We start from the raw sequence: 57,232 nt of genomic DNA, 5'->3' as shown, positions 1-57,232 counted from the left end.
ACCATCAGCGACCTGGCAAAAGAGTTTGACCTGACCACGCGCGCCATGCGGTTCTACGAAGACATGGGCCTGCTGCAGCCCCAGCGCGAAGGCGCGGGCGGGCGCAACCGCGTTTACACCGCGCGCGACCGCACCCGGCTCAAGCTCACCCTGCGCGCCAAGCGCCTGGGCCTGTCGCTGGTCGAGGCCAAGGAAATCATCGACTCCTACGACAGCCCGCGCGACACCGCGCCGCAGCTCAAGAAATTCCTGGCCATCCTGACGGAGCACCGCAAAAAGCTGGAGGCCCAGATGGTCGATCTGCAAGCCAACCTCGACGAAATCCGCACCCACGAGAAAGAGGCCAAGGCGTTGCTCGTCAAAACCGAAAAGAGCAAAGCCGGCAAACCCTGAGCCTGGCTCGTTTCGGGGCTGATTGCCCCCGGGGCGGCCCGGGTCAAGCCGCGTGGGCGGCAAATACGTCATAATTGACGTTTACGTAAACGTCAACTTGCCAAACTCACTTCGAATCCACTTCGAACCCACTTTCCGCACGTTTCAAAAGGCCGTTTCATGGACGCACGCACCGCACCGTCAGCACTGTTCCAGCGCATCGAAGCCAGCTTTCTGCGCCAGGGCCTGATGCAGCACCTGGGCGCCAGGCTGCTGCGCGTGGAGCCCGGTCTGTGTGAGGTGGCCTTGCCCTATTCAGAGCGCGTGACGCAGCAGCAGGGCGGCTTTCACGGCGGCGCCATGGGCGCGCTGGCCGACATCGCCGGCGGCTATGCCGCGCTGACGGTGACCGCCGAAGACTCCGAAGTCACCACCGTCGAATACAAGATCAATTTCATGGCCGGCTTCAAGGATGGCGAGCTGCGCGCCATCGGCCGCGTGGCCAAAGCCGGCAAGCGCATCATCGTCACCACCGCTGAAGTGACGCATGTGGCGGCCGACGGCAAGGAAAGCGCCTGCGCCCTGATGCAGCAAACCCTGGTGCCCGTGCCCAAAACCTACTAGCCTTCTTCTCTCACCTCCCAGAATCTCCCAGAAAGCCCACCATGACCAACATGCCCGGACTCAACTTCATGCTCGGTGAAGACATCGACGCCCTGCGCGACGCCGTGCGCGAATTCGCGCAAGCCGAAATCGCCCCCCGCGCCGCCGAGATCGACCGCAACGACCAATTCCCCATGGACCTGTGGCAAAAAATGGGTGCGCTCGGCGTGCTCGGCATCACCGTGGGTGAGGAATACGGCGGCGCCAACATGGGCTACCTGGCCCACATGATCGCCATGGAAGAAATCAGCCGCGCCAGCGCTTCGGTGGGCTTGTCGTACGGCGCGCACAGCAATTTGTGCGTCAACCAGATCAAGCGCAACGGCACTGACGAGCAGCGCAAAAAATACCTGCCCAAACTCATCACCGGCGAGCACGTGGGCGCCTTGGCAATGAGCGAGCCTGGCGCCGGCAGCGACGTCATCAGCATGAAGCTCAAAGCCGAAGACAAGGGCGGCTACTACCTGCTCAACGGCAGCAAGATGTGGATCACCAATGGCCCCGACGCCGACACGCTCGTCGTCTACGCCAAGACCGAGCCCGAACTCGGCGCGCGCGGCGTCACCGCCTTCCTGATTGAAAAAGGCATGAAGGGCTTTTCCGTCGCGCAAAAGCTCGACAAGCTCGGCATGCGCGGCAGCCACACCGGCGAGCTGGTCTTCAACAACGTCGAAGTGCCGGCCAGCCAGATCCTGGGCGGCCTCAACAGCGGCGCCAAGGTGCTGATGAGCGGCCTCGACTACGAACGCGCCGTGCTCACCGGCGGCCCGCTGGGCATCATGCAATCCGTCATGGACAACGTTGTCCCCTACATCCACGACCGCAAGCAGTTCGGCCAGAGCATCGGCGAGTTTCAGCTCATCCAGGGCAAGGTCGCCGACATGTACACCGTGCTGCAGGCCGGCCGCTCCTTTGCCTACACCGTGGCCAAAAACCTCGACATGCTCGGCACCGAGCACGTGCGCCAGGTCCGCAAGGACTGCGCCTCCGTCATCCTCTGGTGCGCCGAAAAAGCCACCTGGATGGCCGGCGAGGGCGTGCAGATTTACGGCGGCAACGGTTACATCAACGAATACCCCCTGGGCCGCCTCTGGCGCGACGCCAAACTCTATGAAATCGGGGCCGGCACGAGTGAAATACGCCGCATGCTCATAGGGCGGGAACTGTTCGCCGAGACGATGTAACCAAGGCAGGCGAAAATACGGCCCATGACCACACCGCTTAAAGACCTCTTCGCCCATAACCGCGCCTGGGCCGCGCAGATGGAAGCCGAGCGCCCCGGCTTCTTTACCGGCCTTGTCAAGCAGCAGACGCCCCGCTACATGTGGATAGGCTGCTCCGACAGCCGCGTGCCTGCCAACCAGATCACCGGGCTGGAACCCGGCGAGGTGTTCGTCCACCGCAATGTGGCCAACATCGTCGTGCATTCCGACCTCAACGCGCTCTCGGCCATTCAGTTCGCCGTCGAGCGGCTCAAGGTCAAAGACATCATGGTGGTCGGCCACTACGGCTGCTCCGGCGTGCAGGCCGCACTTGAAGGCGCGCGTATTGGTCTGGCCGACAACTGGCTGCGCCACATCCAGGACGTGCGCCACCGCCACCGCCAGCTGCTCGACAGCCTGCCCGAGGACGTGCGCGCCCAGGCCCTGTGCGACATCAATGTGATTGAGCAGGTGGTCAACGTCTCCGTCAGCACCGTCATGGTCGATGCCTGGGCACGCGGCCAGGAAGTCACCGTGCACGGCTGGGCTTTTGGTGTGCACGACGGCTTGCTGCAGGATTTGCAGATGAGTGTTTCGGCGCCCGAAGAGCTCGACAAGCTTTACAGCAAGGCCGTCGACCGCGTGTGGGACACCTGGAACGCACGCGCCGGCGGCGGTACGCAGCAGCAGCTGGTCTGAACGCGCAGAGGCTGAGCCATGTTCCCCCAGCGCCTTGACTCGAGCATTGCCTACGACATCGCCAAGGCGATGATGGATGGCTTCAACCGCCACTACCAGCTGTTTCGCACCGAGTCCGCGCGCGCCAAACACCGCTTTGAAACGGCCGACTGGCACGGCCAGCAACGCGCCCAGCGCGAGCGCATCGAGTTCTACGACCTGCGCGTGCGCGAAGCCTCCACCCGGCTGGAGCGCGAGTTCAAGGCCGGCGACCAGCCCATGGATGTGTGGCAGCAGGTCAAGCTGCATTACATCGGCCTCTTGGTAAATCACCATCAGCCCGAGCTGGCCGAAACCTTCTTCAACTCGGTCACCACCAAGATACTGCACCGCAGCTATTTCCAGAACGACTTCATCTTTGTGCGCCCGGCCGTCAGCACCGAGTACATCGAAAACGAAGAGCCCACCGCGCAGCCGACCTACCGCGCCTACTACCCCACGCGCGACAACATGCGCGAGATCATCATCAAGCTGGTGAGCGACTTTGATCTGCATGTGCCGTTTGACGACCTGGAGCGTGACGCCGGTTATGTGCTCGAAGCCTTCAGCGAACGCCTCGTCGACGTCAAGCTGCGCGCCAACTTCCAGTTCCAGGTGCTCTCGGGTTTGTTCTTTCGCAACAAGGGCGCTTACGTCGTCGGTAAGATCATCAACGGCTTTAACGAAGTGCCGTTTGCACTGCCGGTGCTGCACAACAAGTCCGGCAAGCTGGTCATCGATGCCGCGCTGTTTGGCGAGGACGACCTGCTGATTCTTTTCAGCTTTGCGCGTGCCTACTTCATGGTCGACATGGGCATTCCTTCGGCCTATGTGCAGTTTTTGCGCAGCATGATGCCGCACATGCCGCGCGCTGAAATCTACAACGCGCTGGGCCTGGCCAAGCAGGGCAAGACGCTGTTCTACCGCGACTTTCTGTACCACCTGCGGCACTCGACTGACAAGTTCCGCATCGCGCCCGGCATCAAGGGCATGGTCATGCTGGTGTTTGACTTGCCCTCGTTTCCCTACGTGTTCAAGGTCATCAAAGACTACTACCCGCCGCAAAAAGACACGACGCGCGAACAGATCAAGGGCAAGTACCTGCTGGTCAAACAACACGACCGCGTGGGCCGCATGGCCGACACGCAGGAATACAGTGAAGTCGCCTTCCCGCGCGAGCGTTTTGACGACGAGCTCATCGCCGAGATCGAAAAGTTCGCCCCCAGCCAGCTCGAAATCAGCGACCGCGACGCTGACGGCCAGACCGAAGTCATCATCAAGCACGTGTACATCGAGCGCCGCATGATCCCGCTCAATATCTACCTGCAAGAGGCCTTTGACGCCGGCGTGAAAGAGCCCGCCGCCAAAGACCAGATCGAGCGCGCCGTCGTCGAATACGGCAACGCCATCAAGGACCTGGTCGCCGCCAACATCTTCCCCGGCGACATGCTGTGGAAGAACTTCGGCATCACCCGCCACGGCAAGGTAGTGTTCTACGACTACGACGAGATCGAATACATCACCGACTGCAACTTCCGCAAGGTGCCCGCCCCCCGCAACGAAGAAGAAGAAATGAGTGGCGAGGTCTGGTACTCCGTCGGGCCCAAAGACGTGTTCCCCGAAACCTTCGAGCCCTTTTTGCTAGGCAACGACGCGGTGCGCGAGGTCTTCATGAAGCACCACGCCAATCTGCTCGACGCCGGTTTTTGGCAAAAACACCAAGCCCGCATCCAGGCCGGCCATGTGCACGACGTGTTTCCCTACGAACGCGAAAAGCGCTTCATCGAACTGCACAGCCCGGGCGCGGTGGGCGACGAGGTGCTGACGCAATTGCCGCCTGACCCGGTGCTCACCGGTCTCAGCGGCCTGAACCCCTGAACAAACCCATTCAACACACACCTGAAAGGACACAGATCATGTCGCAATCCAACCAAGATTTCATCGTTATCCTGGGCGCAGCCCGCACCCCCATGGGCGGCTTCCAGGGCGACTTCACCAGCCTGTCTGCCCACGACCTGGGCGGCGCCGCCATCAAGGCCGCCATCGAGCGCTCGGGCATCGCGCCTGAAAAAGTTGATGAAGTGCTGTTCGGCAACTGCCTGATGGCCGGCCAGGGCCAGGCGCCTGCGCGGCAAGCCGGCTTCAAGGGCGGCCTGCCCGCCAGCGTGGGTGCGGTCACGCTGTCCAAGATGTGCGGCTCCGGCATGGAAGCCACCATGCTCGCGCACGACCAGCTCGTGGCCGGCAGCCGCGATGTGATGGTCTCCGGCGGCATGGAGAGCATGACCAACGCGCCCCACCTGCTGCTCAAGGGCCGCAGCGGCATCCGCATCGGCCACGACCGTATCTATGACCACATGATGCTCGACGGACTGGAAGACGCTTACGAACCCGGCCGCGCCATGGGCACCTTCGGCGAGCAGTGCGCCGACAAGTACAAATTCACCCGCGAGGCGCAAGACGCCTTCGCCACCGCCAGCGTCAACCGCGCCAAGGCCGCCACCGAGTCCGGCGCCTTCAAGGCCGAGATCACGCCCGTCACCGTCAAGGGCCGCAGCGGCGACACGGTGATTTCCATCGACGAAGGCCCGGGCAAGGTCAAGCTCGACAAGATTCCCACGCTCAAGCCCGCGTTCAAGAAGGACGGCACCATCACGGCAGCCTCCAGCTCGTCCATCAACGACGGCGCCGCCGCCCTGGTGCTGGCCCGTGAGTCCACCGCCAAAGCACTGGGCGCCAAGCCCATCGCCCGCGTAGTCGGCCACGCCACCTTTGCGCAAGAGCCAGAGTGGTTCACCACCGCCCCCGTCGGCGCAGTCAACAAGCTGCTCAAGAAAATCGGCTGGAGCGTCAAGGACGTGGACCTGTGGGAAGTCAACGAAGCCTTCGCCGTGGTGCCCATGGCCGCGATGAAAGAGCTCGGCATCAGCCACGACATCGTCAACGTCAACGGCGGCGCCTGCGCACTGGGCCACCCGATCGGTGCGTCCGGCGCCCGCATCATCGTGACGCTGATCCATGCGTTGAAAGCCCGTGGCCTCAAGAAGGGCGTCGCGACGCTCTGCATTGGCGGTGGCGAAGGAACAGCACTGGCGGTTGAGCTGGTCTAAGCTGCGATGAAGGTTCTCGTCATAGGCGCATCGCGCGGCATAGGCCTCGAATTCGTCAGCCAGTATGTGGCTGAGGGTGCGGATGTCATTGCCACCGCACGCGACGACGAGGGCCTGCAGCGACTCAAGGCCCTGGGCGCCAAGGCCCTGCGGCTGGACGTGGCCCAGCCCGCCAGCATCAGCGGCCTGGCCTGGCTGTTGGACGGCGAAGAGATTGACATCGCCCTGTATGTGGCCGGCGTCTTTCCGCAGGGTGACGCCCTGACACCGCCCACGCGCGAGGCCTTTGACCACGCCATGCACACCAATGTGTTGGGCGCCATGCAAGCCATCCCGCAGGTCGCACCTCTGGTCGAAGCCGCGCGCAGCGGCCGTGGCTGCTTCGCCTTTATCAGCAGCGCCATGGCGCAGATTGCCGGCGCCAGCACCAGCCGCGGCTGGGTCTACCGCGCCAGCAAGGCCGCCCTCAATATGGTGGTCGCCTCGGCCCAGCATGACTACCCCAAGGCCACCCTGGTGGCGATCTCGCCCGGCTGGGTGCAGACCGACATGGGCGGCCAGGACGCGCCGCTCACCGTGGCGCAAAGCGTCACCGGCATGCGCGCCACGCTGGCTGCGCTCAAGCCCGAGCATAGGGGCGCCTTCCTTAACTACGACGGTGTACCGTTTAAATCCTGGTGATATGCGGAATGGCGACAATGGCTTCTAGCGAGTACTTCATCACTGTTGCGCGTCGTGTGATTGTGGGCGGACTAATCGCGGTTGGATTGACCACTGCTGCTTTGGCCGCTCCTGATGATGCCCCGGCCTGGCCCAGTGAGCGCGAACTTTTGGTCGCGATGCGTGCAGGTGTAAAAGGCGGTGCCAATAAAGCAGAAACTCTGTTAATTCGGGCGATGCATGAAGTCAGAGTCGGGAAAACCGAAACGGCGTTTCTCGTCTCAGTATGGCTGCCAGCGCGTGGACGCAATTTTTCTTCGGGTGTTTTTTTATATCGCCCGGCCTTAAAGCAAGCAAGAGAACTTGACTACAGCCAATCACTCGGTTTGCAGTATGTGGCTGGTCGCTATGGCGAATTCTCTTTGCTGGAGAACTACGACTCAGGCCAGGGTACGGAGGATTTCATCCATGCGCTGGTTCGCTTCAACGGCTGGGAGATGCAGGTTTTGCACCAAGCCAAATTTGGCAACAACCTGGGTGCTTGCGCAGAGGCTTCCGTTGAATTTCCGGCGTGCCGACAGACGCTGGTTAAGTTTCAGCTATTGGTAAACCCCGCCACGGATGACGTTGAGATGGTCGAGGTTACGACCCGACTCGACGCATCTTCAAAAGAAAAACTGCTTACGACGTTACGTCGTCTGCGGTTGGATGGCAATCGGTTCACACCCGTCAAGACTCGATAAAGGCGAAAAATGCTGCTGAACCAGGACCAGGAAATGATTCGCGAAGCCGTGCGCGCGTTTGCGAAAGAAGAACTCTGGCCCCATGCCGCCCGCTGGGACAAAGAGCACCACTTCCCCGTCGAGGCGCACAAGGGCCTGGCCGCGCTGGGCGCGTACGGCATTTGCGTGCCTGAAGAGTTCGGCGGCGCCAATCTGGACTACCTCACACTCGCCCTGGTGCTGGAAGAAATCGCCGCCGGCGACGGCGGCACCAGCACCGCCATCAGCGTCACCAACTGCCCGGTCAACGCCATCCTCATGCGTTACGGCAATGCGCAACAGAAAAAGCACTGGCTTACCAAACTCGCGCAGGGCGAAATGCTGGGCGTCTTTTGCCTGACCGAGCCGCACGTGGGCAGCGACGCCTCATCGCTGCGCACCACCGCGGTCAAAGACGGCGACGAGTATGTGATCAACGGCGTCAAGCAGTTCATCACCAGCGGCAAGAACGGCCACGCGGCCATCGTGATTGCGGTCACCGACAAGGGCGCCGGCAAAAAAGGCATGAGCGCTTTCATCGTGCCGACCAACGCACCTGGCTATCAGGTCGCCAGCCTGGAAGACAAGCTGGGCCAACATTCCAGCGACACGGCGCAAATCAATTTCGACAACTGCCGTATCCCGGCCGAAAACCTGATCGGCAACGAAGGCGAGGGCTACAAGATTGCCCTGGGCGCGCTCGAAGGCGGCCGCATCGGCATCGCAGCGCAAAGCGTGGGCATGGCGCGCAGCGCGTTTGAGTTTGCGCTGGCTTACGCCAAAGAGCGCCAGAGCTTTGGCACCGCCATCTTTAACCACCAGGCGGTGGGTTTTCGGCTGGCCGACTGCGCAACAAAGATCGAAGCGGCCCGCCAGCTCATCTGGCACGCCGCCAGCCTGCGCGACGCAGGTTTGCCGTGCCTCAAAGAAGCCGCCATGGCCAAACTCTTTGCCAGCGAGATGGCTGAGGAGGTGTGCAGCGCGGCCATCCAGACGCTGGGCGGCTACGGCTATGTGAGCGACTTCCCGGTCGAGCGCATCTACCGCGACGTGCGTGTGTGCCAGATTTACGAAGGCACCTCGGACGTCCAGAAAATCATCATCCAGCGGGCCCTGGCCTGAACTGAAGAAGGAGCACCCCATGCCGATTACCAAAGGATTCCGCGCCCTGGTCGATGAGGCCATGGCCCAGGTCAAGACCTACAGCGTGGCCGAGGTCAAAGCCCGCCTCAACGACCCCAAGGTGCAGATCGTCGACATCCGCGATGTGCGCGAGCTGGGCCCGGGTACCGTGGTCGGCAGCTTCCACGCACCGCGCGGCATGCTGGAGTTCTGGGTCGATCCGGCGTCGCCGTATCACAAGGCTCTTTTTGCCGATGAAGGCAAGGAGTTCATCCTCTTTTGCGGCGCAGGCTGGCGCAGCGCCCTGGCCACCAAAACCCTGCAAGACATGGGTATGCGCAACGTGGCCCATATCGACGGCGGTTATGCCGAGTGGGTCAAACAGGGCGCACCCACCGAGACGCTGGAAGAGCGCAAGGCGCGGGAAAACAGCTGCGGTTGATGCGTACTTAATGCCCAATCTGCTGCCGTCACAACCCTGCCCCTGCGGCCGTCAGGCCAACAAGCGCCCGCTGGCCTACGCCGCATGCTGCGGCCGCTACCTCGATCACTTCGACAACGCGCCCGCACCCGACGCCGAGTCCCTCATGCGTTCGCGCTACAGCGCCTTTGTGCTGGAGCGCGCCGACTACCTGCTCGCCACCTGGCACATCAGCCACCGCCCGGCTTCCATCGAGTTTGATCCCGGCGTGAAATGGCTGGGGCTTGAAGTGCGCAGCTACCGCCTGGTAGACGACACCCACGCCGAAGTCGAATTTGTCGCCCGCCAAAAGCCAGCAACCGGCCCTGCGGTGCGCCTGCACGAGCGCAGCCGCTTTATCTGTGAAACAGGGCGTTGGTACTATCTGGACGGTGACCTCACCTGACAACTCCGGCCATCAACCCGTGACAAGGCCCGCTAAATGGCGGCGGCGGCTAGCGGCAAACTGGTTTTCGCTGGCGGTGCTCTTGCTGGCCACATGGGCCTTCATCATCGAACCCCGCTGGGTCGCCCACCGCGAGATCACCGAAACGGTGCCCAACTGGCAAGGCCCGCCCGGCCTGAAAGTCGCGGTCGCCTCCGACTGGCATTTCACCAAGCAGCCGCTGCGGCGCGTCATGACGGTCGAGCGCGCACGCGCCATCGTCCGTGAGATCAACGCCGCCCGGCCGGACGTCATCCTCATCCCCGGCGACCTGATTGCCGAGTCCGATTACCAGCCCGAATTCGCCGCCACACCCGAAGACGAAATTGCCCAAGTGCTGGGCGAGCTCAAGGCGCCGCTAGGCGTTTACGCTGCGCTGGGCAACCACGACTGGTGGCATGACGGCCCGCGCTTTGCCGCCGCGCTGCAGCGGCACGGCATCACGGTGCTGGAGAACGACGCGCAGCCGCTTAAGGGCACGCCCCTCTGGGTGGTCGGCGTTGGTGACGACATGACCGGGCACTCCGATCCTCGCACAGCCGTCAAAAAACTGCCGCCGGGCGCGCACACGCTGGTGCTCATGCACGAGCCCGCCAGCCTCACAGGCCTGCCGCCGCTGCGCGGCCTCATCGTGGCCGGCCACACGCATGGCGGCCAGGTTTACCTGCCCTTTGTCGGCGCGCTGGTCGTGCCGGGCGACGCCCCGCGCAGCTGGGCTTACGGCTGGGTCGAGCACGGCGACAATCGCATGTACATCACCAGCGGGCTGGGCGTCAGCATCTTGCCGGTGCGCTTTAACATGAGGCCGGAGTGGGTGATGTTCACCATCAATTCCACAAGCCCTACCAACGCTACAAACGCAACCAATGCCACCAGTGTGGCCAACGGCAACTCAACGAAATAGAAAGCAGGCAGATGAAATTCGACGCGGTGTTATTCGACTGTGACGGCGTGCTGGTCGACAGCGAACCCATTACCAACGGCGTGTTGCGCGACATGCTGGAAGAGCGGGGCTGGAAGCTCAGTTCGGCCGAGTGCATGCGCCTCTTTGTCGGCAAAGCCGTGATCGACGAGCGCGCCACCATCGAAGCCAACACCGGCAAGCCCGTCACCCAGGCCTGGCTGGACGAATTCCGCGGCCGCCGCAACGAAGGCCTGGTCGAGTCGCTGCTGGCGGTGCACAACGCTGTCGAGGCCGTGAGCCAGATCCACACCACCTACCAGGGCCGCATCGCCTGCGCGTCCGGCGCAGACCGCTTCAAGGTCGAGCTGCAATTGAAGAAATGCGGCTTGATGCCCTTCTTTGAAAACCGCATCTTCAGCGGCCACGAACAGCCGCGTTCCAAGCCCTTCCCCGATGTCTACCTGGCCGCCGCCGCAGCGCTGGGCGTAGACCCCAAACGCTGCGCCGTGGTCGAAGACACCGTCACCGGTGTCACGGCCGGCGTGGCGGCGGGTTGCACGGTCTTCGGCTTCAGCCCGCCTGAGCTGGGCCATGACGCGCCCAAGGCCCTGCTGGCCACCGGCGCGGTGCATGTGTTTACCGACATGGCGGATTTGCCGGCCTTGCTTGGCTAATCAGTTGATGGACTGACGGGGCAGTTTTTTTTGCGGCGCGCGTGTCGATATCTGTCGATCCCGTTCGTCGTAGAGGTGTCATCAACCAATTTTTGAAGGAAACACCATGAAATACCTCTGCCTCGCCTATTACGACCCCGCCGAATTCGCCGCCATGCCGCCGGCCGACAAAAAAGCCCTGGTCAGCCAGTGCCCGCCCAAAGACGCCCAGCTCAAGGCCACCGGCCAGCTGCGCGTCAGCGCCTCGCTGGGCGAGCCCGCCATCCGCCTGCAACCGCGCAGCGGCAAGACGCAAAAGATCGACGGGCCGTTTACCGAAACCAAGGAGGTGGTGGGCGGCTTTTTCATCATTGACGCCGCCAATGCCGAAGAGGCCATCAAAACCGCCTCGCTGCACCCGGCGGCCACGCTGGGCGAGCAAGCCAGCTGGCGCATCGACATGCACCCCATCGGTTTCTTTGAGCAGTACGAAGGCAAGCCGGCCTGAATGGCCTGAGGGCGGGGCGCCGCCCAAAAAGGCCCAAATCCATGATGCGGAATTGACCAGACTGGCTCGGGCTCGGCCGGAGCTTGATTCGGGTCAATTCTTACCAATAAAAAATGGCCACAACCCAATAGGGGTGAGCGTAAGTTGCTTCCAAATTGATAGCGAGGTGCTTTCGCCCCGGGCGGCCCCGGGGCGCGCCTGTGGCCCTTTGCCGCCCCTTTCTTGTCCCTTTACACGCCCATCCGGCCCCATATCCCCCACTGCCAAAACCCCCTCATCCTGTTAAGCTGGCTGCCCGACTTTTCATAACGATTTGAGAGACATCACCATGCCCGGACTACTTCCCAACGTTGACCCTGACGGCCTGCTCGAGTTTTCGGTGGTCTACACCGACCGCGCCCTCAACCACATGTCCAGAAGCTTCCAGGGCGTGATGAGCGACATCTCCCGCATCCTCAAAGACGTGTACAAAGCGCACGCCGTGGCCCTGGTGCCCGGCAGCGGCACCTACGGCATGGAGGCCGTGGCCCGCCAGTTCGCCGGCGGCAAACACGTCATGGTCATCCGCAACGGCTGGTTCAGCTACCGCTGGACGCAGATCTTTGACATGGGCCACATCCCCGCCTCGCACACCGTGCTCAAGGCCAAACAGACCGGCCCCGGCGCGCAAGCCCCTTGGGCGCCCGCACCCATTGCCGACGTGGTCGCCGCCATCGCCAAAGAAAAGCCCGCGCTCGTCTTTGCCCCGCACGTCGAAACCGCCTCCGGCATGATCCTGCCCGACAGCTACCTGCAGGCCGTGGCCGCTGCGGTGCATGCCGTGGGCGGCCTCTTTGTGCTCGACTGCATCGCCTCCGGCGCCATGTGGGTAGACATGAAAGCCACCGGCGTTGACGTGTTGATATCCGCCCCGCAGAAAGGCTGGAGCAGCTCACCCTGCTGCGCCATGGTCATGCTCAGCGAGCGCGCCCGCGCCGCGATTGACGGCACCACCAGCTCCAGCTTTGCCTGCGACCTGAAAAAGTGGATGCAGATCATGGAAACGTATGAAAACGGTGGCCATGCCTACCACGCCACCTTGCCCACAGACGCCCTCACGCGCCTGCGCGCCGCGATGAAAGAAACGCAAGACTACGGTTTTGCCAAAGTCAAAGCCGAGCAGGAGGCCCTGGGCAGCAAGGTGCGCAAACTGTTTGAAGGCCGCGGCCTGCCCAGCGTCGCCGCCGAAGGCTTCAAGGCCCCGGGCGTCGTCGTCAGCTACACCACAGACCCCGACATCCAGTCCGGCAAAAAATTCCTTGCGCAAGGTTTGCAAACCGCCGCCGGCGTGCCGCTGCAGTGCGACGAGGGCGCAGACTTCAAAACCTTCCGCGTCGGCCTGTTTGGCCTGGAGAAGTGGCACCAGTCCGACCGCACCGTCGGCCAGCTCGCCGCCGCGCTCGACCAGATCGGCCTGACCGAGAAGGCGCGCCAGCCCGTCGCGGCCTGAGGGCTCATGTTTTATGGGGAGCTTCGGCTCCCTTTTTTATTTCCGCTTCCGGTTTTTCAGTTTTTCAATTCATCCATTCATTCCTAAAGAGACGTGTCAATGAAATGCGCTTTGGTCGGTTCCCGTTTTTTCGCTGCCTCGGTGCTTGAGGCACTACGCAAAGAAGAAGGCATTGAGTTCACCAGCATCGTCGCCCCCGCCGAAGACGACCGCCTGGCCGTCGCCGGGCGCGCCGCTGGCATCCCCGTGCATGTGCTGGCCAACCCCAAGATCGTGCCCGGCGAAGCCATTGCCGAAGGCACCGAACTCATCATCGCCGCGCACACCCACGCCCGCGTGAGTGACGACGCCCTCGCACGCTCGCGCCTGGGCGGCATCGGCTACCACCCCTCGCTGCTGCCAAGGCACCGCGGCATCGCGGCCGTTGAGTGGACGATCCTCGAAGGCGACCCCATCGCCGGCGGCTCCGTCTACCACCTGGCCGACGGCTGGGACGCCGGCGCCATCGCCGCGCAAGACTGGTGCTTTGTTAAAAAAGGCGAAACCGCCCGCGAACTGTGGGAGCGCGCCCTCGCGCCCATGGGCCTGGCGCTGCTCAGCAAGGTCGTGCACCACGCCCGCCTGCAAGGCAAGCTGCCCGCCGAAGTGCAAGACCCGGCCTTCGCCACCCGCGCCCCCATGCTGCGCAAAGCCGTGGTGCTGACCGAAGAAGTCTCATCCGCCAACACCTCGTTAGTCGTCTCCATCGTCGGCACAGACCGCCAGGGCATCGTCAGCTCTCTCGCAGACAAAGCCCAACGCTTCGGCGCCAACTGGGCCGCCAGCCGCATGACCCGCCTGGCCGGTGAATTCGCCGGCATGGTCCACTTCGAAGTGCCCCGCGAAAACGCCGACAACCTCGCCAACTCCCTCCGCGGCTTGCAATCCAGCGGCCTGCAAGTGGTGGTAGCCAAGAGCGACGGCGCCAACACCCCCGCCGCACTGCGCGTGTTTGAACTCGAACTCGTAGGCGAAGACCGCCTGGGCATCGTCAGCAACTTGACCAAGATGCTCGCCGAACGCGGCATCAGCATCGAAAGCATTCACACCGATATCGTGCGCAGCGGCGTCTCAGGCAAACAGACCTTCAAGGTGGAGGCGCACTTGCTGGTGCCGGCGAATTTGTCGGTGGAGGCCTTGCAGAAGGAGCTTGGGACGCTGGCCAGCGAGATGATGCTGGATATTGCGTTGGGGGAGAGGCAGGTTGTTGGGATGTAGGTGAGCGCCGAGCCGAATAATCTAAAAAACGAATGATGATTCGCCATCTTGAGGTGATCCTCAAATTTTTAGCGCAATCAATAGTTCTCTAATGCGCCTGATCGTGACGTAGGGCGCGCCCGTTCCCGAATAACAGAGAACGAAGTCTGACCAGTGGGAAAACAAATGCTCTTGAGCGTTCTCGCATTGTTGGATTGTGTCGAATTGAACGGCGATAACGCAGTCAGAAAGTACGACTTTGCGTCGACCTCTCAATATGCAAACTTTGTCTTTGGAAATTTTCCCCACTCGAGGGAAAAGAAGCGCGGGGCCCTGAAAAAACCAACTTGAACCTACTAAAGGTGCATCGGCTAACTGTATGGTGTTGGCTTTTAAATTGGTAGTATGCACCAGGGGGCCGTGAAATCCATCGTTCCATTCTGATGCGGTATGCATTTGCTGCCAGCCTCTGACTACTGCGCGCTGATCCTGAAAAAATGATGCGTCTACTGCCTTTGAGTGAGATGAACTCGAATTTCGCTTTCTCACTGAGACGATCGACGTGTTTGGAAATGCGTTATCGAAGGCCTGTCTGGAAAGTTTCTTCTCTACCGTTATCTCACAACTTCTTTCGATCGCCTTCCATGCGTTACCGTCTCTTTCGGAGGTCAAGCAGCCGTCTGGAAGTATGGAAATGATCGCCCCAGAAGGGGTCAGAAAATCTAATGTTCGTGCAATGAACGCTGCGGCTATTCCGCACTCAATGTGATCGTCTCCGATCTTTATGGTGTGAAGCGCGCCTCCACGCTGAGAGAACGGAGGATTCAACAAGGCAAGGTCAACTATGTTTGAAAGGCGTGACAACTTCGAGCTCCGCAACGATCGCTCGTCCACGAAATTTGCGTTGGTGACGCTCCATTCCGGTCGTTGGCGCTTCAGATGAAGATATGAGCTCCTATGCAGGTCATTCGCGACTAAATGGAGATCATCCCATTGAGCGGAGGCGGCATCTAATAAGCTACCTCGTCCTGCTGCAAAATCGGCAACCACTTTTGGAGTGGGGCAATAAATTGCTCCGATATCTACAAGCGATTTGGCAACCTCGCCAGAGGTGTAATGAGCATCAATTTGACTCATCGAGAGATACCTCTCGATCGGTAACGTTGCTTCGCGCGTTTAACCGCTGGGTCGTACGACACAAGTTTTGATACGTGATACGCAAGCAGCCGTTCAGTGCCATCAGTGCGTTTTTCAGCGCGGATCGGATGATCGTAAATTAGCTCAACTGGATTTTCTGTTGCCAGAGCAAATAGTACGGCGCCAAGCGAGTGCGGTTTGGTACCCACAAGAGCAACCTTCATTGCCGTCTCACTACGAGTTTTGGAAATTTCATCTAGCAAATAAAAAACGCTGAACGGACAGTTTCCCGGGGCGTATAGCGCTTCGTGCCAAGCCTGAGTGTCAATGAGAACGCGTTTGTTGCCAACATATGCTTCAAAAATGTACCAAGGTTTAAAGCCTGGGCATCCAATAACAGGAATGATTCGATCGGTTCCGGGTTGCACATGTTCAAGCATAAAGCTGAGGCGAGCTCCTTCGAACCCAAGAAGAGCTACAAGAATGAAGTCGCTATCGAAACGTTCCGACAGAACAGCATATCCAGGAAGGGGTGATATGCCGCTTACGCTTGCACTCAGATCATAAATTTGACCCTCAACCGGCGCAGCGCTGCGTCGATAATTACTTGGCTCGGCATAGGTGACGATTAACTCTTTTGACAGAGCGAGACCCGATCTTAGTAGTGCTGCCCATATTGAATGGGGGAGCCCGGTGATATCTAGATAAACCACCTCGCTCGGCGCTTCGATGCTCCAGAAACGAGCCAAGTCTGAATCGCTGCGCAATGAGTACGAATTCTGAGTATTTGCGGTGCTGAAAGTTTCTCGGTCCTCGGAAATTATTCGATTCAATACCGCAGTAGGGGCATCGGTTTCCCATGTGCTTATGTGACCGCTTCGTTCCTCGCTAGTTTGTCCGAACAAGTAGGTGGAGTTGGATTGCGGTCTAAAGTCTTGAACTTTGGCGTATGTATCGGTTAGAACTGGGGTGTCTCTAATGTTCTTCATAGAAACCGCCAAATAAATTCAACTGATCAGGGAGTCCGTCCATTTCTGGTCGATTTGAAGTTCGGAGGACTCGGCGAATTGTTTCCCGATGGTTCTCTACCATGCCTAATACGTCTGATGCCTCCAACGATAGCTTGCGTTTGCGTCGGTAGCTAAAGACAAATAGAGGTGCAAACACAGGGTGTAGTGAATAGTCGAATTCTCTAGTGTCTGTCTCGTCTAGGGGTTTGCTACCTGCATGACGAACGATGGCTTGATGCATGACTGCGTGGTTTATTAGGTCTGCAGCTCTTTTTTCAATATCAGCGCTGGATGAGGACCGTAGTGCAAATTGATTTACTTCTGGTGCGTGACCGGCCGCCTCAGCTGCAAGGACTTGAAAAATGCGCCCCAAGCTTAGAAGCAGTTTGGTAAGTCTTGCACCTTCCACACTGAGACCTTCTAGCTCAGCGAGATTTTTAGAGCCCACTTCCTGGGCCGCGCGAGTCTGTACGGCAGCGCTGACCGGTGCAGGCGGTTCAAGTGCCTCATCTAAATGGCGAAGAAATGCCGTGTGCACCAGTTCAATTAAGTATCGAATATTGCCGTTGGAAAGTGTCAGGAAGGTCTCCCAACCTACGTAGTACTTGCGGAACCCCGTTTTACCTTTTCTGATCGTAAAAAGCGATGCATGAAAATGATTCACCATTCGGACTCGCCAAGTCTCATTGTTTGCAATCCAGTCTCTGAGACATTCAAGGATCGACCCTCGTCCGGGCGCGGATGCCCAGTACCGAAGAAACATTAACTCTCCTACTCGCATGCTTTTCGCAACCGCCAACTCTGAAGTTGATGCTTCTGTCAGCTGCGAGAAGATGTCCTCTATTTGGCTAGGCTCCGTCAACGCATCGGCTTCATCCATCTCCGATAGTTCTGGTAGCAATAGTGGCATTGCGAGCAAGGCAGGATCAATGTCAGGATAGGCCTTCCGAACTCTTGTTTCAACAACGCTTTGGGCGAATTTTTTGAATTTGGACCCCTTTAGAACATCAAGCAGCGGTATGCGAGCATAGTCCGCTGGATGAGTCAGTTGTTCGTGTGCGGCAAGGGTGGCTCGTTGCCTTAATCCCAACTCTCTTACTCCCACCTTAAATGTATAAGGCGAAGAAGAATGCTTAATGATGGTGTTTACGACACGTTGTTGATAGTCAGTGAAGTTTTCGTATTCATCGATCAAGAAGAAGAACTGCTTACCAATAAGCGGGGATTTCTCTAGAAGCGCGGCTGTTAGTAGATCAATAGGTGCCGCCTGCATAGACAGCTTAAGAGGCTTGGCGTCAGATACGGTATTGATTGCCGCCTCAAAATCGACAAGGGAATCTTCCACGGCGTCGGCAAGATCAGCAATGCTTGTAGCTGGCTGCATTGCAAGGGCAACCGAAATGGTTTTGAGTTCGGCTAGCGAAAGATCAATGTGTTGACCTGTCTGTTCTTCATACCAGCCTACAAAGTCTAAAACTAGCTGGCAGAAAATTAAGTTTATGTAATGCGCAAAATATGCAATCCACCTCTCCTCGGTGAGCTCAGATCCTTGAAAAGCGGTCACGCGATTGGTATTAACGCGATAGTAGAGACCTATGAATGGCATCTCCGCCAATCGTGCTGGGTCTCGATTCTGTAGTACATACTGCCCCTGATAGGACAAACCTTTTAGAACGGTGGTCTTCCCCGTTCCCCGTCCCCCTATCAGGATGCAGGGTCTGTTGGTAGTGAGTTCACCAAAGTATGTTGGCTCTGTAAAAAGCTCGTATAGCTGATTGTCTAGCCACTCGGCTCTATACAACCCCAAGAGTCTGCTCAGGGTTTGTTTGGGTGCAGAACTGTTTTGCGTTGTCATACGGCACCTTTAACGAGAAGCGGCTGCCAGTTTTCCTGCCAGGAATAAAGAGGAAGGGTTGAGTCGGGCCAGCCATGAGCAAACGCCACCGATAACCCAAGATCATGAAAACCGCGCCAGTTTTCGTCATCTGCTGAATTCATTGATATCCCCGCCCGCTCACTTGCTCGCCTTATAAACTCAGGACCACTTGAGCACATGTCCTCTCGCCATATCAGCGATGGGGAGTTCAGCGCACTTGCCCTTTGATCTAGGATCTGACCGCTCAGTACCTTCACTTGTGGCGCAACATCTTTTATGTTGTTGATGCCATACGTAGTCGCCACGGCGGTACAGTAAAAAAAACGAAAACTGTCGGGGTGTCTATTGACGAGCTGTGCAAAAGAAATGGAGCTTATGTCGCTTGAAACAAACTCCTGACGTTTCCATAACTTAATAAACTGGGCGCCACTCCCAACAAAATCATCCACAAACACTACGGTGCCTGACCCCTTGCTGAGCAAATACTTCAGTGCTGCTTGGCCATCTAGAAGCTGCTCCTCATTTACACCTAAGTCATCTCGAGCTAGCCTTGCAAATGCGAATCCACTATCGGCAGCGCTAGGAATTTCTCCTCTTATCTGGACTACCACCACATCGTCAATAAATTTACTCCAAGCGCCTCTTGCGGTACTTATTGAGTCTTTAGGAACAACAAACTCCGACGCGCTTAAAAAAGCACTTCTGAAAAGCTGTCGTGTAAGAGGTTGGGAAAAATACAAAAAACTATCAAGCAGGCGGACCGCCCACGGTAATTCGTCCTCTTGAAAGTTATTTATCCAGCCTCGCCAATTGAACTCGACCATTCTTGGCCATAGGCCTACGTCCACCAAGTACTTCCAGCGACGTAGAGAGGACTCCGGTATTTGCTGAGCCATACGGAGCCTACTTAGATGTTAGATATCTTTGTGATAGTTCCCTATACACGACGTCTTCGAATTCGATTGCCATTGGATCGATGTCGGTAACAATTTCAGTCAGATGCTCGTTATCTTCTCGACCCTGCCAAATTTTCTCGTAGGTGCCTTCACGATATCCATGATCTTGACGAAATCTATTCAGCACATTTTTACCAATGTAGCCTCTGTAGAGGCTGTCGCCGCTGAAGCCGAAGGCGGACGCCAACTCCACAAACTTTCGAATAGGAAATCTCTTTTCTCTCAGAGTGGTCTCTGCAAACTCTTCTACTATTCTTAACTGCCTTTCTTGGCTAACGGCATTGGGTGACGGGTTGCCGCTTAGGAGGTTCTGGATTGAGCTAATTGCCGTCGTTGCGGGAGAATGTTGCAGCACATCACTAAGCCCGAAGTGCCAGAGATCTACGAGCTCCAAGTCGATTTGCGGCCCACACGGCATTTGTTTTTTCCACCATTTCCAGCCGACGTGATCCATTAATTCCCCGCATTCCACCCAGGCAGCTCTGTACCAAGCATTGTTGCGATCCCTCCAATTAGGGTCTATCTTGGAGTTCATCGACTCTTGCATCTTTAGCATTGCAGCAAGTTGGGCGTCAGTTAATTTCATTGATCTTCCCTTGCGGATCTTTGTTGAGTGTTCGTGCGGGAAACGGGCGTTTCTGCCGATAAAGTTTGCCTGGCCGCCTGCTTAAGGCGGAGAATTGACAATCATGATATAGGGTGAGAGTAGAAACACGAAATCACGCGATCCGGCGTGAGTCTCGAAAATCCCCCGGCGAAAGTTCAGCCCACTCCCGAAACGCCCGAATAAAACTCTTCTCATTCCGAAACCCCGAAGCCTCGGCCACCTGCTTGATCGGCTTGGAGGTCCGCAGCAACAACTCCTTTGCCTTCTCAAACCGCACCTCATCCTTGAGTTGCTGCAGCGAAGCGCCTTCCTCCTGAAGCTGCCGGTGCAATGAGCGCGCCGACATGTTCAGCGCCGCCGCCAAGGTCTCGGCATTTTGCGAAGCCACCGCAGGGTTCCCTAGCGCCTGCCGCACCTGCTCCACCAGCAATCTGTCTCGCCGGTACTGCAGTACCGTCAGCGGCAAAGCCCGCTGCAGCATCTGCTGCAAAGCTTTCTCGTCGCGACGCAGCGGCAAGGCCAGGTAGCGTGCATCAAACCGGATCTCGGCCTGCGCGGCGTTGAATTGCAGCGGCCCGGGGAACATCAAGCCATAGGCCTCCACATGCGGCGGCGCAGCAAACGGAAATCTCGCGCCCTGCAGCGGAATGCGTGAATCCACATACCAGCAGGCCAGGCCGTGGATGTTGCGCAGCACGTGGACCAGGCCAAACTCGCCAACCTGGCCGGGGGCTTTCTCTTCAACCGTGATGGCGGCGGTGTCGCCGGAGGTGACTACGCGCAGGGTGATGTCGTCGGCAATCAATGCGTGGTGGCGGCACCAGCGTTTCAGGGCGACGCCCAGATTGGGTGAGCTGATGGAGGCGCGGGCGAGCATGCCGTAGCTGCCCCAGGGCAGTTTGCGGCTGAAGGCGCCCAGGCCTTCGTCGCCCAGTTCCTGCATGGCGGCGCCTGAGAGCAGCTCCATCTGGCGGGCGGTGATGTGGCCGTTGGCTTGTTTGAGATGGGCTGGCGTGATCTGTGCCAGTTTCAGGGCTTCTGTGGGGCTTTGGCTGTGGCGTTTGTAGGCAGCTGTAATGCTTCTGGCAAAGGCCATGGGGGTGGCGGCTTTGGGCGGGTTTGCGGGCTTGGCGGGGGCTTTCACGGGCATGGCGGTAATTTTCCGCTTGAGTGGCAGGATTTGCAACCTCATTGGCCGACCCGGCGGGGCGGGTTTTCGCTAAGCTGGCTGTTTGGCGCTAAGGTAGGGCTCACGCGCCCGATAGCTTGGCGCCTGCCAGCCCGATTTCAGCGCCCCTCATCCGTATTTCAGGAACCGCCATGCCCGCTCTGGAGACAAAACTCAACGCCCGTTCTGCCGACTTTCAGGCCAATGCCGCCGCCATGCAGGCGCAGGTAGACGACCTGAACGCGCAAGTCGCCAAGGCCGCCCTGGGCGGCGGTGAGGCCACGCGGGCGCGGCATGTGTCACGGGGCAAGCTGCTGCCGCGTGACCGCGTGCAGATGCTGCTGGACCCGGGCACTCCTTTCCTGGAGCTAGGCCCGCTGGCCGCCAAAGACATGTACCCCGACCGCGACGGCACCGACAGCGCGCCCTGCGCCGGCGTCATCACCGGCATTGGCCGCGTCAATGGGGTGGACTGCATGATCGTGTGCAACGACGCCACGGTCAAAGGCGGCACCTACTACCCGATGACGGTGAAAAAGCATTTGCGCGCGCAAGAAGTCGCGATGCAAAACAACCTCACCTGCATCTACCTGGTCGACTCGGGCGGCGCCAATTTGCCCAACCAGGACGACGTGTTTCCGGATCGCGACCACTTCGGTCGCATCTTCTTTAACCAGGCCAATATGAGCGCGCAGGGCATTGCGCAGATCGCCGTGGTCATGGGCAGCTGCACGGCCGGCGGCGCCTATGTGCCGGCCATGAGCGACGAGACCATCATCGTCAAGAACCAGGGCACCATCTTTTTGGGCGGCCCGCCGCTGGTGAAGGCCGCCATTGGCGAAATCGTCAGCGCCGAAGACCTGGGCGGCGGTGATGTGCACACGCGCCTGTCGGGCGTGGCAGACCACCTGGCGCAAAACGACGCGCATGCGCTGGCCCTGGCCCGCCAGGCTGTCGCCAGCCTCAACAAAACCAAGCGCTTTGACCAGGCCCTGCGCACGCCGGTGCCGCCGCTCTACAGCCCGCAAGAGCTGCATGGCGTGATCCCGGTCGACACCAAGAAGCCCTACGACGTGCGTGAGGTGATTGCCCGCATCGTCGACGGCAGCGAATTTCATGAATTCAAGGCGCGCTTTGGCCCCACGCTGGTCTGCGGCTTTGCGCACATTGAGGGCATGCCCGTGGGCATCGTCGCCAACAACGGCATTTTGTTCAGCGAGTCGGCCCAGAAGGGCGCGCACTTTATCGAGTTGTGCTGCCAGCGCAAAGTGCCTTTGATCTTTTTGCAGAACATCACCGGCTTTATGGTGGGCCGCAAATACGAAGCCGAGGGCATTGCCCGCCACGGCGCCAAGATGGTGACGGCCGTGGCCACGGCCCAGGTGCCCAAATTCACCGTGATCATCGGCGGCAGCTACGGCGCCGGCAACTACGGCATGTGCGGCCGGGCGTATTCGCCGCGCTTCTTGTGGATGTGGCCGAACGCGCGCATCTGCGTGATGGGCGGCGAGCAGGCCGCCGGCGTGCTGGCCACCGTGAAGCGTGACGCGATTGAAGCCAAGGGTGGCAGCTGGAGCGCGGAAGAGGAGGCCGCCTTCAAGCAACCAGTGCTGGACCAGTTTGGCCACCAGTCGCACCCGTATTACTCCAGCGCCCGCGGCTGGGACGACGGCGTGATTGACCCGGCGGATACGCGGCGCGTGCTGGCGCTGGGGCTCTCGGCCACGCTCAACCAACCGATTCCTGACACGAAATTCGGCGTCTTCCGCATGTAAGCCCAGAAGTTCAAGAAGCACGCCATGGACAACATCTACATCACCCCCGAACACGAACTGCTGCGCGAGCAGATCGCCCGCTTTATCGCCCGCGAAGTCGAGCCCTATGCCGCCCAGTGGGAAGAAGAGGGCTGTGTGCCGCGCGAGGTGCTGCGCAAGATGGGCGACGCCGGCCTGCTGGGCCTGATGTATGAATCAGAGTTCGGCGGCGGCGAGGCCGATGCGCTGACCAACCTGGTGTTTGCCGAGGCGCTGTCGCAGTCCACCTTTGGCGGCTTCATCATCACGGTGCTGGTGCATACCGATATGGCCAGCCCGCATTTGTTTCATGCGGGCAATGCGGCGCAGAAGGCCAGGTACATGCCTAACGTGATTGCCGGCAAGACGATTACCGCCGTCGGTATTACCGAGCCCGGTGCGGGCTCTGACGTGGCAGGCATGCGCATGACGGCCAAACGTGAAGGCGATGAATGGGTGCTCAACGGCACCAAGATGTTCATCACCAACGGCGTGCATGCCAACCTCTATTTCGTCGCGGCCAAGACGGGCACGGCGCGGCACCAGGTGTCGATGTTTATTGTGGAGAAGGGCACGCCCGGTTTTACCGTGGGCCGCGCGCTCAAGAAAACCGGCTGGCTCTCGTCCGACACCGCCGAGCTGGTGTTTGACAACGTGCGCATCCCGGTCGGCAACCTGCTGGGCGACGAGGGCAAGGGCTTTTATTCGGTGATGAAGAACTTCCAGACCGAGCGTATCGCCCTGGCGGCCATGGCCGTCGGCCACTGCACGCAGGCGCTGAAGATGACGCTGGACTATGTGCGCCAGCGCCAGGCCTTTGGCGCCACGCTGTGGGAGAAGCAAACCATTCGCCAGCGCATCGCCATGCTGGACGCCAAGACCCGCGCGGCGCGGCAGTTTATGTACCACTGCGCCTGGTCCGTCACGCAGGGCCGCGACATTGTGCAAGAGGTCTCCATGCTCAAGGCGCTGACGGGCGAACTCGTCAACGAAGTGCTGCAGACCTGCCAGCAGTTCCACGGTGGTATGGGCTTTATCCGCGAGACAGCGATTGAACGCCTGTGGCGCGACGCACGCGTGCTGGGCATAGGCGGCGGCGCGACGGAAGTCATGCTGGAAGAAGTGGCCAAACGCTATTGAGCGCTATTGAACGTTATTAATGAAATCCTGAACATGAATCACCTGATCATTCAAGTCGAGGCGCTGGTCGCCACCGTCACGCTGAACCGCCCCGATGTGCGCAACGCCTTTAACCAGGAGGTGATCGCCGAGATGACGCAGGCCTTTGTGGAGTTGAGCCTGCGCGATGACGTGCGCTGCGTCGTGCTCGCGGCCAACGGCCCGGCCTTCTGTGCGGGCGCAGACCTGAACTGGATGCGCAGCATGGCCGACTACACCTACGACCAGAACCAGGACGACGCGGGCCGCCTGGCGACCATGATCCAGGCGGTGTACGAATGCCCCAAGCCCGTGATTGCCCGCATACAGGGCGATGTCTACGCGGGCGGCACCGGCCTGGTGGCGGCGTGCGACATCGCCGTGTCTGTTGATACCGCCGGCTATTGCCTGAGCGAGGTCAAGTTGGGCCTGATCCCGGCCACTATCAGCCCTTATGTGATTCGGGCGATGGGTGTGCGGGCAGCGCATCGTTATTTCCTCACGGCCGAGCGCTTTGACGCCGCCGAAGCCTTGCGCATCGGCTTTGTGCATGAGGTGGTGACGGCGGAAGCGCTGGATGCCAAGGTGGCTGAGCTAGTGAAAGCGCTGGTCAACGTCGGCCCCGAAGCCGTGAAGCTCTGCAAAAAGCTGGTGCAGGACGTGGCTGGGCAAGCCATCACGCCCGAGCTGACGCAGATGACGGTTCAAAGTATTGCGGATGTGCGCGTGAGCCCGGAAGGCCGTGAAGGCGTTCAATCCTTTTTGCAGAAACGCAAACCGAATTGGTTGCCTTCCAAGCCAGCATGACGCCATGAACAGCCTGGACACCGCACAACTGATTGCCTTGGCCGGCGCGCTGGGCTGGGCTAGCGGCGTGCGCCTCTACCTCGTGGTGCTGCTCACCGGCCTGGCGGGGTTTATGGGCTGGGTTGATTTGCCTGCGGGTTTGCAGTTGTTGTCCAACCCAGTGGTGCTGGGTGTCAGCGGTTTTATGGTGTTCATTGAATTTTTTGCCGACAAGATTCCGGGGCTGGATTCTTTGTGGGATGTGGTGCATGGCGTGATCCGCATTCCGGCCGGCGCTGCGTTGGCTGCGGCGGTGTTTGGCGCAGACAACGGCCTGGGCGCGCTGGTGGCAGCGCTGCTGGGCGGTACGCTGGCCGCCACCAGCTTTGCGGCCAAGGCCACCAGCCGTGCGGCCATCAATACCTCGCCCGAGCCTTTCAGCAATATCGGCGCATCGCTGCTCGAAGACGGCCTGGTGCCGCTGGGCCTGTGGCTGGCGATTGCGCATCCGCTGATTTTTGTCGTGGTGCTGGCCCTGGTGCTGGCGCTCAGCATCTGGCTGATACGGGTTTGCTGGCGCTTCCTGCGCCAGCTGTTTATCCGTGTGGCCCGCATTTTCAGCGGCAGGCCTGACCCTGGCACCGCTGCCGCTTTCACCTTGAAGTCTCCTTTCTCAAAGAACGACCATGTTTAAAAAAATACTTATCGCCAATCGTGGAGAGATCGCCTGTCGTGTGGCGGCGACTGCGCGCCGCATGGCCATCCAGTCCGTCGCGGTGTATTCCGATGCCGATGCAGGCGCCAAGCATGTCGGCTTCTGCGATGAAGCCATTCACATCGGCGGCAGCGCACCCAAAGACAGCTATCTGCGCTGGGAACGCATCATCGAAGCAGCCAAGGCCACGGGCGCCGAAGCGATTCACCCGGGCTACGGCTTTCTGAGCGAGAACGAAGAATTCGCCCAGGCCTGCACCGACGCCGGGCTGGTCTTTATCGGCCCGCCGGCCTCCGCCATCAAGGCCATGGGCCTGAAGGCCGAGTCCAAACAATTGATGGAAAAAGCCGGAGTGCCGCTGGTGCCCGGCTACCACGGCAGCGACCAGGACCCGGCCCTGCTCAAGCGTGAGGCCGACCGCATTGGCTACCCGGTGCTGATCAAGGCCAGCGCGGGCGGCGGCGGCAAGGGCATGCGTGCGGTGGAGAAGACGGAAGACTTCGAGGCCGCGCTGGCCTCATGCAAGCGCGAGGCCATCAACAGCTTTGGCGACGATGCGGTGCTGGTTGAAAAGTATGCGCAGCGCCCGCGCCACATCGAGATCCAGGTGTTTGGCGACACGCATGGCAATTACGTTTACCTGTTTGAGCGTGACTGCTCGGTACAGCGCCGCCACCAGAAGGTGCTGGAAGAAGCACCTGCCCCTGGCATGACGGAGGCCATGCGCAAGCAGATGGGTGAGGCGGCGGTGGCTGCGGCGCGTGCCGTCAATTACGTGGGCGCAGGCACGGTGGAATTTATCGTGGAGCAGCGCACGGACGGCTCCATGAATTTCTTCTTTATGGAAATGAACACGCGCCTGCAGGTCGAGCACCCGGTGACGGAAGCCATCACCGGCCTGGACCTGGTCGAGTGGCAACTGCGCGTGGCCTCCGGCGAAAAGCTGCCGCTGGCGCAAGACCAGCTGCGCATCACCGGCCACGCCATTGAAGCGCGCATTTGCGCCGAAACGCCCGACAACAACTTCCTGCCCGCCACCGGCACGCTGAATGTCTACAAGAAGCCGGTGCACACCGCATTCGAGCGTGGCCAGGTGCGTGTGGACGATGGCGTGCGTGAGGGCGACGCGATCTCGCCGTATTACGACTCCATGGTGGCCAAGCTCATTGTGCACGGCGCCACGCGCGCGGAAGCGCTGGCCCGGCTGGATGACGCGCTGGCGCAAACCCGCATCGTGGGCTTGAGCACCAATGTGCAGTTCTTGCGTTACGTGGTGCGCAGCCCCTCGTTTGCTAAAGCCAATCTCGACACGGCGCTGATCCAGCGCGAAGAGGCCGTGCTCTTCAAGCAGGAGCCTGTGGGCCTGGCGATGGCGGGTGCCGCGGCGGTGGCCAAGGCGTTGCTGGACGAGCGTGCGGCCGAAGGCGCCGACCCTTTCAGCCGCCGCGACGGCTGGCGTTCACATGGCGTGATGCAGCGGCGCTTTGAGTTTGAGTTTCATGGCGAGCCCGCCAAGGCCACGCTGACCTATCTGCATGACGGCGCTTTGCAGCTGGCGATTGGCGAGGCATCGGGCCCCTTGGTGTTTGCCGAAACCGCGCAGGGCATTGATGTGCAGTTTGCAGGCCAGCGCATGACGGCGGCGGTGTATGCGCAAGGCGAACTGGACCATGTCTTCACCGCCAGGGGCGCGACGCAAATCCTTTCCATCGACCTGCTGGCCCATGCGGGCGAGGCGCAGGCCGAGGGCGGCCGCCTGACGGCGCCCATGCCGGGCAAGGTCGTGTCCTTCGCCGTGAAAACCGGCGACAAGGTGAGCAAGGGTCAGCCGCTGGCGGTGATGGAAGCCATGAAGATGGAGCACACGATTGCCGCGCCGGCCGACGGTGTGGTGCAGGAGTTGCTGTACGCGCCGGGCGACCAGGTGAGCGAGGGCGCGGAATTGTTGAAAATAGCCGTTTGATGGCGTTTTGCCATTTGATTCAAACGGGACTTCTTCATGCGCATCAGTTTTTGCTGCTCCGACACCAAACCCCAGCCCTGGGTAGACGGCCTGAAGGCCGCATTTCCCGATGCGCAGGTCAGCCTCTGGGCCGCCGGTGATGCACCGGCCGACTACGCGGTGGTATGGGCACCGCCCCAACAGTTCTTTGACGAGCAAACCCAGGTCAAGGGCATCTTTAATATTGGCGCGGGTGTCGATGCGCTGATGAAGCTGCGGCTTCCCGCCGGCGTGCCGGTGGTGCGCCTGGATGATGCCGGCATGTCGGCGCAGATGGCGGAGTTTGTCTGCCATGCGGTGATTCGCCACTTTCGTGAGCTGGACGGTTATGCGGCCGACATTGCCGAGGGCAAATGGTCTTACCGCAAGCCGCGGCTGCGCACCGACTACCCCATTGGCGTGATGGGCCTGGGTGTGCTGGGCGAGCGCGTGAGCCGCGCGCTGGCGCAGTTTGATTTTCCGGTCAATGGCTGGAGCCGCTCGCCCAAGACGATCGAGGGCGTAAAGAGCTTTTCAGGCGAGGTGGGCGGGCAGGGTTTGCAGGACTTCCTGGCGGCCAGCCGCATCCTGGTGTGCCTGCTGCCGCTCACGCCTGACACGCAGGGCATCATGAACCTGGACACGCTGTCGCGCCTGCGGCCCGGCGGCTATGTCATCAATGTGGCGCGCGGCAGCCACCTTGTTGATGGCGACCTGATCACGCTGATCGACAACGGCCATTTGGCTGGGGCGACGCTGGACGTGTTTCGCACCGAGCCCTTGCCGGCCGACCATCCTTTCTGGAAACACCCCAAAATCACCATCACGCCGCACACCTCGGCCCGTACGCTGCGCGAGGAGAGCATCGCCCAGATTGCGGGCAAGATACGCGCCCTGGCAGCGGGAGCCCCGATAAGCACCTTGGCCGGCGTGGTTGACCCGAAAAAGGGATACTGACTAACTGCCGCCCTCGAAGGCGGCGCGCAGGACCATCATGAAACTACCCACCAGAGTCAAGCTTGTCGATGTCGGCCCCCGCGACGGGCTGCAGAACGAAAAAGCCCAGGTGCCGGCCGCCGTGAAGATCGAGCTGGTGCACCGCCTGCAGGATGCGGGCCTGACCGAGATTGAGGTCACCAGCTATGTATCGCCCAAGTGGGTGCCGCAGATGGCCGACAACGCGGAAGTGATGGCCGGCATCCAGCGCAAGCCCGGTGTGCGCTACTCGGTGCTGACGCCCAATATGAAGGGCTTTGAAGCCACCATTGCGCCGCCGCGTGAGTTATGGCCGGATGAGATCGTGGTCTTCGGGGCTGCCAGCGAGGCCTTCAGCCAGAAGAACATCAATTGCTCCATCGCCGAAAGCATTGAGCGCTTTCGCCCGGTGGTGGAAGCTGCGCGTGAAAAGGGCATTTATGTGCGGGGCGCCATGTCGTGCACCGTGGGCTGCCCTTACGAAGGCGAGATCGCACCTGAGCGCGTCGACATGCTGGCCGGCCTGATGAAGGGCATAGGCGTGCAGCATGTGGGCGTGGCCGACACCATTGGCGTGGGCACGCCGCTCAAGGTGCAGCGCGCGATGGACGCAACACTGAAGCACTTTGACATCAACGACGTATCTGGTCACTATCACGACACCTACGGCCAGGCGCTGAGCAATACATTGGCCTCGCTTGAAATGGGTGTCTGGCAGTTCGACACCTCATCGGCGGGCCTGGGCGGCTGTCCTTTTGCCAAGGGCGCCACCGGCAATGTGGCCACTGAAGACGTTGTGTACATGCTGCACGGCATGGGCATTCAAACCGGCATTGACCTGGACAAGCTGATTGATGCCGGAAAATTCATCAGCGACTTCCTGGGCCGCAAACCGAATTCCCGCGCTGCGACAGCGCTTTTGACTAAACGATTGAATTGACATGTGTGGTGCTGAATTAAAAACGCTGCCCGAGGGCGTGCAGCGGGTAGTGGCTGTGTTGCAAGAGAGCGGCCATCCCCATATGCCCGTCATGCTGGACGACGCAGCGCGCACGGCACAGCAAGCGGCCGATGCACTGGGCGTGCGGTTGGGCCAGATTGCCAAGAGCATCATCTTTCGCCGCAAGTCGGACGAAGCCGCCATTCTGGTGGTCACCTCCGGCGACAGGCGGGTCGATGAACGCAAGGTCGAGGCCATCGTCTGCCCTGATGGCAAGCGTGTGGGCCGGGCCGACGCCGAGTTTGTGAAAGCCAAAACAGGTTTCTCCATCGGCGGTGTGTCGCCACTGGCGCATGTGACCGACGTCATCGTGTTGATGGACTTGAGCCTGATGCGCTTTGAGGAAGTCTGGGCTGCGGCAGGGCATCCGCATGCGGTGTTCAAGCTGATGCCGCAGGAGCTGGAGCTGCTGACCGGCGCGCCGGTGGTGGATGTGGCGGTGGACCTGGACGAAGAAAAGCTCGCCCGTGAGCAGGCGATTGACCTGGTGACCGAGCGCAGCCGCACGGTGGAGGCTGAGGGTGACTTTGTGCCCTCGCCCTGTATTTCGGTGTGCCGCATCAATGCCGACTCGGGCCTGTGCGAAGGGTGCTTTCGCACGCTGGGTGAGATTTCGGGCTGGGCACGTTCGGGCCCTGAGCAGCAGCGTGAGCTGTGGAAAACCATAGGCCAGCGCATGGCGGCGGTGCAGGTTTAAAAATAATACGAACAATACGAAGGCGAAGGGGCCCATGAAGCACATCACGTTTTACTTTGACTTCATCTCGCCCTATGCCTACCTGGCCTTCGAGCACCTGCCCGAAGCGCTCAAGGGCCTGAGCTACAGCGTCAGCTACCGGCCCGTGCTGTTTGCCGCCATGCTCAAGCACCACGGCCAGCTTGGCCCGGCAGAGATCGCGCCCAAGCGCGACTGGACTTACCGGCAGGCGCTGTGGCATGCACACAGCAAAGGCATTGCCATGAAGATGCCGGCGAGCCACCCCTTCAATCCCTTGCCGCTGCTGCGCCTGGCCAGCAGCTGCGGCACACCGGCCGATCCGGCAGCCATCAACCGCTATGTTTGCGAGGCAATTTTTCGCCACGTCTGGCAGGGCGGGGCGGAGGCTGCCGATGAACAGCGGCTCGCCGCGCTCACGGCACAACTCGCGCCGCAGCAGCACCTGAGCGCCGACGAAGCGAAAGCGCAACTGAAAAAAAACACCGACGACGCGATTGCACTGAACCTCTTCGGTGTGCCTGCGATGGAAGTCGACGGCAAAGTTTTCTGGGGCTTCGATGCGCTGCCCATGCTGCGTGAATACCTGCTGGGCAATGCCTGGTTCGACAGCGAAGCGTGGCATGGCGTGAGCAACATTTCTGTGGGCATCTCGCGCAAGACCTAGGTAGGGCCCAGGCGCGTAAGCAAGCTCGCGAGCGCGTAAGCAAAATTTTCCGGCGCGTAAGAAGGTTCTACGCGTTTTCCCTGAGCGTATTCGCATGCTGAAAAGTTTCTCAAGGGTTTCCCCTTGAGTTGTCAGCCACGCATAAGTTTCACGCAAGCTCCTGTTATTTTCACGTCAGAGCTAGGTCAGGGACTCCAAAAATAATGAAGGCAGCTTCCATACCGGAGGCCTTCACTATTTGGAGACAAACATCATGGCAACAGCCGTCGACAACAGACCCATGACCGCCGAGCAGAAGAAGGTGATCTTCGCCTCTTCGCTCGGCACGGTATTCGAGTGGTACGACTTTTACCTTTACGGTTCATTGGCCGCCATCATCGCCAAGCAGTTCTTCAGTGGACTGGATGCCGGCTCAGCCTTCATCTTCGCCTTGCTCGCTTTTGCAGCCGGCTTCATCGTGCGCCCCTTCGGCGCGCTGGTGTTCGGCCGCCTGGGCGACATGATCGGCCGCAAGTACACCTTCCTGGTCACCATCGTGATCATGGGCTTGTCGACCTTCATCGTGGGCCTCTTGCCCAACTACGCCTCCATCGGCGTGGCCGCTCCGGTGATCCTGATCGCCCTGCGCATGCTGCAAGGCCTGGCGCTCGGCGGTGAGTACGGCGGTGCTGCCGTGTACGTGGCAGAGCACGCGCCTCACGGCAAGCGTGGCGCCTACACCTCCTGGATCCAGACCACGGCAACGCTGGGCCTGTTCCTGTCGCTGCTGGTGATTCTGGGTGTGCGTACCGCCATGGGCGAAGCCGCATTCGCCGACTGGGGCTGGCGCATTCCGTTCATCGTCTCCATCCTGCTGCTGGCCGTGTCGGTCTACATCCGGTTGTCGATGAACGAATCCCCTGCCTTCCAGAAAATGAAGGCCGAAGGCAAGACCTCCAAGGCGCCGTTGTCCGAGTCTTTCGGCCAGTGGAAAAACCTGAAGATCGTGATCCTGGCGCTCGTCGGCCTGACCGCCGGCCAGGCCGTGGTCTGGTACTCGGGCCAGTTCTATGCACTGTTCTTCCTGACGCAAGCGCTGAAGGTTGACGGCCCTACCGCCAACATCCTGGTGGCTTACTCGCTGATCCTGGGCACGCCTTTCTTCGTGATCTTCGGTACGCTCTCCGACAAGATCGGCCGCAAGCCCATCATCATGGCAGGCTGCCTGCTGGCCGCGGTGACCTACTTCCCCGTGTTCACGGCGCTGACCAAAGCAGCCAACCCTGACCTCGCCGCTGCACAAGCCAAGAACAAAGTCGTTGTGACCGCCGACCCGAACGAATGCTCGTTCCAGTTCAACCCGACGGGTACCGCCAAGTTCACCAGCTCGTGCGACATCGCCAAGCAGGTGCTGGCAGGCGCTTCGGTGAGCTATGACAACGTGGCTGCACCCGCAGGCACCGTGGCCAGCATCAAGATTGGCGAAACCGCGATTCCAAGCTACACCGCCAAGGGCCTGAGCGCCGACGACGCCAAGAAGAAGGACGCCGAGTTCAAGAAACTCATCGCGGACGACTTGAAGGCCGCCGGCTACCCGTCCAAGGCTGATCCAGCCAAGGTCGACAAGGTCATGGTCACGCTGATCCTGTTCTACCTGGTGATCCTGGTCACCATGGTGTACGGCCCGATCGCCGCCATGCTGGTGGAACTGTTCCCGACCCGCATCCGCTACACCTCGATGAGCTTGCCGTACCACATCGGTAACGGCTGGTTCGGCGGCCTGCTGCCTACGACGGCGTTTGCCATCGTGGCGCAAACCGGCAATATGTACAACGGCCTCTGGTATCCGATCATCATCGCGACCGTCACCCTGGTGGTGGGCACGCTGTTCATCCGTGAAACCAAGGACGTGGACATCTACGCCGACGACTGATTGGTTTTATCGCCGGTGCGGGTCAAGAGCCGCACCGGTTTTTTCAGGCTGAAGAGCCTTGTGATATTCACGGGCCCTCGTCATCAATGTGCCGAGGGCTTTTTTTTGGGAGAAAGAAAGATGTGGAAGATTGTTGTGGGTTTTCTGGTGATCGCCGGCCTGGCCATATTCCTGCTGAACAAGGGCGGTGACATCGACATGGGTGGTGAAAAGCACGGCGCCTTGCCGGCCGCCGCGCCCCTGGTTTCTGCCGTCGCGCTGACGGCCATTCCCCGCGCCTGACGCGGGGCGGTTCCCCCGCGGGGAACCTGGATGAGACCGGTTGGTATGTAGGTCATACCCCCAAAGACTGCCCAAATAGGTGCATTACCACCAAAAATGGGGTAAATTGAATCTCAGGGGGCGTTAAACAAAATATTACAGTCTCTGAATAGTGTTTAGCACCAAAGGTGACATTTCGCGTCACCGCAGGCGTTTTTACTGGAGACAAGCTGATGATCTACACCAAGACGGAGTTGGGCCAAGCCGCTTTGACCGACCGTTCCATATTGACCCCGAGGCAGCGCTCGGCGTTCATCATGTTTGACGGCAAGCGCAGCATGGAAGAGGTTGTGAAAGCAACCGCCGGCCTGGGTGTGACTGCAGAAGATATCAGCCACCTGATTTCACTGGGCCTGATCGCGCCCGCCGCGGTGCAGGCGCCCGTCAGCGCCGCGCCGCCTGCGCCGGTGTCGGCACAAAATGCCGACGGCTCGCCCACCCTGACTGCCCAGGAGCATTACTCCAGGGCCTACCCCATCGCTACCCGATTGACGGCCGCCCTCGGCCTGCGGGGTTTCCGGCTCAACCTTGCGGTCGAGGCTGCCGGCGATATCGACAAACTGAAGGAGCTGGCTCCCAAGATCAAGGAAGCCGTCGGGCCCGAGAAGTTCAAGGAACTCGAGGACGCACTTTACTTCTGAGCAACCCTGTACGGCTTGGCGCCGCAGGTTTGCGAATCCACAAGCAGGGGCCGCGATCCGGCTCTGCCGGGCGCAAGGCGCCTGTCCCCCTTGGGGGGAGGTGACGCTACACGAAGTGAGCGTCGGCAGGGGGTTTGCGAATTCCCAAGGAGGAGCCGCGATCCGGCTCTGCCGGGCGCAAGGCGCCTGTCCCCCTAGGGGGAGGTGACGCTACACGAAGTGAGCGTCGGCAGGGGGTGCTATCTATCTCCTGAATTTCCCGTCAGTCCCAATGATGGACAGGTCGGCGAAATCCAGCCCGGTGTGATCGGTGGGGCTGTAATTCACTTCGAGGCCGCCGATATCCAGCTTGTTCATGCCCTCCAGCGCCGCCTGGACTTTCTCGCGGTTGGGTTTGTGGCCGGCCCTGCGCAGGCCTTCGACCAGCACTTTGGCGGCGGCAAAACCTTCCAGCTTGGCGGGGCTGATTTCGTTGAGCCCCTGGGCTCTGGCGAGGTCCTGCGCTTCCTTGACCATGGCGTAGTTGACAGAGCGTTCATGAGGAAAAGCCTGGGTGACGATCACGCCGTGGGCGCTATCGCCCAGCAATTTGACAAAGCCGCTTGAGGCATTGTTGGACAAGGTGACGATCTGGACGGTGGGGTGCGCCGCGCGGAAGGCCTTGATGCCGTCAGCCGCTACCTGGCCGGCGGCCACCATGATCACGGCCTGCGCTTCGGTTTTGTGGATCCTGGCGGCAATCGCCGTGAAGTCGGGCTTGGTGCGGTCGAACTTTTCCAGCACGACCGGGTGCAGCTTGCCGGCCGCCATTCCTTTTTGAATACCCACGAGGCCGTCCGCGCCAAAGCTGTCATCGGTGTGCACGATGCCGATGCGTGTAAGGCCTATGGCGCGCAAGTGGGCGACGGCCTTTTCAGCTTCGTGCTGGTAGGGGGTGCGCACATTGAAGACATGCTTTTTGACGGGCTGGTGCAAGGTCATCGCGCCGGCGGACGGGCCGACCAGCGGCACATGGTGCTTGTCGAGCAGCGGAATGATGGCTTCGGTGTGCGGTGTGCCGCGCGTGAGGAACAGCGCGGACACCTTGTGCTCTTCAATCAGTTTCTGGGCGTTTTCAGCCGCGAGCCTGGGATCATATTGATCGTCGAGCGAGATCAGCTCGATCTGCTGCCCGTCAACGCCGCCCCTGGCGTTGACCGCATCGATGTAGAGTTTGGCGCCTTCTTTCGTTTCCTTGACGCTGGCGCTCAGGGGGCCGGTAAAACCGGCCGTCTGCCCGATCAAAATCTGCGCTTCTGCCACCTGGCCCAACGCGGCCATCGCGATGGCTGCCCACCACTTTCCCGCTGAGTTGGTTGTGTTGGTTGCGTTAGCGGTGTTTGTTGTCTCCATCTTTGTCTTCGCCTTCATGATCTGGAATCTCCTTGGACCTTGAAAATTCAGTCTATGGAGCGAGGCGATAGCGGTAAATATGGAAAGCGATGGCGCGTCACCAATCCGTAGGGCATCGGTAAAGCCAGAATGCGCCCTAATTGATTTGGTGAAAGGCCATTAAATGACCGCATTTAGCGGCTAAATGGCTGTGAAAAGGGCTTTAATCCCTACGCGCTGCACAGCCGGGTGCACTGTCTAGAATGTTTGACCTCTTCAGGAAAGACCGCACTCATGTCCCAGGGAACCATCCGCATCCGCGGCGCGCGCCAGCACAACCTCAAAAACCTCGATCTGGATATCCGCACCGGTGAAATGACGGTCGTCACCGGGCCCAGCGGCTCGGGCAAATCCTCTCTGGTGTTCGACACGCTGTTTGCCGAAGGCCAGCGCCGCTATGTGGAAACCTTCTCGGCCTACGCGCGCCAGTTTCTGGACCGCATGGATAAACCGGCCGTCGACAAGGTGGAAGGCGTGCCGCCCGCCATCGCCATCGACCAGACCAACCCGGTGCGCAGCTCGCGCTCCACCGTGGGCACGATGACGGAGCTCAACGACCACCTGAAGCTGCTCTACGCGCGCGCCGCGCAGCTCTTCGACAAGCAGACTGCGCAGAACGTGCGGCATGACACGCCTGAATCGATCTATGCGGAACTGATGGCACGCACGAAAGACGGCGATCCGCGCGTGGTGCTGACCTTCCCGGTCGAGCTGCCGGGCAACACCAGCGCCGAGCAGGTCGAGCAATGGCTGTCCGTCAGCGGCTTCACGCGGGTGCACGCCCAGCGCGACGTGGCCACGCCGGCCGGCCCGCACAAGTTGCTGGATGTGGTGGCCGACCGCTTTCGCACCCATGCGGTGGAAAAGTCCCGTGTGCTGGAAGCCATCGAGACCGCGCTCAAACGCGGCGGCCGCCTCAACATCTATGTGCAGCATGCGGAAGACGGCCAGCCCGATGTGATGTGGCGTTTCTCGACCGGCCTGCATTGCCCCGACAGCGACCTGCGCTATACCAACCCCACGCCCTCGCTGTTCTCCTTCAACTCAGCCATGGGCGCCTGCGAAACCTGCCGTGGCTTTGGCCGCGTTATCGGCGTTGACTACGGCCTGGTGATTCCCAACGACAAACTGACGCTGCGCGCCGGCGCCATCAAGACCTTGCAGACACCGGCCTGGGCGGAGAACCAGGACGACCTGATGCGCCACGCCGAAGCGTCCGGTATCCCGCGCGACACGCCCTGGTACAAGCTCACGCCCGAGCAGCAGGGCTGGGTCATCAACGGCACGCCCGGCTACAAAGAGGGCAACTGGAAGAAGCAGTGGTACGGCATCAAGCGCTTCTTCGGATACCTGGAAAGCAAGGCCTACAAGATGCACATCCGTGTGCTGCTGTCCAAATACCGCAGCTACACGCCCTGCGAAACCTGCGGCGGCGCGCGCCTCAAGCTCGAGTCGCTGCTCTGGCGCCTGGGCGCCAAAGAGGCCGCCGACAAGGTGCTGCCGGCCAGCCAGCGCTTTATGCCGGTGGGCGTGCAATGGAGCCGCGAGCAGCTCGAAGCTCTGCCGGGCCTGGCGCTGCACGACCTGATGCGCCTGCCTATCGACAGGCTGGCTCAGTTCTTTGCCGGCCTCTCGCTCGATGTGATGGGCGACGACGCCGAGAAGCAGGCGCTGCGCTCGCTGTTTGAAGAAATCCAGACGCGTGTGAAATACCTGTGCGACGTCGGCATCGGCTACCTCACGCTGGACCGGCAAAGCCGCACGCTCTCGGGCGGCGAGGTGCAGCGCATCAACCTCACCACCGCACTCGGCACTTCACTGGTCAACACGCTGTTTGTGCTGGATGAACCCTCCATTGGCCTGCACCCGCGCGACATGAACCGCATTACGCAGGCCATGCATCGCCTGCGCGACGCCGGCAACACGCTGGTGGTGGTCGAGCATGACCCGGCCGTCATGCTGGCGGCCGACCGCCTGATCGACATGGGTCCCGGCCCCGGCGAGAAGGGCGGCCAGATCGTGTTTGACGGCACGCCCGACGACATCAAACATGCGGACACGCTGACCGGCGCCTACCTCGGCTCGCGCAAGCAGGTCGGCATGGGCTTCAAGCGCGCGGTGACCGACAACACGCCGCGCCTCATCCTCGAAGGCGCACGCGACCACAACCTGAAAAACCTGACGGTCGATTTCCCGCTGCAGCGCCTGGTGTGCGTCACCGGTGTCAGCGGCTCGGGCAAGTCCACGCTGATGCAGGACATCCTGGCGCCGGCATTGCTGCGCCAGTTCGGCAAGGCGACTGAAACGCCGGGCCTGCACGATCGGCTCATGGGCGCCGATCACCTGACCGATGTGGTGTTTGTCGACCAGTCACCCATCGGCAAGACGGCGCGCTCCAACCCCGCCAGCTATGTGGGTGCGTGGGACGCGGTGCGCGACCTGTTTGCGCTGTCGCCGCTGGCCAAACAGCGCAGCTACACCGCCACCAAGTTCAGCTTCAACAACGGCGACGGGCGCTGCCCGACCTGCGGCGGCTCGGGCTTTGAGCACGTCGAGATGCAATTCCTCAGCGACGTCTACCTGCGTTGCCCCGACTGCGACGGCAAGCGCTACCGCGCCGAGATCCTGGAAGTGACGATTGAGCGCAAGGCGATTGGCGACCTCAAGCCGCGCCTGCTCAATGTGTCTGACGTGCTGGACCTCACCGTGAGCGAGGCGATTGCCCTGTTTGCGCAAGACCGCGAAGTGGTGCGTTCGCTGCAGCCCATCGTGGATGTGGGGCTTGAATACGTGAAGCTGGGCCAGCCCGTGCCCACGCTCTCGGGCGGCGAGGCGCAGCGCCTCAAGCTCGCGGGCTTTCTGGCCAATGCCAGCAAAACCACCAGCGCCAGCAAACAGGCGCTGGCGCTGAAGCAGCCCGGCCGCGGCACGCTGTTTTTGTTTGACGAGCCGACCACCGGCCTGCACTTTGACGACATCGCCAAGCTGATGCGCGCGCTGCGCAAGCTGCTCGAAGCCGGCCATTCGCTGATTGTCATCGAGCACAACCTCGACGTGATCCGCTCGGCGGACTGGCTGATCGACCTCGGCCCCGAAGGCGGCGAGGCCGGCGGCTTGCTGGTCGCGCAGGGAACACCTGAAGAGGTGCGCCAGCACCCGACCTCACACACCGCACTCGCCCTGCGCGAGTACGAGCAGGCCATGGGCAAGGTGCACGGCGTGGAAGAGTCCCGCCCCAAGGTCTGGGCCACGCGCCCGGCTTTCTCCAACCTGATCCAGATCGTCAACGCCAAAGAGAACAACCTCAAGAGTTTGTCGGTCGATATTCCGCGCGGCAAGTTCAATGTCGTGACAGGCGTGTCCGGTTCTGGCAAGTCCACGCTGGCCTTTGATATTTTGTTCAACGAGGGGCAGCGGCGTTATCTTGAATCGCTGAACGCCTACGCCCGCAGCATCGTGCAGCCGGCGGGCCGGCCCGAGGTGGATGCGGTCTACGGCATCCCGCCCACTGTGGCGATTGAGCAGCGCCTGTCGCGCGGCGGCCGCAAGTCCACCGTGGGCACGACCACCGAGGTCTGGCATTTCCTGCGCCTGCTTTATGTGAAGCTGGGCATCCAGCATTGCATCAAGGAAGGCGCGGCGGTGATGCCGCAAAGCCCTGAGAGCATTGCGGCGCAGCTGATCAAAACCTACCGCGGCCAGCACATCGGCCTGCTGGCCCCGCTGGTGATCGCCCGCAAGGGCGTCTACACCGAGCTGGCCGACTGGGCGCGGCCACGCGGCTACACGCACCTGCGCATCGACGGCGAGTTTTTGCCGACCACCGGCTTTCCGCGCATTGACCGCTTCAAGGAACACACGGTGGAGCTGCCGGTGGCCGACATCCGTGTTTCGCCTGAGAACGAAGCCGCGCTGCGCTCGGCGCTGGCGACCGCGCTGGAGCACGGCAAGGGCGTGGTCCATGTGCTGGCCCCGCTGGACGGCCTGCGTGGTGCGATGATGGCCGGCGCCAGCGCCAAGGGCATAGGCAAGCTGATCGCGTTTTCGACCAAACGCGCCTGCCCGGTGTGCGCCACCTCGTATGCCGAGCTGGACCCGCGCCTCTTCAGCTATAACAGCAAGCACGGCTGGTGCCCCGACTGCGTGGGCACCGGCGTCAAGCTCACCAAAGAGCAGCGCAAGGTGTTTGACGACTCGGTGATGGACGACGACAACAAGGGCCGGGAGCAAAGCTTTGCCGAGCCCGAGGTGGAAGATGTGGCAGGCACCGCCTGCCCGACCTGCGAAGGCACGCGGCTCAACGCCACGGCCCGCGCGGTGAAGTTTGCCGGTGTCGGCATTGCCGACATTGCGGCGCTGTCGGTGACGGATGTGCGGCGCTGGGTTGAAAAGCTCGCGCTGTTGGGCCGCGAGGCCGGCATCGCGCGCGACCTGATTCCTGAAATCAAGAGCCGGCTCGAGTTCCTCGAAGACGTGGGCCTGGGTTACCTCACGCTGGACCGCGGCGCACCCACACTTTCGGGCGGCGAGGCGCAGCGCATACGCCTGGCGGCGCAGCTGGGCTCCAACCTGCAGGGCGTCTGCTATGTGCTGGATGAGCCCACCATCGGCCTGCACCCGCGCGACAACCAGATTCTGCTGAGCGCGCTCGGCAAGCTCAGCGACCGCGGCAACACCCTGGTGGTGGTTGAGCATGACGAAGACACGATTCGCCGCGCCGACAACATCATCGACATCGGCCCCGGCGCGGGCAAGCGCGGCGGCACGCTGGTCGCGCAGGGCACGGCGGCGCAGCTGTCGGCCGTGCCGGGCTCGCTGACGGGCCGCTACCTGGCGAACCCGCTCATCCACCCGTTGCATGCCCGGCGTGAAACGCGCAAGGGTGCGGCGCCGGTGGCTGTGGTGAAAGAGGCACTCGTCGACGTCAATGCCAAGCCGGTGAGCAAGCAAAAAGCGGCCACGCTGAAAGCCGCGGCGCTCAAGGCCGCAGCAGCCAGCGCCAGCGCGCTGCACAACGCGGCGCCGGCAGCCGCCGGGCCTTTCACCCACTGGCTTACGGTGGTCAATGCCGACCTGCACAACCTGAAAGACGTGTCTGTCACCGTGCCGCTCTACCGCCTGGTGGCGGTGACGGGCGTGTCGGGCTCGGGCAAGTCGACGCTGGCGCGCGACGTGCTGCTGACCAATGTGCATGCAGGCGTCATGCAGCGCTCGACCAAATCGGGCCGCGATGCCGACGACAAAGGCAAGACGCCCGACTGGACTGGCTGCGAACGCATTGAAGGTTATGCGGCGGTGGATCGCGTGCTCGAAGTCGACCAGACGCCCATCGGCAAGACGCCGCGCTCCTGCCCGGCCACCTACATCGGCTTCTGGGACACGATACGCAAGCTCTTTGCCGATACGCTGGAGGCCCGCGCGCGCGGCTACAGCGCCGGGCGCTTCTCCTTCAACACCGGCGAAGGCCGCTGCCCGACCTGCGAAGGCGCGGGCGTGCGCACCATAGGCATGAGCTTTTTGCCCGACGTGAAGGTGCTGTGCGAAACCTGCCACGGCGCGCGCTTCAACCCTGAAACGCAGGCCGTCACCTGGCGCGGCAAAAACATCGGCGATGTGCTGAAGATGGAGGTCGACGAGGCGGTGGACTTCTTCTCGTCCATGCCCAACATCAGCCACCCGCTGCAGTTGCTGAAAGATGTGGGCCTGGGTTACCTGACACTGGGCCAGCCCTCGCCTACGCTTTCGGGCGGCGAGGCGCAGCGCATCAAGCTGGTGACCGAGCTCAGCAAGGTGCGCGACGACATCACGCGCCGCGGCCAGAAAGCGCCGCACACGCTGTATGTGCTGGACGAACCTACGGTGGGTCTGCACATGGCCGACGTCGAAAAGCTGATCCATGTGTTGCACCGCCTGGTCAACGGCGGCCACAGCGTGGTGGTGATCGAGCACGACCTGGACGTGATCGCCGAAGCCGACTGGGTGATCGACCTGGGGCCGGACGGCGGCAATGCCGGCGGGCGTGTGGTGGCGTCCGCGCCGCCTGAGGCGGTGGTGAAGCTGGGCACGCATACCGGGAAAGCCTTGCAAAGCGTGCTGGCCCGAAGCTAGCTCGACCCCGTCGGACGCTCACTTCGTGTAGCGCCTTCCCCCTTCCAGGGGCGGCGCCTGCGGCCTGGCAAAGCCAGTTCCGCGGCCCCTGTTGGCTTGCGGGTCTTGCAACAAAGGTGACAGCCCTTCAGGTGTTGCCCTGATGCGGCGCCGGCTGGCGGCACGCATGATGGGGATTGCCCGCCAACCGACCAGGAGACACGCCATGCAACGCCGACCCTTTCTGTACACCGCCGCCGCCCTTGCCCTGGTCGCCGCCGCAGCGATGCCGGCCCAGGCGCAGACCTTTCCGGTCAAGCCCATCAAGCTGGTGATTGCCTTCCCCGCCGGCGGGCCGACCGACATCACCATGCGCTCGCTGGCCGACAACGCCGGCAAGATCCTCGGCCAGCCGGTGATTGTTGAGAACAAACCCGGCGCGGGCGGCACCTTGCCTGCCCAGCAACTGCAAGGCGTGCCGGCAGACGGCTACACCGTGGCACAGATTCCGCTGGGCGTGTTCCGCCTGGGCTACACCACCAAAATCAACTGGGACCCGGTCAAAGACATCAGCTACGTCATCAATGTGACGGGCTACGCCTTCGGCATCGTGGTGCCGGCCGACAGCCCCTTCAAGACCTGGGCCGACTTTGTGGCCTATGCCAAGGCCAACCCCGGCAAGCTGACGTATGGCTCCACCGGCACACTGACCAGCCCGCACCTGACGACCGAACTCATCGCGCAAAAGGCCGGCATCGAGCTGCAGCACGTGCCCTACAAAGGCAGTTCCGACCTGATGCTGGCACTGGTGAGCGGCCAGCTGATGGCGGGCGCCGACAGCACCGGCTTTGCGCCGCAGGTCGAGGCCGGCAAGCTGCGCGTGCTTAACACCTGGGGCGAAAAACGGCTGGACAAATTCCCGAACGCACCCACGCTGAAAGAGCTGGGTTACGACCTGGTGCAGAACTCGCCCTTCGGCATAGGCGCCCCCAAGGGCACGCCGCCTGAGGTCGTCAAGCGGCTGCACGATGCGTTCAAAAAAGCGATGGAGGAGCCCAGCTACGTGGCCGCGCTGGGGCGCTACGACATGCTGCCGAACTACCTGAGCTCGGCGGACTACACGAAGTTTGCGCAAGACACGGTGGTGCGCGAGAAGGTGCTGATCGACAAACTGGGCCTGGCCAAACCCAATTGACCTAGTTGATCCAGCGGCCCCGGTTGAGGGCTGCGGGCGGCGTCAGCCGATGCGCTTGCGCACCACGGCCTCGCAGGGCACCAGCCTGTGAGTCTCATCCAGCTCCTTGGCATGATGGGTCCCCCATTCGAGCAATGACTCCAGGATGGGCCGCAGGCTTTCACCCAGCGGCGTGAGCAGGTATTCGATCCCCTGGCTGTCGACGGCGCTGGGCTGGCGGCTGACCAGCCCGTGTTCCTCCAGCGCCCGCAGTTGCTCGATCAACACCTTCTGCGAGATACCGACGATGCGCACTTCCAGCTCGCAGGTGCGTTGCGCGCCGTCCAGCAGCACATAAAGAATGATCGCCTTCCAGCGCCCGGAGAGCACACCCAGCGTGCGCTCTATGGGCGGGCCCGGCAGTCTCTTGATGATCTTCATGTGCTTCTGCTGACCAATTGGTGTGTAGATGAATGAGCGGCCGAAAAGTAAGCTTTCTTTCGATCACAACCGACTCGAAAGGAAATCATGACAGACCTGTTTGACCCCGCGCTGCTTGGGGATACCGTAGCACTGAAGAACCGCATTGTCATGGCGCCCATGACCCGTACACGGACGTCCGATGGCGACGTCCCGAATGCGCTGATGGCCGCCTACTATGGGCAGAGGGCCGGCGCCGGCCTGATCGTGACCGAGGCCGTCGACGTCGCGCCGTCCAGCAAGGGCTACGCCATGACACCCGGCATCTACACGCCCGCCCAGCAACAGGGCTGGCGCCTGGTGACCGACGAAGTTCACCGCCGCGGCGGCACCGTCTTTGCGCAGATCTGGCATGTCGGACGGATGGCGCACCCGTCACTGATGCCGGGTGGCCAGGCGCCCTGGGGCGTGACCGCGCAAAGGGCCGAGCATTCGGATGTGTTTGCCCACGGCGAGGACGGCAAGCTGCGCTACATCCGTGCCGGCACGCCAAGGCAGCTCGGCACGGACGAAGTCTCGGCTTTGGTCGGCACCTTCGCCCAGGCCTTTGCCGACGCGCGGCGGGCCGGCTTTGACGGTGTCGAAATCCATGCGGCCAATGGCTATCTGTTTGAGCAGTTCATGAACTCGGTGCTCAATACCCGCACAGACCGCTACGGCGGAGGGAGCGTGGAAGATCGCACGCGCTTCCTGATGGAAGTCGTCGAAGCCGGGGTGCGTGAATTGGGCTCGGGGCGCGTGGGCGTTCGCCTGGCGCCCTTCGGCACCTTCAACTCCATGCCGGCGGACCCCTTGACGGAGGAAACACTGCTGCACGTTTCGCGAGAGCTGGGCCGCCTCGGCGCCGGCTATATGCATCTGGTCTACGAACTGATGCCGACGGGAAACATGGAGAGCGCCGAGTTCAAGAAACACCATATTGACCATGCAGTGCTGGCCAGGGTGAGGGCGGCGTTTCCTGGCGCCATCATCTGGTGCGGCGGCTTCACTGACCGCGAGAGCGCCCAAGCGGCCCTCGACACCAGCTTGGTGGACCTGATCGCCTTCGGCAGGCCTTTTGTCGGCAACCCCGACCTGACTGAGCGGCTCAAACACGGCTGGCCTCTGGTCGAGGCGGACCGCTCGACCTACTACACCCGCTGCGGTGAGGTGGGGTACACCGACTTTCCGGCTTATCGGGCCGATGCGGCTGAATGCACGCCGGCTTAAGCGTGATCGCGGGCCGCGATGCCGGCCAGCACAAACACTTCGTCCGCCAATTGGGCGGCCAGGGTGGGCTCCACGCCGGCGCCAAAAATCAAACGGTAAATGATGGGCGCCATCATGTGGTCCAGCACCTGCTGCACGGTGGGCGTGGCGTCGCCGCGCGCCTGGGCGCGTTTGACCAGCACGGTGGCTTCGTTGCGGCGGTTTTTCAGGCAGTTGGTTTCTTCCGAGCCGGCCAGCGCGGCCGCTGCCTTCAGCAAGGAGGCATTGCCGGGCTTGTTGAGGTGGGTGATCAGTTCCTGGGCCCAGGCCGTGAGTTCGGCTTTCAGGTCGCCCGTCTCGGGCAGGGGGCGGTTCGGGTCCAGCCGGTTGGTGGCGGTTTCATCGAGCAGGCCGTTCACGTCGCCCCAGCGCCGGTAAATGCTGGAGGCGCTGACGCCAGCACGTTCGGCCACGGCCGGCACGGTGACTTTGTCGCGGCCTTCCTGGGCAATCAGCTCTTCCAGCGCCTTGCGCACTACAAATTGCACCTGGGCGCTGCGGCCGCCCGGGCGCTTGTTCTGGGGTGTTTGTGGCGTGCTCATTAGGACGGATTCTAGCCTAAACGCAATGATCTTTGCGTTAATTTTAAAACAGGTATAGAATTCGCAAACGCAAATAAATTCGCTTTAAGAAAGTTGAGCGTTCCCTATGACTGCACCTGCCGCCTCCGCCACCTCTGCTGCCTCTCCCTTGAAGTCCTCTTCATCTTCCGCTACTCGCTGGAAATTGCCGTCCGCGGCCGCCTTTCCGCTGCTGGCGGTTTTGCTGTTCGCGTTCTTTGTGGCGGGCAGTGCGCCTTCGCCGCTCTTTGTGGTCTTCCAGCAGCAATGGGGCTTTTCACCCGCGCTGCTGACGGTGGCCTTTGCGATTTACGCGATTGCCTTGCTGGCCTCGTTGCTGGTGGCGGGTTCGCTGTCTGACCATATCGGCCGTCGTCCCGTGGTGTTTACCGCCTTGCTGTTGCAAGCCGGCGCGATGCTGACCTTCTTGCTGGCCGAAAGCATCAACGGCATCATCGCCGCGCGCATTGTGCAGGGCATTGCCACCGGCATGGTCAGCGGCGCGTTGACGGCCGCGGTGGTGGAGGCCGCGCCGGCCGCGCAAAAACGCCTGGGCGCGATGATTGGCAGCGTCTCGCCGCTGGCGGGGCTGGCCGTGGGTGCGTTGCTCACCGGCATCGCCGTCAAGTTCGCGTTGCATCCGGTGCCGTTGGTCTTTGGTGTGCTAGCCGCCATCTGTGTGGTGGGTGCTGTGGCCACGCTCTTCCTGCCTGAAAGCGTCACGCCGCGCCCCGGCGCGCTGGCTTCGCTGGTGCCGCGCATTTCAATCCCGGTGCAAGCGCGTGCTGAATTTGCGCGCGGCCTGCCGACGATACTGGCCGTGTGGTCGCTTGCGGGTCTCTACCTGTCGCTGGTGCCTTCCATGCTGCAGCAAATCTTTGGTATCCATGACGGCGTCGTCAACGGCCTGGCGATTGCGGCCTTCTTCGGCTTGGGCGCTGCGTCGCCGACCTTGCTGAAAAACCTCTCACCGGTGCGCATGAGCGCCGTCGGCATGAGTGTGCTGGCCGTGGGCACGGGCCTGGTGGTGGTGTCGCTGGCCACGCGCTCTGTGGCGCTGTTTTTTGTGGGAACGGCGCTGGCTGGCTTTGGCGGCGGCTCGGCTTTCTCTTCACAAGTGCAAACGCTGGCGCCGCTGGCACAGCCGCATCAACGGGCTGAGCTGTTTGCGGCCTTGTACGCCGCCAGTTACCTGATCTTCAGTGTGCCGGCCATGCTGGCGGGCCGCCTGATTGCGCCGCTGGGCTTGCAGGCCACGGCGGAGGGCTACGCCGCCCTGGTGCTGGTGGTGGCCGCTTTGGGCGCTTGGCTGCGCTGGGGCTCCGTGCGCGCGGCGGCCCTTCGCTAACCAGCAGGGCCGCGGAACGGGCTTTGCCCGGCCGCAGGCGCCGTCCCCTGCAAGGGGAGGGGACGCTACACGGAGTGAGCGTCAGCAGGGGTGAGCAACATCTTTACGACCTCGGTAAAACCTGCGCCGCGCTCACCTTGAGTCACGTAGCGCGGAAGGTGCGCCAGCTGCGGTACAAAGCGCGCGATATTCGCCACGCCCACGCTGTTGGCAAAGGTCTTGAACATCAGCTGGTCGTTGGTCGAATCGCCGATATAAACCCATTGGTCCATCTCGGCGTCCAGGTCGCGTTGCCAGAGCTGCCGGACGATCCAGCGCGCGCCTTCCAGCTTGTTGTGGCCGCCATACCAGCCGTTGATGTGGATGCTGCTCACGGTGGCGTGCATGCCTTCGCTTTTCATCAGCGCCACCACGGCGGCGATCTGCGCATCGCTCAGTTGCACAAACTCGCTGTGGTCAATGGCGATGTCGGTTTCGCGGCCCGGCGAGTCAGTGGCGCGGGCCACGCCCGGCATTTCGCGCTCAATGCGCGCCAGCACGGCCTGCATGCGGGCGAAGTTGGCGCTGCGGGTAGCCGCATCCTGTTGATACAGTTTTGATAGCGGCTTACGCTCATCTGGTATGGCCTGCAGGCTTTTTTTGTCTTCCGGCCGCAGCGCCACGGCGCCGTTTTCCGCCACGATGGCGTCGACCGGCCAGCTCGCCGCGAAGGGCTCGCTCCAGCCGACAGGGCGGCCGGTGATCGCCACTACCTTGAACCCGGCAGCCTTCAACGCCCCCAAAGCCTCCAGCGCATCGGGCGTGATTTCGCCCTCGGTGGTCAGTGTGTCGTCGATGTCGGTGAAGACGCCGGTGATCTGTGCACGCTCGGTGAGCGCCCAGGAGGTGAGCTTCTTCATCGTTGCTTTCTCAGTACCTCGAAGCCCATCAGAAGGGCAATGCCGGTGATCAACAGGCCCGCGATGCCCTGGACCCAATCGTTGAACGACAGTTTCCAGGGCTCGAGCACCGCTTCGGACGGATAGCCGGGATCGTAGTACACGGCCACCGTGTCGCCTTTTTTGAACGCAGCCTGGAATTGCTCGGACTCACTCCTGGAAAGGCAACTGTCCGACGCGCGCACACCTTGGCCGGTGAAGTGCTGGCCGTGCACCTTGTAGCTGTAGGTGGCAATCGGCTCATAGCAACCGTCTTGCTTGTCCGAAGCGGGCTTCACGCCGGACGAAAGTATTTGCGCGCTGCCTGTTTCCCAATCGAGGATTTGCGAGGCCAGGTAGGCCTTTGATGCGAAGCTGGCGCTCATTCCCGCACCCATGATCAGGAACAGGGCACAGTAGACGGGCGCGAGGCGGGGGTACATCAGGCCACCCCGAAACCTGGATGCCAGGAAGAGGGGGTCAGGTGGCGCGTTGCAGACTCTTGCATCGTGAAATTCTCGCACGGCCCCCGTTCCTGCCCAAGGGGGCTTTACGCAGGCTGGGCAAACCCGGGCAGGCTGGTTACAATAGCGGCTTCCTGAGGAGCGTTGCAAGCCACGTCACGTGGACCAGGCTCAGGACTTCATTGCAACCACGCTCACCCGCATGTGCTCTCAAGCCGGGTGAATGACTGAATTCCCCTTTCGCTGAAAGCCGTGCCCGTGGCGATTTTGCCCAGTTGACGTTTGATATTTGGAGAACCGTATGAGCGCCGTCCTGAAAGCTTCCACCGACTACACCATTGCCGATATTTCGCTTGCCGCCTGGGGCCGCAAGGAACTGAATATCGCGCAAACCGAAATGCCCGGCCTGATGGCCATCCGCGAAGAATTTGCGAAGGCGCAGCCGCTCAAGGGCGCGCGCATCACCGGTTCGCTGCACATGACCATCCAGACCGGCGTGCTGATCGAAACCCTGCAAGCCCTGGGCGCCGAAGTGCGCTGGGCCTCGTGCAACATCTTCTCGACGCAAGACCACGCCGCCGCCGCGATCGCCGCTGCCGGCACGCCGGTGTTCGCCATCAAGGGCGAAACCCTGGCCGACTACTGGGACTACACCCACAAGATCTTCGAATTCAACGGCGCCAAGGGCACGCCTGAAGAAGGCCCCAACATGATCCTGGACGACGGCGGCGACGCAACGCTGCTGATGCACCTGGGCACCAAGGCCGAAAAAGACGCCAGCCTGATCTCCAAGCCCGGCAGCGAAGAAGAGATTTGCCTCTTCAACTCGATCAAGGCCAAGCTCGCACAAGACCCGACCTGGTACAGCCGCCGCCTGAAAAACATCATCGGCGTGACCGAAGAAACCACCACCGGCGTCCTGCGCCTCAATGAAATGTCGGCCAAGGGCACGCTGGCGCTGCGCGCCATCAATGTGAACGACTCCGTCACCAAGAGCAAGTTCGACAACCTGTACGGCTGCCGCGAATCGCTGGTCGACGCCATCAAGCGCGCCACCGACGTGATGGTGGCCGGCAAGGTCGCCCTGGTGGCCGGCTATGGCGACGTGGGCAAGGGCTCCGCACAAGCCCTGCGCGCGCTGAGCGCACAAGTCTGGGTGACCGAAATCGACCCCATCAACGCCCTGCAGGCCGCGATGGAAGGCTACAAAGTCGTGACCATGGAATACGCCGCCGACAAGGCCGACATTTTTGTGTCCGCCACCGGCAACAAGAACGTCATCACGTATGAGCACATGGCCGCGATGAAAGACCAGGCCATCGTCTGCAACATCGGCCACTTCGACAACGAAATCGACGTTGCCGCGCTCGAGAAATGCACCTGGGAAGAGATCAAGCCGCAAGTCGACCACGTGATCTTCCCGGACGGCAAACGCATCATCCTGCTGGCCAAGGGCCGCCTCGTGAACCTGGGTTGCGGCACCGGCCACCCGAGCTTCGTGATGTCGTCCAGCTTCGCCAACCAGACCATCGCCCAGATCGAGCTCTTCACCAAGAAAGAAGCTTACGAAGTCGGCAAGGTTTACGTGTTGCCCAAGCACCTCGACGAGAAGGTTGCGCGCCTGCACCTGAAGAAGGTCGGCGCTGTGCTGACCGAACTGAGCGACGAGCAGGCTGCGTACATCGGTGTCAGCAAGGCTGGCCCGTACAAAGCCAACACGTACCGCTACTAAGGTATTCCTACCTCTCCCCTGGGAGAGGGCAGGGGTGAGGGCTGGCGGCGACCATGCCCTCACGGGAGTTTTTGAGGCCGCAGGCCCTCACCCCAACCCTCTCCCAGCGGGAGAGGGAGTAAGAAGAGAGCCATTCCATGGAGCCACATGCGCGCTGACCTATTCCTCGTCGACCACGGCCATGCTGCCACCCGCTCACAGGCCCAGCGCCTGATTGCTTCGGGCGTGCAGTGGCGCGCGGAAGCCGACGCGCCCTGGAAGAAGGTCGCCAAGAACGGTGACGAAATTCCGGCGGGCGCCGAGCTGCAATTGCTGGACACCACCGAAGCCAAATACATCTCGCGCGGCGGGCTCAAGCTCGAAGGCGCGCTCAAGGCCACCGGCCTGAAGGTGGCCGGCCTGCGCTGCCTGGACGTGGGCCAGTCCACCGGTGGTTTTACCGACTGCCTGCTGCAGCACGGCGCTGTGCAGGTGGTGGGTGTGGATGTGGGCCACGGTCAGTTGCACGCCAGCCTGCGTGAAGACCCGCGCGTGGTGTGCATTGAAGGCGTGAATGCGCGCGCCATGACGGCCGCCGACCTGGTGGCCGGCCATGCGGGCGACAGCGGCGACATGGACTTTGGCGATGACTTCGATGATGAAGAGGCGGACGAAGACAGGGATGAAGAAGGCCCGGCGATTGAAGCCAACTTCGACTTCCTGACCGGCGACTTGTCTTTCATCTCGCTCACGCTGGTGCTGCCCGCGGTGGTTCGTTTGCTCAAGCCCGGCGGCGATTTGCTGATGCTGGTCAAGCCGCAGTTTGAGTTGCAGCCCGGCCAGATCGGCAAGGGCGGCATTGTGCGCGACCCGGCGCATTTTGAGTTTGTCGAAAAGCGTTTGCGCGACGCATGCGTGGCCTTGGGCCTTGAGGTGAAAGCCTGGCTGGAGTCGCCGATTGAAGGCGGCGACGGCAACCGCGAATTTTTTATCCAGGCCGTCAAGGGCCACGACGTGGCGGGCGAAGACCAGCCGCTACCGGCCGCGCCACGGCGCCAGGTAGCCAAACGGGTGCCGCGCAGCGAACTGCGTGCCGCCCGTGCGCCGCATGAAGATTCCGAACTCGCGCATGCAGGCCAGCCCGGCCCCGCGCGCGGCAAGCGGCGTGACAAGAAAACTCCTGCCGACGGTAGCGAAGAGTAACGACGAATAAACGACGAGTGAGATCCGAGATGAACCTGCCCATCAGCTTTGAATTCTTTCCGCCCAAAACGCCAGAAGGCGCTGAAAAACTTCGCGTCACGCGCCAGGCGCTGTATGCGCACAAGCCCGAGTTCTGCTCGGTCACCTTTGGGGCAGGCGGTTCCACACAAGACGGCACCTTTGGCACGGTGAAAGAGATCCTGACTGAAGGCGTGGCCGCGGCCTGCCATTTCTCGTGCGTGGGCGCGACCAAGGCCACGGTACGCGAACAACTGGCCACCCTGCGGGCCATGGGCGTCAAGCGCCTGGTCGCGCTGCGCGGCGACTTGCCCAGCGGCTACGGCGCGGGCGGCGAGTTCCATTACGCCAGCGACCTGGTGGCTTTTATCCGCGAAGAAACCGGCGACGCTTTTCACATCGAAGTGGCGGCCTACCCCGAGATTCATCCGCAGGCGCGGTCGGCCGATGCCGACCTGCAGGCTTTTGTCAAAAAAGTGAATGCCGGTGCCAACTCGGCCATCACGCAGTATTTCTTCAACCCCGACGCTTACTTCCGTTTTGTCGATGATGCGCAGGCGCTGGGTGTCGACGTGCCGGTTGTGCCCGGCATCATGCCCATCACCAGCTCCACGCAGCTCATGCGCTTTTCCGACGCCTGCGGCGCGGAGATTCCGCGCTGGATACGCCTGCGCCTGCAAGGCTTTGGCGACGACACGGCCTCTATCAAGAGCTTCGGCCTGGATGTGATCACCGGCCTGTGCGAGCAGCTCTATGCTGCGGGTGTGCCCGGCATTCACTTCTACACGATGAATCAGGCTGCGGCGACGACCGAAATCATCCGGCGCTTGAACCGGGCCTGAGCCCTTGCACCCATGCGGCAGGGTGTGATCCGGTTTGTTTTTGTTGGCGCTGCCATGGCGGGGTTGGCGCTGTTGTCAGCGTGTACGACGGCTCCCGTGGCATCGCCGGGCGCTGTAAAGCCCCGGTCTGGCGCAGCGCCATCACCTGCTGCGCCCGCTGCCTCCGTCACCCGCATGCCCGATGCGCCCGCTGACGAAGTCCCGGCTGCATCTTCCGAACTGCCCCGCCCCGAATTGCTCGCCGGCGAAGTGCCGCGTGAGTTCCAGCGCGGCACCGCCTCCTGGTACGGCCCGCGTTTTAACGGCAGGCGCACCGCCAGCGGCGAGCGTTTTGACATGACCGAATTCACCGCCGCCCACCGTACGCTGCCCTTCGGCACCATGGTGCGTGTGCACAGCCTTGTCAACGGCCGCGATGTGGATGTGCGCATCACCGACCGCGGCCCCTACGCCGGCAACCGCATCATCGACCTCAGCCGCGCCGCAGCCGAAGAGCTGGGCATGCTGGGCCTGGGCTTCAAGGAGGTCGTGCTGCTGGTGCCCGAGTCCACCCCTGAGGTGGCCGTGACGCCGCCACCGGTCAAAAAGCGCCCGCGCCCCGTCAGGCGTGCGGCACCACCCAAAGCGCGCTGAAGCTCCCTCTCGAGATTTTCCGCGTTGCCGGTTTTCTTTTTTGGTCGATATCTGCAAGCAAAAACGGCCTGAAAACCAATAAGAATAGGCGTGAGCAGCTCCTGAATCGATAGCGGGGGGAGATTACCCCTGTCATCAAGCCGTCATCGTGGCCCGGTTCAATGTAAACGATTACATGGGACGGGCAATGAGCATTCAGGCAGTGGCAAATCAGGCGGGGGTATCGGTGGCAACGGTGTCGCGGGTGTTCAATTCCCCGGCCAAAGTCATGCCGCAGACCCGTGAGCTGGTGGAGAAAGTGGCGCTCTCGCTGGGCTATATGCCCAATGCGAGCGCGCGCACCTTGCGCACGCAACGCAGCCGCGTACTGGGCGTGGTCTTGCCCACCTTGCTGAACCCGGTGTTTGCCGAGTGCCTGGAAGGCATCGCCCGCTCGGCCACCCGCGCCGGCTATGCCATCCTGCCGCTGACCACCGACTACCGGCTCGAGCAGGAAGAGCAGGCCGTGAACCTTCTGCTGGCCGGCAACGTCGACGGCATGATCCTGGTGGTCTCCAACCCGGAGACCTCCAAAGCCTTGCAGCGGCTTTGCGTCACGCGCCTTCCCTATGTGCTGGCCTACAACCGCCACGCGGACCATCCCTGCATCTCGGTCGACAGCGAACAGGCCGTGGCGGAAATCGTCGCCCGCCTGGCGGGCCTGGGGCACCGCAACATCGCCATGGTGAGCGGCCAGCTCGGCGCTTCCGACCGCGCCCAGCAGCGCTGCCGCGGCTTTCGCCGGGGCATGGAGGCCGCAGGCCTGCCGGGCCCGCAGGTGCTGGAGGTGCCCTTTGTGGAAACCGCCGTCAGCGAGATCACCGAACTCCTCAAGCAGGCGTCGCGGCCCAGTGCGCTCATCTGCTCCAACGACCTGCTGGCCATCCGCAGCCTGCGCGCCGCCCACCTGGCCGGGCTGGCGGTGCCGCGGGATGTCACCGTGGTCGGCTTTGACGGCATCGCGCTGGGGGAAGACCTCACGCCCATCCTGAGCACCATCACCCAGCCCAATGCCGACATCGGCCGCTGCAGCGTGGAGCTGCTGGTCCAGGCGCTCACCGGCGGCTCGGCCCTGACACCTGAAAGCAGCCTCTCGCTGGCTTACGGTTTCCGCGAAGGCGAATCCTGCGCCGCGCCTTCATCCATTCCGTGAATCCTGTCACCCGTCTTTTACGTTCACCCTCACTTCACTCACAACGGAGCTTCCATGAAAACATCCCTGCAACGACTCGCCAAGGCCGCGCTGCTGGCCATTGGCCTGGCTGCCGGCGCCAATGCGCTGGCCCAGACCGCCATCTGCTACAACTGCCCGCCCGAATGGGCCGACTGGGGCACGCAGCTCAAAGCCATCAAGGCCAAGTCCGGCGTCACCGTGCCGCCCGACAACAAGAACTCCGGCCAGTCGCTGGCGCAGATGACGGCCGAGAAAACCAACCCGGTGGCTGACGTGACCTACCTGGGCGTCACCTTCGCCATCCAGGCGCAGAAAGACGGCCTGGTCGGCACCTACAAGCCGGCCGCCTGGAGCGAAATCCCCGACGGCCTCAAAGACCCGCAAGGCCACTGGTTCACCATCCATTCAGGCACGCTGGGCTTCATGGTCAATGTGGATGCACTGAAGGGCAAGCCGGTGCCCCGTTCATGGGCCGACCTGCTCAAGCCTGAGTACAAGGGCCTGATCGGTTATCTCGATCCGGCATCGGCCTTTGTGGGATACGTCGGCGCCGTGGCTGTCAACCAGGCGCGCGGCGGCACGCTGGACAACTTCACGCCGGGCATCGACTACTTCAAGGCGCTGCAGAAAAACGAACCCATCGTGCCCAAGCAGACCTCGTACGCGCGCATGCTGTCGGGCGAAATCGCCATCCTGCTGGACTACGACTTCAACGCCTACCGCGCCAAATACAAAGACAAGGCCAACGTCGAGTTCGTGATTCCGGCTGAAGGCACCATCGTCGTCCCCTACGTGATGAGCCTGGTGGCCAAGGCGCCCAACGCCGACAACGGCAAAAAGGTGCTGGACTTCGTGCTGTCCGACGAAGGCCAGGCCATCTGGGCCAACGCCTATCTGCGCCCTGTGCGCGCCAGCGCGATCTCGAAGGAAGCCCAGTCGCGCTTTCTGCCGGCGAGTGAATACGCGCGTGCCAAGAGCGTCGATTACGCCCGCATGGCCGCTGTGCAAAAAGGCTTTTCCGACCGCTACCTGAAAGAAGCCCAGTAAGCCTTAGTTCCACCGGCAAGCCATGAGTCCTATGAGATCTTCCACCTTCGCGCCCTCGCGCCGCCTGCTGCTGGCCTGTTCAGCACCGGCGGTGGCCTTCTTCGCGGCCTTCTGGCTCTTGCCGGCGGTGCAGCTGCTGGCATTGCCGGGCAAGCTGGGGTGGTCCGCCTACTTTGTGGTGCTGACGAACGCCCGCTACCTGCAAAGCCTGCTGCAAACGCTGGGCCTCTCGCTGGCGGTGACTCTGGTGACGCTGGTGCTGGGCGCGCTGGTGGGGATCACGCTGGCACGGTCGCAGTTTGCGGGGCGAAAGCTCCTGCTGTCGCTGCTGACCTTGCCGCTGTCTTTTCCGGGCGTGATCATCGGCTTTTTCATCATCCTGCTGGGCGGCCGTCAGGGCCTGGTGGCCGACCTCAGTGACGCGCTGGGCATGGGCCGCATCACCTTTGCCTACGGCCTGGCGGGGCTCTTTCTGGGCTACCTGTATTTTTCGCTGCCCCGGGCGATCGTCAGCTACACGGCCGCGGCCAGCGCGATGGACCTTCCGCTGGAAGAAGCCGCGCGTTCGCTGGGCGCCTCGCGCTGGCGCGTGGTGCGTGATGTCTGGCTGCCCGAACTCGGCCCCACGACCTTTGCCTGCGGCGCCATTGTGTTTGCCACCGCCATGGGCGCTTTCGGCACCGCCTTCACCCTGGCCAGCAAGTTTGAGGTGCTGCCCATCACCATCTACAACGAATTCACCAACTACGCCAACTTTGCGCTCGCCGCCAGCCTGTCGATCACGCTGGGCCTCATCACCTGGCTGGTGCTCTTCCTGTCGCGGCGCGCGGCCAGCCCGGCCGGTGCGGGAGCTTGAGGCCATGAGGACCCCTCGCCAGGTATCCCCCTTGCTGATGCTGCTGACGGCGTTGGTCGCCGTGTTCATGATTGCGCCCATCGCGCTCTCGGTGCTCGCCGGGCTGGTCAACAACTACAGCGCGGGCCTCAAAAGCGGCTTCACCTTGCGCTGGCTGGGCGAGGTGTGGGAGGTGTACGGCGGCACGGTCGCCGCTTCGCTGGTGATTGCTTTGCTGTGTGTGCTGGGCAATCTGCTCATCGGCATTCCATGCGCGTATGCGCTGGCCCGCAGCCGCTCGCGCATCGCCCGGGTTTTTGAAGAGCTGCTGACACTTCCGGTGGCGGTGCCGGGCCTTGCCACCGCGCTGGCGCTCATCCTGGCCTATGGGCAGATCAGCGGGTTCCGGCAAAGCTTTGCCTTCATCCTGGTGGGCCACATGGTGTTCACGCTGCCCTTCATGGTGCGCACAGTGTCATCGGCCTTCCAGCGGCCCGAGCTGCATTCATTGGAGGAGGCCGCCCGCTCGCTGGGCGCCGGCTTCAGGCAGCGCTTCCTGGGTGTGCTGCTGCCTGCTGTGCTGCCCGCGGTGGTGGCCGGAAGCCTCATGGTCTTCACGCTGTCGGTCGGCGAGTTCAACCTCACCTGGATGCTGCACACGCCGCTCACGCGCACGCTGCCGGTGGGCCTGGCCGACAGCTATGCCTCCATGCGGCTGGAGATCGGCTCGGCCTACACACTCGTCTTTCTCCTTGTCATCCTCCCTGTGCTGTGGGGCCTGCAGGCCGCCGGCACCCTGATTGAAAAACACCATGGAAGCTGAACGCACGCGCGTGGACATTGTCCAGTGCGCCAAAACCTATGCCGACGGCACCCGCGGCCTGCAAGCTACGTCGCTGACGGTGGAGCCGGGCGAAGTGCTGGCTTTGCTGGGCCCCTCCGGCTGCGGCAAAACCACGCTGCTGCGGCTGGTGGCCGGGCTGGAGGCGCCGGACGCCGGCAGCCGCATCACATTCGGCGACACGGACGTCACCCACCTGCCGGTGGAGCGGCGCGGCATCGGCATGGTGTTCCAGCACTACGCGCTGTTTCCGCAGATGACGGTGGAAGCCAACATCGCCTACGGCCTGCGCGTGCGCGGCGTGGACGACACCGAAAAGCGCCGCGTGGTCGGCGAGCTGGTCGACCTGGTGCGCCTCAACGGCCTTGAGAAGAAGCGCCCGGCCGAACTGTCGGGCGGCCAGCGCCAGCGCGTGGCCCTGGCCCGGGCGGTGGCGGTGCGCCCACGCGTGCTGCTGCTCGACGAACCGCTGACGGCGCTGGACGCCAAGCTCAAGGAATCAGTGCGCGATGAACTGGCCGAGCTGCTGCGCCGCCTTCACATCACCGCCATCCACGTCACGCACGACCAGCAGGAAGCGCTGGCCATTGCCGACAGGCTGGCGGTTATGCACGCGGGCCGTATCGTGCAGGTCGGCCACGGCGAGGCGCTGTACCGCACGCCCCAGCATCCCTTTGTCGCGAGCTTTCTGGGCCGCGTTAACCGCCTGGCGCGTGACGAGGCCGCGCGTGCCGCCAACGTCGTCAAGGTTGGCGACATGGACGTCGCCTGCCCGCCGGCGTGGAGCGCGCAAGACACCGTGCTGGTCCGGCCCGAAGACATTGAAGTGGGCGACATCAGCGCCGGCTGGGGCGATGCCGTGGTGTCGCAACGCGTGTTCCTCGGCGACCGCATCCAGCTCAAGCTGATGCTTCCTGACCAGACCAGCGTCAACGCGGAGGTGGGGCGAGACCACCCCGCCTGCATGGGCGACGCCGTCGGCATCCGCATCCAGCCCCATCACCTCATGCCGGGCAGCGAACTGGCTGCCGCATCCCTATGACCACCTCATTGCTGCAACTCTCAGACCTGCACATCCGCGAACCGGGCCGACTGGCTTACGGCCGCATCAACACCGCGCCTTACCTCGTGCAGGCGGTCGCGTCCATCCTCAGGCTGCCGCAGCAGCCGGATGCGGTGGTCATCACCGGCGACCTGACCGACTTCGGCCGTGCGGCTGAGTACGGCCACCTGCGTGAGCTGCTCGCGCCGCTGGCCATGCCGGTATACCTGATGCCCGGCAACCACGACGAGCGCGCGCAACTGCGGCAAAGCTTTCCCGGCCACACCTATCTGGGCAGCGGGGAATTCGTGCAGTACAGCGTTGCCATCGGTGCGCTGCAGCTGATCGCCCTGGACACCGTGGTGCCCGGCGCCAGCGAAGGCAGCCTGTGCGAAGCAAGGCTGGCCTGGCTGGCCCG

53 protein-coding genes and 1 riboswitch (2 of these 54 cut by a window edge) are annotated in these 57,232 nt (G+C 62.0%); of the genes, 42 read left to right on the top strand and 11 right to left on the bottom strand.

All coding sequences use genetic code 11. The features are described 5' to 3' along the window. The 16 genes from BM408_RS17360 to BM408_RS17285 all read left to right on the top strand — a co-directional run. Positions 1-393, top strand: partial view of a MerR family transcriptional regulator gene (locus BM408_RS17360; protein WP_092131372.1) — the 3' portion only. Its footprint begins 15 nt before the window's first position; 393 of the gene's 408 nt are visible here — the last part of the coding sequence; its start codon lies beyond the left edge, outside the window; its stop codon occupies positions 391-393. 159 nt (positions 394-552) lie between these two features. Further along, the gene (locus BM408_RS17355; RefSeq protein WP_092131371.1) at positions 553-996 is read left to right on the top strand and encodes a PaaI family thioesterase; all 444 of its coding nucleotides are present in this window, start codon (positions 553-555) and stop codon (positions 994-996) included. A gap of 41 nt (positions 997-1,037) precedes the next feature. Next, positions 1,038-2,219: an isovaleryl-CoA dehydrogenase gene (locus BM408_RS17350; protein ID WP_092131370.1), complete on the top strand. Its 1,182-nt coding sequence runs from the start codon at positions 1,038-1,040 to the stop codon at positions 2,217-2,219. A 24-nt stretch (positions 2,220-2,243) separates the two neighbouring features. Next, a complete protein-coding gene (gene can / locus BM408_RS17345) occupies positions 2,244-2,936 on the top strand; it encodes a carbonate dehydratase (RefSeq protein WP_092131368.1) in 693 nt (230 codons plus the stop codon). An 18-nt stretch (positions 2,937-2,954) separates the two neighbouring features. After that, entirely contained in the window at positions 2,955-4,832 is a 1,878-nt protein-coding gene (gene aceK / locus BM408_RS17340) for a bifunctional isocitrate dehydrogenase kinase/phosphatase (protein ID WP_092131366.1), read from the top strand. Positions 4,833-4,870: 38 nt separating this feature from the next. After that, positions 4,871-6,064 carry an acetyl-CoA C-acyltransferase gene (locus tag BM408_RS17335; RefSeq protein WP_092131364.1) on the top strand — a complete coding sequence of 398 codons (1,194 nt, stop codon included), beginning with the start codon at positions 4,871-4,873 and terminating at the stop codon, positions 6,062-6,064. A gap of 6 nt (positions 6,065-6,070) precedes the next feature. Continuing rightward, positions 6,071-6,745, top strand: a complete 675-nt coding sequence (locus tag BM408_RS17330; RefSeq protein WP_092131362.1) for an SDR family oxidoreductase — start codon at positions 6,071-6,073, stop codon at positions 6,743-6,745. Positions 6,746-6,762: 17 nt separating this feature from the next. After that, positions 6,763-7,467 carry a hypothetical protein gene (locus BM408_RS22820; protein WP_139237375.1) on the top strand — a complete coding sequence of 235 codons (705 nt, stop codon included), beginning with the start codon at positions 6,763-6,765 and terminating at the stop codon, positions 7,465-7,467. Positions 7,468-7,476: 9 nt separating this feature from the next. After that, on the top strand, positions 7,477-8,607 hold the full coding sequence (locus BM408_RS17320) for an acyl-CoA dehydrogenase family protein (RefSeq protein ID WP_092131358.1): 1,131 nt from the start codon (positions 7,477-7,479) through the stop codon (positions 8,605-8,607). Between the two features lie 19 nt (positions 8,608-8,626). After that, positions 8,627-9,049 carry a rhodanese-like domain-containing protein gene (locus BM408_RS17315; RefSeq protein WP_092131356.1) on the top strand — a complete coding sequence of 141 codons (423 nt, stop codon included), beginning with the start codon at positions 8,627-8,629 and terminating at the stop codon, positions 9,047-9,049. A 10-nt stretch (positions 9,050-9,059) separates the two neighbouring features. Beyond that, positions 9,060-9,473: a YchJ family protein gene (locus BM408_RS17310; protein ID WP_092131354.1), complete on the top strand. Its 414-nt coding sequence runs from the start codon at positions 9,060-9,062 to the stop codon at positions 9,471-9,473. A gap of 19 nt (positions 9,474-9,492) precedes the next feature. After that, the gene (locus BM408_RS17305) at positions 9,493-10,416 is read left to right on the top strand and encodes a metallophosphoesterase (protein WP_092131421.1); all 924 of its coding nucleotides are present in this window, start codon (positions 9,493-9,495) and stop codon (positions 10,414-10,416) included. A gap of 11 nt (positions 10,417-10,427) precedes the next feature. After that, complete coding sequence (locus BM408_RS17300; protein ID WP_092131353.1) at positions 10,428-11,090, top strand: HAD family hydrolase; 663 nt, start codon at positions 10,428-10,430, stop codon at positions 11,088-11,090. Positions 11,091-11,196: 106 nt separating this feature from the next. Then, positions 11,197-11,577 carry a YciI family protein gene (locus BM408_RS17295; RefSeq protein WP_092131351.1) on the top strand — a complete coding sequence of 127 codons (381 nt, stop codon included), beginning with the start codon at positions 11,197-11,199 and terminating at the stop codon, positions 11,575-11,577. Between the two features lie 328 nt (positions 11,578-11,905). After that, entirely contained in the window at positions 11,906-13,066 is a 1,161-nt protein-coding gene (locus BM408_RS17290) for an aminotransferase class V-fold PLP-dependent enzyme (RefSeq protein ID WP_092131349.1), read from the top strand. Between the two features lie 99 nt (positions 13,067-13,165). Next, positions 13,166-14,323, top strand: a complete 1,158-nt coding sequence (locus BM408_RS17285; RefSeq protein ID WP_092131347.1) for a formyltransferase family protein — start codon at positions 13,166-13,168, stop codon at positions 14,321-14,323. A gap of 60 nt (positions 14,324-14,383) precedes the next feature. Here the strand turns inward: BM408_RS17285 and BM408_RS22815 are convergent, their stop codons facing one another. From BM408_RS22815 to BM408_RS17270, 6 genes are all read right to left on the bottom strand, one after another. Next, positions 14,384-15,439 (bottom strand): DNA methyltransferase family protein, encoded by a 1,056-nt coding sequence (locus BM408_RS22815; protein WP_139237374.1) that lies wholly within the window; start codon positions 15,437-15,439, stop codon positions 14,384-14,386. Beyond that, on the bottom strand, positions 15,436-16,428 hold the full coding sequence (locus tag BM408_RS22810; protein WP_175541831.1) for a hypothetical protein: 993 nt from the start codon (positions 16,426-16,428) through the stop codon (positions 15,436-15,438). The genes BM408_RS22815 and BM408_RS22810 overlap by 4 nt, the downstream gene beginning before the upstream one ends. Continuing rightward, positions 16,415-18,013: an ORC-CDC6 family AAA ATPase gene (locus BM408_RS17280; protein WP_217649443.1), complete on the bottom strand. Its 1,599-nt coding sequence runs from the start codon at positions 18,011-18,013 to the stop codon at positions 16,415-16,417. The genes BM408_RS22810 and BM408_RS17280 overlap by 14 nt, the downstream gene beginning before the upstream one ends. 287 nt (positions 18,014-18,300) lie before the next feature. Beyond that, positions 18,301-19,149 (bottom strand): phosphoribosyltransferase-like protein, encoded by an 849-nt coding sequence (locus BM408_RS22805; protein WP_175541830.1) that lies wholly within the window; start codon positions 19,147-19,149, stop codon positions 18,301-18,303. Positions 19,150-19,228: 79 nt separating this feature from the next. Then, positions 19,229-19,867, bottom strand: a complete 639-nt coding sequence (locus BM408_RS17275) for a dUTP diphosphatase (RefSeq protein ID WP_217649442.1) — start codon at positions 19,865-19,867, stop codon at positions 19,229-19,231. Between the two features lie 133 nt (positions 19,868-20,000). Next, positions 20,001-21,038 carry an AraC family transcriptional regulator gene (locus tag BM408_RS17270; protein ID WP_092131419.1) on the bottom strand — a complete coding sequence of 346 codons (1,038 nt, stop codon included), beginning with the start codon at positions 21,036-21,038 and terminating at the stop codon, positions 20,001-20,003. A gap of 170 nt (positions 21,039-21,208) precedes the next feature. Here BM408_RS17270 and BM408_RS17265 point away from each other — a divergent pair, with 170 nt between their 5' ends. From BM408_RS17265 to BM408_RS17215, 12 genes are all read left to right on the top strand, one after another. Continuing rightward, positions 21,209-22,831 carry a carboxyl transferase domain-containing protein gene (locus BM408_RS17265; protein WP_092131342.1) on the top strand — a complete coding sequence of 541 codons (1,623 nt, stop codon included), beginning with the start codon at positions 21,209-21,211 and terminating at the stop codon, positions 22,829-22,831. A 24-nt stretch (positions 22,832-22,855) separates the two neighbouring features. Further along, positions 22,856-23,989 (top strand): acyl-CoA dehydrogenase family protein, encoded by a 1,134-nt coding sequence (locus tag BM408_RS17260; protein ID WP_092131340.1) that lies wholly within the window; start codon positions 22,856-22,858, stop codon positions 23,987-23,989. A 33-nt stretch (positions 23,990-24,022) separates the two neighbouring features. Then, a complete protein-coding gene (locus BM408_RS17255) occupies positions 24,023-24,814 on the top strand; it encodes an enoyl-CoA hydratase/isomerase family protein (protein ID WP_092131338.1) in 792 nt (263 codons plus the stop codon). A 4-nt stretch (positions 24,815-24,818) separates the two neighbouring features. Beyond that, positions 24,819-25,487 carry a DUF4126 domain-containing protein gene (locus BM408_RS17250; protein WP_092131336.1) on the top strand — a complete coding sequence of 223 codons (669 nt, stop codon included), beginning with the start codon at positions 24,819-24,821 and terminating at the stop codon, positions 25,485-25,487. Next, positions 25,480-27,471: an acetyl/propionyl/methylcrotonyl-CoA carboxylase subunit alpha gene (locus BM408_RS17245; RefSeq protein WP_092131334.1), complete on the top strand. Its 1,992-nt coding sequence runs from the start codon at positions 25,480-25,482 to the stop codon at positions 27,469-27,471. Before BM408_RS17250 ends, BM408_RS17245 begins: the two co-directional genes overlap by 8 nt. A gap of 36 nt (positions 27,472-27,507) precedes the next feature. Beyond that, positions 27,508-28,446 carry a 2-hydroxyacid dehydrogenase gene (locus tag BM408_RS17240; RefSeq protein WP_092131332.1) on the top strand — a complete coding sequence of 313 codons (939 nt, stop codon included), beginning with the start codon at positions 27,508-27,510 and terminating at the stop codon, positions 28,444-28,446. Positions 28,447-28,483: 37 nt separating this feature from the next. After that, entirely contained in the window at positions 28,484-29,404 is a 921-nt protein-coding gene (locus tag BM408_RS17235; RefSeq protein WP_092131330.1) for a hydroxymethylglutaryl-CoA lyase, read from the top strand. Between the two features lies 1 nt (position 29,405). Beyond that, positions 29,406-30,161 carry a YbaK/EbsC family protein gene (locus BM408_RS17230; protein ID WP_092131328.1) on the top strand — a complete coding sequence of 252 codons (756 nt, stop codon included), beginning with the start codon at positions 29,406-29,408 and terminating at the stop codon, positions 30,159-30,161. 34 nt (positions 30,162-30,195) lie between these two features. Next, positions 30,196-30,846, top strand: coding sequence for a 2-hydroxychromene-2-carboxylate isomerase (locus BM408_RS17225; RefSeq protein WP_092131326.1), 651 nt, complete (start codon positions 30,196-30,198; stop codon positions 30,844-30,846). Positions 30,847-31,099: 253 nt separating this feature from the next. Next, complete coding sequence (locus BM408_RS17220) at positions 31,100-32,758, top strand: MFS transporter (protein WP_092131418.1); 1,659 nt, start codon at positions 31,100-31,102, stop codon at positions 32,756-32,758. Between the two features lie 120 nt (positions 32,759-32,878). After that, on the top strand, positions 32,879-33,040 hold the full coding sequence (locus tag BM408_RS22995; protein ID WP_175541829.1) for a hypothetical protein: 162 nt from the start codon (positions 32,879-32,881) through the stop codon (positions 33,038-33,040). A gap of 212 nt (positions 33,041-33,252) precedes the next feature. Further along, positions 33,253-33,720 carry a hypothetical protein gene (locus tag BM408_RS17215; protein ID WP_092131324.1) on the top strand — a complete coding sequence of 156 codons (468 nt, stop codon included), beginning with the start codon at positions 33,253-33,255 and terminating at the stop codon, positions 33,718-33,720. A 243-nt stretch (positions 33,721-33,963) separates the two neighbouring features. On the opposite strand, the gene BM408_RS17210 is transcribed toward BM408_RS17215, so the two are convergent. Then, positions 33,964-35,040 carry an ABC transporter substrate-binding protein gene (locus BM408_RS17210; RefSeq protein WP_092131322.1) on the bottom strand — a complete coding sequence of 359 codons (1,077 nt, stop codon included), beginning with the start codon at positions 35,038-35,040 and terminating at the stop codon, positions 33,964-33,966. A gap of 345 nt (positions 35,041-35,385) precedes the next feature. Here BM408_RS17210 and uvrA point away from each other — a divergent pair, with 345 nt between their 5' ends. Beyond that, the gene (uvrA, locus tag BM408_RS17205; RefSeq protein ID WP_092131320.1) at positions 35,386-41,259 is read left to right on the top strand and encodes an excinuclease ABC subunit UvrA; all 5,874 of its coding nucleotides are present in this window, start codon (positions 35,386-35,388) and stop codon (positions 41,257-41,259) included. A gap of 205 nt (positions 41,260-41,464) precedes the next feature. Beyond that, positions 41,465-42,433: a tripartite tricarboxylate transporter substrate binding protein gene (locus BM408_RS17200; RefSeq protein ID WP_092131318.1), complete on the top strand. Its 969-nt coding sequence runs from the start codon at positions 41,465-41,467 to the stop codon at positions 42,431-42,433. Positions 42,434-42,475: 42 nt separating this feature from the next. Here the strand turns inward: BM408_RS17200 and BM408_RS17195 are convergent, their stop codons facing one another. Next, the gene (locus BM408_RS17195; protein ID WP_092131316.1) at positions 42,476-42,853 is read right to left on the bottom strand and encodes a winged helix-turn-helix transcriptional regulator; all 378 of its coding nucleotides are present in this window, start codon (positions 42,851-42,853) and stop codon (positions 42,476-42,478) included. An 87-nt stretch (positions 42,854-42,940) separates the two neighbouring features. On the opposite strand from BM408_RS17195, the gene BM408_RS17190 reads away from it, so the two are divergent. Further along, positions 42,941-44,101 carry an alkene reductase gene (locus BM408_RS17190; protein WP_092131314.1) on the top strand — a complete coding sequence of 387 codons (1,161 nt, stop codon included), beginning with the start codon at positions 42,941-42,943 and terminating at the stop codon, positions 44,099-44,101. On the opposite strand, the gene BM408_RS17185 is transcribed toward BM408_RS17190, so the two are convergent. Further along, positions 44,098-44,682, bottom strand: a complete 585-nt coding sequence (locus tag BM408_RS17185) for a TetR/AcrR family transcriptional regulator (RefSeq protein WP_092131312.1) — start codon at positions 44,680-44,682, stop codon at positions 44,098-44,100. The genes BM408_RS17190 and BM408_RS17185 overlap by 4 nt on opposite strands. A 148-nt stretch (positions 44,683-44,830) precedes the next feature. Here BM408_RS17185 and BM408_RS17180 point away from each other — a divergent pair, with 148 nt between their 5' ends. Further along, positions 44,831-46,048, top strand: coding sequence for an MFS transporter (locus BM408_RS17180; RefSeq protein WP_254774856.1), 1,218 nt, complete (start codon positions 44,831-44,833; stop codon positions 46,046-46,048). 65 nt (positions 46,049-46,113) lie between these two features. Here BM408_RS17180 and BM408_RS17175 read toward each other — a convergent pair whose 3' ends face one another. After that, positions 46,114-46,947 (bottom strand): HAD family hydrolase, encoded by an 834-nt coding sequence (locus BM408_RS17175; protein WP_092131309.1) that lies wholly within the window; start codon positions 46,945-46,947, stop codon positions 46,114-46,116. After that, complete coding sequence (locus BM408_RS17170; protein ID WP_092131307.1) at positions 46,944-47,408, bottom strand: DUF3592 domain-containing protein; 465 nt, start codon at positions 47,406-47,408, stop codon at positions 46,944-46,946. The genes BM408_RS17175 and BM408_RS17170 overlap by 4 nt, the downstream gene beginning before the upstream one ends. A 151-nt stretch (positions 47,409-47,559) precedes the next feature. Next, a riboswitch (S-adenosyl-L-homocysteine riboswitch) is annotated at positions 47,560-47,632 on the top strand. A 98-nt stretch (positions 47,633-47,730) separates the two neighbouring features. On the opposite strand from BM408_RS17170, the gene ahcY reads away from it, so the two are divergent. From ahcY to BM408_RS17120, 10 genes are all read left to right on the top strand, one after another. Further along, entirely contained in the window at positions 47,731-49,161 is a 1,431-nt protein-coding gene (ahcY, locus tag BM408_RS17165; protein ID WP_092131305.1) for an adenosylhomocysteinase, read from the top strand. Positions 49,162-49,308: 147 nt separating this feature from the next. Next, complete coding sequence (locus BM408_RS17160) at positions 49,309-50,343, top strand: TlyA family RNA methyltransferase (protein WP_092131303.1); 1,035 nt, start codon at positions 49,309-49,311, stop codon at positions 50,341-50,343. Positions 50,344-50,372: 29 nt separating this feature from the next. Next, on the top strand, positions 50,373-51,203 hold the full coding sequence (gene metF, locus BM408_RS17155) for a methylenetetrahydrofolate reductase [NAD(P)H] (RefSeq protein ID WP_092131301.1): 831 nt from the start codon (positions 50,373-50,375) through the stop codon (positions 51,201-51,203). Positions 51,204-51,377: 174 nt separating this feature from the next. Beyond that, positions 51,378-51,836, top strand: coding sequence for a septal ring lytic transglycosylase RlpA family protein (locus tag BM408_RS17150; RefSeq protein WP_371327025.1), 459 nt, complete (start codon positions 51,378-51,380; stop codon positions 51,834-51,836). Positions 51,837-52,023: 187 nt separating this feature from the next. Next, positions 52,024-53,028 (top strand): LacI family DNA-binding transcriptional regulator, encoded by a 1,005-nt coding sequence (locus BM408_RS17145; RefSeq protein ID WP_092131297.1) that lies wholly within the window; start codon positions 52,024-52,026, stop codon positions 53,026-53,028. Positions 53,029-53,082: 54 nt separating this feature from the next. Continuing rightward, positions 53,083-54,096 carry an ABC transporter substrate-binding protein gene (locus BM408_RS17140; RefSeq protein WP_092131296.1) on the top strand — a complete coding sequence of 338 codons (1,014 nt, stop codon included), beginning with the start codon at positions 53,083-53,085 and terminating at the stop codon, positions 54,094-54,096. 31 nt (positions 54,097-54,127) lie between these two features. Then, on the top strand, positions 54,128-54,952 hold the full coding sequence (locus BM408_RS17135; protein WP_092131294.1) for an ABC transporter permease: 825 nt from the start codon (positions 54,128-54,130) through the stop codon (positions 54,950-54,952). A 4-nt stretch (positions 54,953-54,956) separates the two neighbouring features. Continuing rightward, entirely contained in the window at positions 54,957-55,754 is a 798-nt protein-coding gene (locus BM408_RS17130) for an ABC transporter permease (protein ID WP_092131291.1), read from the top strand. Continuing rightward, complete coding sequence (locus BM408_RS17125) at positions 55,744-56,814, top strand: ABC transporter ATP-binding protein (protein ID WP_092131289.1); 1,071 nt, start codon at positions 55,744-55,746, stop codon at positions 56,812-56,814. The genes BM408_RS17130 and BM408_RS17125 overlap by 11 nt, the downstream gene beginning before the upstream one ends. After that, positions 56,811-57,232: the 5' portion of a phosphodiesterase gene (locus BM408_RS17120; protein ID WP_092131287.1), read on the top strand. Its footprint extends 403 nt past the window's final position; the window shows 422 of its 825 coding nt (coding positions 1-422); it begins with the start codon at positions 56,811-56,813; its stop codon lies beyond the right edge, outside the window. The genes BM408_RS17125 and BM408_RS17120 overlap by 4 nt, the downstream gene beginning before the upstream one ends.

This window comes from Polaromonas sp. YR568, from assembly GCF_900116715.1.
Classification (GTDB): Bacteria; Pseudomonadota; Gammaproteobacteria; order Burkholderiales; family Burkholderiaceae_C; genus Polaromonas.
Note: the sequence above shows the minus strand (reverse complement) of the source record. Positions and strands in the feature narration are given on the sequence as shown.

Coding starts and splice junctions, on each gene's coding strand:
- BM408_RS17355 (WP_092131371.1), top strand. CDS start 553: ATGGACGCACGCACCGCACCGTCAGCACTGTTCCAGCGCATCGAAGCC.
- BM408_RS17350 (WP_092131370.1), top strand. CDS start 1,038: ATGACCAACATGCCCGGACTCAACTTCATGCTCGGTGAAGACATCGAC.
- can (WP_092131368.1), top strand. CDS start 2,244: ATGACCACACCGCTTAAAGACCTCTTCGCCCATAACCGCGCCTGGGCC.
- aceK (WP_092131366.1), top strand. CDS start 2,955: ATGTTCCCCCAGCGCCTTGACTCGAGCATTGCCTACGACATCGCCAAG.
- BM408_RS17335 (WP_092131364.1), top strand. CDS start 4,871: ATGTCGCAATCCAACCAAGATTTCATCGTTATCCTGGGCGCAGCCCGC.
- BM408_RS17330 (WP_092131362.1), top strand. CDS start 6,071: ATGAAGGTTCTCGTCATAGGCGCATCGCGCGGCATAGGCCTCGAATTC.
- BM408_RS22820 (WP_139237375.1), top strand. CDS start 6,763: ATGGCTTCTAGCGAGTACTTCATCACTGTTGCGCGTCGTGTGATTGTG.
- BM408_RS17320 (WP_092131358.1), top strand. CDS start 7,477: ATGCTGCTGAACCAGGACCAGGAAATGATTCGCGAAGCCGTGCGCGCG.
- BM408_RS17315 (WP_092131356.1), top strand. CDS start 8,627: ATGCCGATTACCAAAGGATTCCGCGCCCTGGTCGATGAGGCCATGGCC.
- BM408_RS17310 (WP_092131354.1), top strand. CDS start 9,060: ATGCCCAATCTGCTGCCGTCACAACCCTGCCCCTGCGGCCGTCAGGCC.
- BM408_RS17300 (WP_092131353.1), top strand. CDS start 10,428: ATGAAATTCGACGCGGTGTTATTCGACTGTGACGGCGTGCTGGTCGAC.
- BM408_RS17295 (WP_092131351.1), top strand. CDS start 11,197: ATGAAATACCTCTGCCTCGCCTATTACGACCCCGCCGAATTCGCCGCC.
- BM408_RS17290 (WP_092131349.1), top strand. CDS start 11,906: ATGCCCGGACTACTTCCCAACGTTGACCCTGACGGCCTGCTCGAGTTT.
- BM408_RS17285 (WP_092131347.1), top strand. CDS start 13,166: ATGAAATGCGCTTTGGTCGGTTCCCGTTTTTTCGCTGCCTCGGTGCTT.
- BM408_RS22815 (WP_139237374.1), bottom strand. CDS start 15,439: ATGAGTCAAATTGATGCTCATTACACCTCTGGCGAGGTTGCCAAATCG.
- BM408_RS22810 (WP_175541831.1), bottom strand. CDS start 16,428: ATGAAGAACATTAGAGACACCCCAGTTCTAACCGATACATACGCCAAA.
- BM408_RS22805 (WP_175541830.1), bottom strand. CDS start 19,149: ATGGTCGAGTTCAATTGGCGAGGCTGGATAAATAACTTTCAAGAGGAC.
- BM408_RS17275 (WP_217649442.1), bottom strand. CDS start 19,867: ATGAAATTAACTGACGCCCAACTTGCTGCAATGCTAAAGATGCAAGAG.
- BM408_RS17270 (WP_092131419.1), bottom strand. CDS start 21,038: ATGCCCGTGAAAGCCCCCGCCAAGCCCGCAAACCCGCCCAAAGCCGCC.
- BM408_RS17265 (WP_092131342.1), top strand. CDS start 21,209: ATGCCCGCTCTGGAGACAAAACTCAACGCCCGTTCTGCCGACTTTCAG.
- BM408_RS17260 (WP_092131340.1), top strand. CDS start 22,856: ATGGACAACATCTACATCACCCCCGAACACGAACTGCTGCGCGAGCAG.
- BM408_RS17255 (WP_092131338.1), top strand. CDS start 24,023: ATGAATCACCTGATCATTCAAGTCGAGGCGCTGGTCGCCACCGTCACG.
- BM408_RS17250 (WP_092131336.1), top strand. CDS start 24,819: ATGAACAGCCTGGACACCGCACAACTGATTGCCTTGGCCGGCGCGCTG.
- BM408_RS17245 (WP_092131334.1), top strand. CDS start 25,480: ATGTTTAAAAAAATACTTATCGCCAATCGTGGAGAGATCGCCTGTCGT.
- BM408_RS17240 (WP_092131332.1), top strand. CDS start 27,508: ATGCGCATCAGTTTTTGCTGCTCCGACACCAAACCCCAGCCCTGGGTA.
- BM408_RS17235 (WP_092131330.1), top strand. CDS start 28,484: ATGAAACTACCCACCAGAGTCAAGCTTGTCGATGTCGGCCCCCGCGAC.
- BM408_RS17230 (WP_092131328.1), top strand. CDS start 29,406: ATGTGTGGTGCTGAATTAAAAACGCTGCCCGAGGGCGTGCAGCGGGTA.
- BM408_RS17225 (WP_092131326.1), top strand. CDS start 30,196: ATGAAGCACATCACGTTTTACTTTGACTTCATCTCGCCCTATGCCTAC.
- BM408_RS17220 (WP_092131418.1), top strand. CDS start 31,100: ATGGCAACAGCCGTCGACAACAGACCCATGACCGCCGAGCAGAAGAAG.
- BM408_RS22995 (WP_175541829.1), top strand. CDS start 32,879: ATGTGGAAGATTGTTGTGGGTTTTCTGGTGATCGCCGGCCTGGCCATA.
- BM408_RS17215 (WP_092131324.1), top strand. CDS start 33,253: ATGATCTACACCAAGACGGAGTTGGGCCAAGCCGCTTTGACCGACCGT.
- BM408_RS17210 (WP_092131322.1), bottom strand. CDS start 35,040: ATGGCCGCGTTGGGCCAGGTGGCAGAAGCGCAGATTTTGATCGGGCAG.
- uvrA (WP_092131320.1), top strand. CDS start 35,386: ATGTCCCAGGGAACCATCCGCATCCGCGGCGCGCGCCAGCACAACCTC.
- BM408_RS17200 (WP_092131318.1), top strand. CDS start 41,465: ATGCAACGCCGACCCTTTCTGTACACCGCCGCCGCCCTTGCCCTGGTC.
- BM408_RS17195 (WP_092131316.1), bottom strand. CDS start 42,853: ATGAAGATCATCAAGAGACTGCCGGGCCCGCCCATAGAGCGCACGCTG.
- BM408_RS17190 (WP_092131314.1), top strand. CDS start 42,941: ATGACAGACCTGTTTGACCCCGCGCTGCTTGGGGATACCGTAGCACTG.
- BM408_RS17185 (WP_092131312.1), bottom strand. CDS start 44,682: ATGAGCACGCCACAAACACCCCAGAACAAGCGCCCGGGCGGCCGCAGC.
- BM408_RS17175 (WP_092131309.1), bottom strand. CDS start 46,947: ATGAAGAAGCTCACCTCCTGGGCGCTCACCGAGCGTGCACAGATCACC.
- BM408_RS17170 (WP_092131307.1), bottom strand. CDS start 47,408: ATGTACCCCCGCCTCGCGCCCGTCTACTGTGCCCTGTTCCTGATCATG.
- ahcY (WP_092131305.1), top strand. CDS start 47,731: ATGAGCGCCGTCCTGAAAGCTTCCACCGACTACACCATTGCCGATATT.
- BM408_RS17160 (WP_092131303.1), top strand. CDS start 49,309: ATGCGCGCTGACCTATTCCTCGTCGACCACGGCCATGCTGCCACCCGC.
- metF (WP_092131301.1), top strand. CDS start 50,373: ATGAACCTGCCCATCAGCTTTGAATTCTTTCCGCCCAAAACGCCAGAA.
- BM408_RS17150 (WP_371327025.1), top strand. CDS start 51,378: ATGCCCGATGCGCCCGCTGACGAAGTCCCGGCTGCATCTTCCGAACTG.
- BM408_RS17145 (WP_092131297.1), top strand. CDS start 52,024: ATGAGCATTCAGGCAGTGGCAAATCAGGCGGGGGTATCGGTGGCAACG.
- BM408_RS17140 (WP_092131296.1), top strand. CDS start 53,083: ATGAAAACATCCCTGCAACGACTCGCCAAGGCCGCGCTGCTGGCCATT.
- BM408_RS17135 (WP_092131294.1), top strand. CDS start 54,128: ATGAGATCTTCCACCTTCGCGCCCTCGCGCCGCCTGCTGCTGGCCTGT.
- BM408_RS17130 (WP_092131291.1), top strand. CDS start 54,957: ATGAGGACCCCTCGCCAGGTATCCCCCTTGCTGATGCTGCTGACGGCG.
- BM408_RS17125 (WP_092131289.1), top strand. CDS start 55,744: ATGGAAGCTGAACGCACGCGCGTGGACATTGTCCAGTGCGCCAAAACC.